Below are 56,453 nucleotides of genomic sequence, written 5' to 3'. Positions count from 1 at the left end.
TAAGGGTCGGTATTGCGATTTAAGAAAGCCTGCAGGGGCGGGGAACGGGAGTAGGCATGGCCGCGGTGAAAAGATCCTTTCGAGCGGAAAGCTTGATACGCATGAATTCCGGGGCGAACGAGAACCCCGCCTATGCCGAAGAACGTCGTCACCAGGAAGTCTTGGCAGAGATCGCCAGCCTCAAATCCATGCTGAAAAGCGGACCGGACCAACAGGCACCGCTTGATCCGGAAGCCATGAGCGCAAAGTTCATGGCCGAATTCCGCAAGGAACTGTCCGAGGCCGCCAAGCTGAAGGTTGAACTCGACGCCATCTACGAGGCAATCGCCCAGACAAAGCGCGAGATCGCGACGCTGCATCACACCACTGGTTCCAAGGGCGAGGAGATGACCCGGGTCACCAACGAGCTTGACGCCGTGGTGATCGGAACGGAAGGGGCGACCGAAACGATCCTTTCGTCTGCAGAGTTCATCGACGAGACCGCCAACACGCTGTCCGCGCGACTTGGCAAGGAAGACGCCGAACTGGCGAACGATATCCAGGACAAGGTCATCCAGATCTTCGAGGCCTGTAACTTCCAGGATCTGACCGGCCAGCGCATCACCAAGGTGGTATCGACGCTGCGGTTCGTCGAAGACCGCATCATGCAGATGATGGATATCTGGGGTGGCATCGAAACCTTCAAGGATATCGAAGTCGAACAGCGCGAACTGAAGGAGGGCGACGCTGCCCTTCTCAATGGTCCCGCGCTGGAAAGCGACATCGATGTGGCGACCCAGGACGATATCGACGCCCTGTTTGCCTGAGAAAGGTCTCTAGCCATTAAAATTCGAAACCCGGCCGGCCTGGCCGGGTTTTTTGTTTTTGAAGCCGGGCTCGCATTTCGGGTTGCTTCAAGGTATCGGGGAGGGTACCAAGATGGGAACAAACAGTGAATATCAAGGTGGCGTATGGCAGAGCAGAAACCGGCGGAAACGGCAAAAGCGGAACGCGATCCGGTAACAGGTCTGCTGCTGGGCGAGGACGACAGGAACCGCTGCTGGTGGCATGGTGGTCTGGAGGACTACCAGCGCTATCACGATACGGAGTGGGGCTGGCCGGTTGACGAGGACAGGCGTCTTTTTGAGAAAATCTGCCTGGAAGGATTTCAGTCGGGTCTGTCTTGGCTGACCATCCTGCGCAAGCGCGACGCCTTCCGGGCAGCTTTCGCCAATTTCGAATTTGAACAAGTGGCAGAGTTTACTGCGGCGGATGTCGAACGCTGTCTGCAGGACAGCGGCATTGTTCGTCACCGCCGCAAGATCGAATCCACTATCAACAACGCCAGGCGGGCACTGGAGCTGAGGCAGGAGTTCGGCACGCTTGCCGCATACTTCTGGTCATTCGAGCCGAAACCGGAAAACCGGCCTGAGAAGCTGGACTTCGCCACGGCAAAGACCCTGGGCAAGACGGCCGAAAGCACCGAGCTCTCCAAGGATCTTAAGAAACGCGGCTGGAGCTTTGTCGGCCCGACCACCGTCTATGCCTTCATGCAATCCATGGGCATGGTCAACGATCACCTGGAAGGCTGCTGCTGCCGGGAAAGCGTTGAAGCCGCACGCAAGGCATTCAAGCGTCCTGTGAGGCGCTGAAGGCGCTTCGGTCTTGACGAGGTGCAAGGCATGATTTCCAACCTCTATCCACGAACGTTTTGGTTCGTTCACCGATAAGAGGGTGGGGGTCACACCCTGCCAACCTCGGCAGGAAACGCAGAGCTATGAACTGGCTCGGCTGGATTCCCTTCCCCCTTGTGGGGAAGGCTTAGGGAAGGGGGTATTCGGCGAAGCCGAAAAAACAACGTCCGCAAGCAACCTCCGCAATCATGTCACGCGGCTCGAAAACGCTGCTGTGTGTTTACCCGTTCACCTTCGCCTTCAGCGGCGAAAACAGGCGGTTTTCCTTGGAGAATACATAGTCGAGCGTTTCGACGGTAACCGTTTCCGCGCCTTCTTCGATCAACAGTTGGGCACAGTCGGCAACCGCATCCCTGGGGCACAAGACGCTGACGTGGTGCAGGTCGTCGACTTCGGAAAAACGCTGAAGAGCGCCAACCTTGCTGACAGATCGAAGGGCCTGTGTGCGGTCGGCAACCACGGCCTTGACCAGCTTGACGTTGCGGGCTGCTTCTTCCGCGGCCACGCGGTCGAGGATCGCCCGGGCAGCGCCAAGGGCGGTGGCGGACCAGTCGGCGTTGAGGGAGGCTACCAGATTGGCCTGGCTTTTCAGCATCACACCATCTGAAAGGATTTTCAGGTTGTTGGCCTGCAGCGTCGAGCCGGTCGTGGTGATGTCCACGATGAGTTCAGCGGATCCGGCTGCCGGTGCGCCTTCGGTCGCCCCCGCGCTTTCCACGATGCGGTAGTCGGCAATGCCGTGACCGGCGAAGAACGAGCGCGTGAGATTGACGTATTTGGTCGCAACACGCAGACGGCGGCCATGGCGATTGCGGAAATCGGAAGCGACATCGGAAAGATCCGCCATCGTTTCAACGTCGATCCAGGCTTTCGGCACGGCAACCACCACATCCGCCGGGCCAAAGCCAAGCGGCGTGACGATGTGAACGGTGCTTTCCGGGTTGGCGATGTTTTCATGCACCAGATCCAGACCCGTAATCCCGAAATGGACCGTGCCGTCGGAAAGTTCCCGCGCGATTTCGGAAGCCGACAGGAACGCGATCTCGACGTTCGGCAGACCCTTGATGGCGCCGCGATAGTTCCGCGCGCCGCCGGGCTGCACCACCTTCAGGCCTGCGCGGCCGAAGAATTCGTGCGTGTTTTCCTGCAGACGGCCCTTGGAGGGAATGGCGATAATCAGTTTGCTCATGACCTAACACTCGCTGCAATCCGGTCGAGCCACATGGAAAAGCCGATGGCCGGTACGTCGTCTTCGGCCCCAAGAAGGGTCACCAGCTTGTCGTAGCGCCCGCCGCCGACCAGCGGTCCTTCCACGGGTGGATTGACTGCATGGATCTCGAAGACAAAGCCGGAATAATAATCAAGACGCCGGCCGAACTCGGCTGCGAATGTCAGCCGGGCGGGATCGATGCCCTTGGCTTTAAGGGCCGCAAGGCGCTGTTCGAAGGCGGCGATGGGCGTATCCAGGCCAAGGCCGAAATCGCGGGAGAAATCGCGCAGCATTCCGGCGGCGCTGGCGCCATCCGCCTTCAGGGCCAGATAGGCGGAAAGTGTTTCCGCCGCCTTGTCATGGCCGCGGGCACCGCTGGCAAGGGCGGCCTGTTCCAGGAACCTGTCTGCGATTTCGCTGGGCGTGCGTCCGCCGACGGCGGAAATTCCGGCAATCGACAGAAGATCCTCGACGACCGCATGGGCAGCCTCCGGATCAGCCCCTTCCAGCGCAGACAGGAAACCGAGGCGGACGTCGCGGCTGTCATCGTCGGAGGAGGAGGCTCCGGCCATGCGGGTGATCGCGGCGGTCAGACGGTCGGTCTCGCCAAAGAGATCACGTAGCCGGCGGCGCCAGACGGTCGGCAGGTCAAGCCCTTCCAGCACGGCGGCAAACAGGGTCTCGTCGCCAATTCGGATGACGATGTCCGACAGGCCGAATTCCTCCAGGGCCTTGACGGAAAGCGCAAGCAGGTCCGCATCCGCTTCGGCCGTGTCCGTACGGCCGAGGCTTTCCGCGCCGAGCTGCGGGATTTCGCCCAGGCCGTCCGGGCGCTGGCGGAACACCGGGCCGTTGTAGCAATAGGCGGCCGGAAGCTTGACGGCGTCCTGTGCCAGGTGATGACGGCAGACCGGAATGGTGAAGTCGGGGCGCAGGCACAGATCAAGTCCGTCGGTACCGCTGGTCAGATAGAGCCGGCGCCGGATGTCCTCGCCGGTGAGATCCAGAAAGACGTCCGCCGGTTGCAGGATCGGCGGGCTGACCTCGTCATGGCCCGCGGCCTTGAAGAGGCCAAGAACCGTCTCGATCTTCTCCGGAGCCAGTCCGGTCACCTGTGCCGCCCCACTCATGATCAGCCCTCGTTCTGGCGCTGGCGGTCTTCCGCCTGCCCGTCCAGGATGCCGCGCACGGTCGCAAGGAGTTCCGTCTCCTTGACGGTGACCTGCGCCGGACGGCTTTCACGCCAGGTAATGTTGTCGGTTATCTCTTCGGAAAGCCGCTTGCCCTCGATCAGGTCCTTGACCTGGATTTCACCGGCTTCCCGCTCGTCAGAGCCCTGGATGATGGCGATCGGGCAGTTGCGCCGGTCGGCATATTTCAGCTGGTTGCCGAACTTCTTCCAGTTGCCCTGGTACATCTCTGCGCGAATACCGCCCTCGCGCAGGTCCTGTACCATCTTCTGGTAGCGTCCGAGCGCGGCAACGTCGCCGTCCATCACGGTGACCAGCACCGGCGCGACAACGTCGGACGTGCCGAGCTTGCCGAGGTTCTTCAGCGCTGTCATCAGGCGGGAAACGCCGATGGAAAAGCCCGTCGCGGGTACGTCACGTCCGGTGAAGCGCTTGACCAGCCCGTCATAACGGCCACCACCGCCGACAGACCCGAACTGGACGATTTCGCCCTTCTCGTTGGTCACGTCGAACAGGAGTTCGGCTTCGAACACCGTACCGGTGTAATATTCCAGACCGCGCACGACGGACGGGTCGATCTTGATCCGGTCTTCGCCATAACCACAGGCCGAGAAGATTTCCGCCATGGTGTTGAGCTCGGTGATGCCATCGTTCTCAAGCGTGCCCGTGCCGGAGACGAAGGCAACGATGCTGTCGATGGCAGCCGGGTCGAGTTCCGCACCCTTGGTGAAGTCGCCGCTCTCGTCCTTGCGACCGTTGCCCAGCAGCAGGCGAACGCCTTCAATCCCGAACTTGTCGAGCTTGTCGATCGCTCGCAGAACCGTCAGTCGGCGTTCTTCGTGCTCTTCACCGCCAAGGCCGATGCTTTCCAGCACGCCGTCCAGGACCTTTCGGTTGTTGACGCGGATCACATACTGCCCGCGCGCGATGCCGAGCGCTTCCATCGTGTCGGACATCATCATGCACATTTCGGCATCCGCCTGGACACCGGGTGCGCCGACGGTATCGGCGTCAAACTGCATGAACTGGCGGAAGCGGCCCGGCCCGGGCTTTTCGTTCCGGAACACCCAGCCGGCACGGTAGGTGCGATAGGGCAGCTGGATCTCGTTGATGTTTTCCGAAACATGTCGGGCCAGCGGTGCGGTCAGGTCGTAGCGCAGGCTCATCCACTGCTCGTCTTCGTCCTGCACGGAAAAGACGCCGGCATTGGGCCGGTCGGTGTCCGGCAGGAACTTGCCGAGGCAATCGGTATATTCAAAGGCAGGGGTTTCGACGGGATCGAAACCGTAACGCTCATAGACAGCGCGGATCTTCGCCAGCATCTCGTCGGTGGCGCGGATGTCCTCGGCAGAGCGGTCAACGAAGCCGCGCGGCAGGCGGGCTTTCAGCTTGTTCGGTTTTTTGGCCATAAAGGTCTTGAATCCTGGCGAGTTCCCGGCCGGACGCGCCCAAGGAAACCTCTCGCATCCGGCTGTCTGATATTGCGGCTGTCGTAGACGAAACAAGGCGCAAGGGCAAGGCGGTGCAACATCCTGCCGGTTCGTTCGATAGGAGTTGGAAGAAAGCCGGTGGTTCTGGCCGCGAACCAGTGAATGTCGTGCGGGACCAGCGACAGGGAAGCAATTCTGCAGTCCGTGCCTTGTTTGCATCACAGTTCGCGGTAAAAGGGCGCTTCAGGAACAGTGGAAGTGCAGCTGCGAAAGACAGGTGAAGCACAATGGGCCGGTAAATCGGCCGGGCAGTGCGGGCATCCATTGTCTTTTCTTGTATTTAATCTCTGCCGGGCTATGGTCCGCGCGGATCGGGTGAAAAGGGCCGTCCCGGTGCTGCAAGGAAGGCACGGGACCGGCGGACAGGGCTCAGTATGGACAGTGCGGTGCGCATGGCGGACGGGAATGCCGGCGAAGTTGGGGCCGAGGCTCTGAAAGGGCCGAAGGCCGCTGAACTCAGTGTCATCCTGCCGAGTTTCAACGAAGCTGCGAACATTCCAATCCTGATCGGCCTCCTGGACGAGGCGCTCGCCGGGATCGCCTGGGAAGCGATCGTCGTCGACGACAATTCGCCCGATGGAACCACCGAGGTTGCCCGCGAGATTGCCCGAACCGATGCGCGCGTCCGGGTCATCCGCCGTATTGGCCGCCGGGGCCTGTCGGGGGCCTGTATTGAGGGCATCCTGGCGTCCTCCGCCCCCTTTGTCGCCGTCATGGATGCGGACCTGCAGCACGACGAGACCATGCTGCCGAAGATGCTGGCCGCCCTGAAGGCAGACGAGACGGACCTGGTCGTCGCAAGCCGCAAGGTCGATGGCGGCACCATTGGCGAAGGCCTGTCGTCCTTTCGCGCCTGGGGCTCCAACCTCGCCAACGGCCTCGCTCAGAAGCTGCTGAACGTCACCTTGAAGGATCCGATGAGCGGGTTCTTCATGATCCGCCGGGACAAGGCTGAAGCTCTCGCACCGAAGCTCTCGCCCCAGGGCTTCAAGATCCTGCTCGACCTGGTCTCCAGTGCGGGTGGTACCTTGAAGATCAAGGAACTGCCGTTCACCTTCCGCGAGCGCCAGCACGGCGAAAGCAAGCTGGATACGCTGGTCACGCTCGACTATTTTGGTCTGTTGCTCGCGAAATACTTCGGCAACATCGTTTCGGTCCGTTTCCTGATGTTCGGCCTCGTGGGAGCAAGCGGCCTCTTCGTCCATCTGGCGGCGCTGCGCGTGTTCCTGCTGAGCGACATGGAATTCAACCTCGCCCAGACGGCGGCGTCCTTCGTCGCAATGACTTCGAACTTCTTTCTCAACAATCAGCTGACTTATCGCGACCGCCGCTTGAACGGCATGAGGGCGCTGGTCGGCCTCCTGACCTTCTACGCGGTCTGTTCGGTCGGCGTGCTGGCCAACGTCGGTGTCGCCAACCTGATCTACGCTGATCCATCCTACTGGTGGTTCGCCGGTACGGCGGGGGCGATCATGGGGGCTGTCTGGAACTACGCGGCCAGCTCCGCCCTGACCTGGCGCAAGTCGTAAAGGCCCGTTGTGACCGCTGAAGCTCAGACCGGATCCTTGCCTTTCTACCTGCGGCCCGCAGGCCTGATCCTGATTGTCGGCCTGTTGACGGCGTTGAAAATCTTTGCCGCCAGCCACTCGCATTTTGTCGAGGACGAAGCCTATTACCGCCTCTGGGGGCTTTCGCCGGCGCTCAGCTATTACGACCATCCGCCGATGATCGGCTGGTGGATCGGTATCGGTCAGGCACTGTTCGGTGACACGGTCTTCGCAGTTCGCGCCCTTGTCATCGCCTCAGGCGTGATCGGTTCCCTGGCCCTGTGGCGCACAGCCTCCCTTTTGTTCGGACGCGCTGCCGCGGCCTGGTCTGTCCTGTTCCTCAACGCCAGCCTGCTGGTGGGCATCGGCGGCATTCTGGCAACGCCCGACGCACCGTCAGTGCTGTTCTGGGGTCTCAGCCTGTGGGCGCTGACAGAACTGTCAACGTCCAGAAACGCCAACTGGTGGTTCGTGGTCGGGCTGATGGCCGGTTGCGGTCTGGTTGCCAAATATTCGGTCCTGTTTCTGGGCGCGGGCATCGTCCTGTGGCTGATCTGGGTGCCGGATGCCCGCCGCTGGTGGCGCTGCTGGCAACTCTGGGCCGGTGGACTGATCGCGCTGCTCTGCTTTTCGCCGGTGCTTTACTGGAACCACGTCCACGAATGGGTCAGCTTCTACAAGCAGTTCGGCCGGGCTGGCACCGGCGGGTACACGGCAAGATATATTCCAGAGTTCCTGGGCGCACTGGTCGGGCTGATGAACCCGCTGATCGCTGTTTTGGCGTTTGCTGGTGCCGCCAGGCTCTTCAAGGGGCTTCGGGCGCGGGAAAACGCGGCGTCTCTCCTGCTCCTGACCGTTTTGCCGTTCCTGCTCTATCTCGGGTATCACTCCTTGCATTCGCGCGTGCAGGCCAACTGGCCGGCACCGCTTTTTCCCGCTTTTGCCATGATGGCGGCGGTCTTTGTCACCAGCCGGCCTGCCAGCCCAGCCCTGTGGCAGCGTCTGGCGCAAGCCGGTGTCGTCCTTGGACTTGCAGTTGCCGTCGTGGTGCAACTGCACGCAGTCTGGCCGCTGACGGGTACCTTTGCCCGCAAGGACCCGACCTTCCAGTTACGCGGTTGGCCGGAGATCGGACAGGAAGTGAAGGAACTGGCAGAAAGGGAGGGGGCCGGTTTCGTGGCAACGACCAGCTACGGCCTCAACGGCCAGCTCGATTTCCTGATGAAAGACGACCTGCCGGTGTTCCAGCTGACCGAGCGTATCCGCTATGTCATGCAGCCTGCGCCTGACATGTCGCTGTTCGACGGGCCGGGGCTCTATGTTGCTGAAAAGCGACGGAACCGGGAAGGCGACCTGCGGCAGTCCTTTGCCAACGTCGAGGAAGTTGCCGAGCTGACGCGCAAGGTTAAAGATGTGCCGCTGGAAAAGCTTGTCGTCTACAAGGTTGAGGGGCGTATCGACCCGGTGTTCGAGCCGGTTGACCCAAATTGAACCGGCAGGAGATGTCGGCTCCACCCAACATCCGACTTGATTTGCTTGGCTGAATGACGCAGGGATGTGGCTTAATATTCACATTGTCCGGTCCGCCTGCGGAATTTCATGAAGCGAATTACACTTGGAGCGTTGGACTACGGCCTTGCCTTCGGGGTCGATCGCGCATTGCGTGAACTTGTGGAACGGGGGCGCCTGAGCGCTCTTGGAGCCATGGTTGCCACCGAGCTGTGGCCACGCGAATTCCGTCCGTTGCAGGAAACCGCGGAGAAGGTCGGCAAACGGGCACTCTTCGGGGTGACCTTGGCCTTCAGCGGCGACCGTGTTTCGCCGGTCAGCGCCCGCATGCAGGAAATCTATGGCGACCGGATGTTCACGCGCGAACAACTGCAGCGCCGTGCCTTGCTTCGGCTTTTGCCGGACCAGCTTCTGCAGGAGGAAGCCCAGGCTCAGCTTGCCCGCTACAGCGTGTTGATGAAACGTCAGCCGGATTTCGTGGCGGTGCGTGAAGGTCTGTTGGAGCGCACGTCCCTTGCGCGGATCGTTCTGAAGGCGATCGAGCATGCCGATTATCCCGATCCGCCACTGCTGATTTCGCCGGTGCAATCAGGTCTCAAGGCTGTCCGCCTGGCACGGCTTGCCAAGGCGCACGGCCTGAAGCTGCTTCCCAAGGCGGATCCCTTGCCGGAGACCGAGGATCAGGAAGCGCTGCACGCTCTTTTGCATAACCATTTTGACGGCATGAGCGATCTCAGTTTCGTGGCTGCTATTCCCGGCCGTTCGGACGATCGCCTGCGGCGGGACGAACCGCGCCGGAAGATTGCGATACGCGAATGCCAGTTTGAGGTTCTTTCCAGCCAGAGGTTCTTTCAGACGCTGGAGAAGAAGGACGTTTTTCTGAACTGACGCCGAACTTTCGCTTAAGGTGCTGGCAGTCAGGCTTTTGTGAGGTTTGTTTCGGACTTGCGAATTCGGATCGGCTGGTGAGTCTAACGAAGTGGAGAAACGAAAAAACGGCCCTGCGGGGTACAGGGCCGTTTTTCGTGGAGGTCCGGAAGAGGGGAGGGGCGGCCCCGCTTCCATGTCCTTAGATATAGGGTTATTTTGCTGGAATGCACGTGATGGGCATCACAAGATGGCGTTTGATCTTGTAATTTCGCGGGCAGCAGCGCTTTTGGCAGGGGTAAGGTGTGGCTGAAATCAAGGATTTTTTAAAAAATAGCTTTTCGCTTGAAGGGCTTGACCCGGAACTGGCTGTCGGCCTGTCGCGCCTTGCAAGGCCGATGAAAATATCGGCTGGCACCATTCTCTTCGAAAATGGCGATCCCGGAAACGGCTGTTACGCGGTTCTGGAGGGCTCGCTCAAGGTATCGCTTCTGTCCGTTGAAGGCGACGAGCAGCTGCTTGCAGTGCTCGGCCCTGGCGATCTTGTTGGCGAACTGGCCCTGCTTGATGGCCGTCCGCGGTCGGCAACAGTCATCTCCCTGAAGGAAGCCCAGCTTGCCTTCATCGACAAGGCCGCCTTCCAGCGGTTTGCCGACGAGAACCCGGCCGTCTACCGGCATATGCTGTCGATCGTCGGCAAGCGGCTGCGCCATGCCAATGATGTGCTGGCGGCACGCTCGTTCCTGCCCTTGCCGGGAAGGGTCGCCCAGACCCTGCTGCAGTTGGCGGAAACCTTTGGCAAGCCGCTCGACGATGGTCGGTTGCTGATCCACTACAAACTTAGCCAGGCAGACATCGCCAACATGGCAGGTGCCGCGCGCGAAAACGTCAGCCGCGTCCTCAACGACTGGAAGAGGGCAGGCACCATCAGTCGGATTTCCGGCTACTACTGCCTGGAGCAGATGGACTTCCTGGAAAAGGCTTCGACGCTCTAGGAAAACCGGGCTCGAAAAGGATGGTCCCCGTCTGCCTCGTTGCAGCCGGGGTTGCCTCAGGCGTTTGTTTCGACCGGCAATGCCATCTGTGTTCCGGCCAGAATGGATGCCAGCGTTTCGGTATTGAGGCTTTCCAGGAAGGCTTCCGAGGCTCGCGCCATTGCGCCTTTCAGGGCGCACCGGGGCAGGAAGGCGCAGACTGTGGGCTCGGGCTTCAGGCAGGCGACGACGCCAAGGTCCGGCTCGATCAGCCGCACGACATCCCCCAGGCGGATCATGTCCGGTGTTTTCGCCAGCCGTATCCCGCCGCCACGCCCGCGCGTCGTCTCCAGATAGCCACCCTTGGCGAGATGAGCGACGATTTTCATGACATGTGATTTGGCAAGGCCAAGCTGCCGCGAAAGCTTGTCGACTGTCTGCGGGTCGTCGGATTGGCCGGTCGCCATCAGAATTCTCAAGGCAAAATCGCTGGCCTGACTGAGGCGCATGGCTGGGTCTCTTTAAACATTCATCTTATATGTTGATTTTAGCGGGTTGCTGTGCCATTTAAAAGATGCATCTTAAATGAATGTTATGGAGGCGGCTATGGAAGCCCCTAACTCCAGTACCAACAGATACAAGCTGAAGAGACGGGAAACGCCGGACCAGGGCGACCGGCTCCGCCGTTACGAGAAGGTCGATGAACAGGCGATCCATGTGATGGTGCATACCTTCTATGGCTGCATCCGCCAGCATCCACGTCTCGGAGGCATCTTCGAGCGCCGTCTGGCTGGCCGGTGGGAAGAGCACCTGCCGAAAATGGAAGCCTTCTGGCAATCCGTCCTGATGAAGAACGGCGCCTACAAGGGCAAACCCGTGCCGGCTCACCTGAAGCAGAAGGAGCTGGTAAGCACGGATTATGGCGAATGGCTCGGTGTGTTCCGGCCCGTGATACGTGAATTGTTCGTGCCGGACCTTGCAGACGAGATTGTGGCCATTGCCGAACGCATCGCACAGAGCCTGTGGCTGGCCACCTTCGGAACCCCTGGAGCCAATCCGCCTGCCGAACTGACATCGCAACCCTCTGAATGGAGCGGATCATGCTGGTAACGATTGTCCTGATAGCGGAAGTGCTGGTGTTCGTCTGGTTCACCGTCTTTTCGCTGATGCTTCTGTCCATGTATCTGGATTCGCGCGGCATGCCGCTGCCGAAACTGGATGTCGCCGGCCGCACGCTCATTGGCAGTGCGAAACTGGCCTTCATCACCGGCATCGTCGCCCTTTCGGCGATGACAGTCCTTGAAATCCAGGCCTTCAGCTAGAAAGCAACCGAAATGAATACCTCCAACCTTCTGCATCGCGGCCTGCCGATCCTGCTGATCTGGGTCGCTGCCCCCATGCCGTTGTGGATCATGGCAATCCTGATGTTTGTCCTTTGACGGTGGACTGGATCAGCAGTTCCTTCTGAGGCCCTCCGATCAACCACTTCTATTCTTGCAGGTGATGACCTAGTCTTCTTGCGAGAATCAGCGGAGGGGCTCAGGCGTGTACGACGAAAAGCCGACAGGCGATCTGACATTGCGCACCATGGCAATGCCTGCCGATACCAATGCCTCGGGAGATATTTTCGGGGGCTGGGTGTTGTCGCAGATGGACCTGGCAGGCGGTATCGCAGCCGGTCAACGGGCCGAGGGACGTGTCGTGACCATCGCGGTCGACAAGATGAAATTCATCCGGCCTGTCCATGTGGGCGACGTGCTGTGCGTTTATGCCGAAGTCCTTCGTGTCGGCAATTCGTCGATGGAAATCAAGCTTGAATCCTGGGCCCTGCGCCATCGCTACGGCCACCGTGAAAAGGTGACCGAAGCGGTCTTCACCATGGTGGCCGTCGATGACGGCGGCAAGCCGCGCCCGGTCCCCAAGAGGGACTGAGCGCCGCGATCTCATCCGGCTTGGTTCCCCAAAAAACTCATTCTGAGACAGCGCTGACCCGCTTCCTCAGGAAGGGGCGAGTTGTTGCAGCACGCCTGTATCAAAGAAATTGGCAGAGTGCAGACGTTGTGCAGCACACGGGGCACTCCCGTCAGTGCCTGACGGGTCCGTGCCGGTTGAGAATATCGGCAAAGAGGTCTTCATCGACAGCACAGGTGCAGCCGTTTGCCCACAGTTGAAGCAGTGTTTTCAGACGCTCGGTGCGGGTGGTCTGGCTCAGCGGCGCCTTGTGCCGCGGCAAGCCGCCCAGAATGCGCAGGGATTTGATCCGCGCCAGCACGCAGTCTTCAGCGGCCTGGCACCAGATATCCGTTCCGGCAAGCTTGGAGCTCGCCGCCACATGGTTCTCGATCAGATCTGCCGCACGTCCGGCAAAAGGGTCCTGAGACAAAAAATCCTCCATCGGTTGCCCGAGGAGGACTGGCGCATGCAAAATAACCGCTTAGTTGCCGGAAAGCCTCGGTTGAGGGTCTGACCAGCCGCATCCCTGTTGCGGAAACCACCTTGCCCGGAACGGCAGGTTGGCGAGGGCGCCAGCCCTTCTCTTGATGATGGCGCGCTTATGCCATGTCCAATCCGGCTTGGCAAGTCCGCCAGTGCATGGCACATCTTCCTCAAAGGACTAGCTCGGGAGCTCCACAATTGGACCGATCCATGTTGCATCACAGTCGGCCGTTGGTGCCGATCCTGCTCGCCTTTTGTGCCTGCTTCATCGATGTGGTCTGCATTCTCGGCCTGTTTCACACCTTCACGGCATTCATTACCGGAACGCTTGTCGTCTTGTGCACGGAGGTGTTTCACCAGGGGCAAAACGCGGCCCTGAAGGTCTTCGTGCTCGCGGTATTCTTCGGTTCGACTCTCTTCTGGTTCGTTTCGGTCACTGCGCTGGTGCGCAAAAACAGGATTGCCGTCCGGCATCTGTTCGCGCTCGAAGCTTTGCTGGTGGCGGGCTTCATGTTCGTCGCCGGTCTTGGAGATCCGTCAGCCGGAGGACCGTTGTCTGCCGTCACTCTGACGGCTGTCGGCTTCTCCACCGTGGCCATGTCGTTGCAGAACGTCATCATGCTGACCCTGCTCAACAGGCATGTTCCCACGACCATCATGACCGGCAATACGCTGAAGCTTGTGCTCGGCATCGCCGACTATTTCACGCATCCCGAAACGCGGCCCGACAGCCGCTCCCGGATCCGTCACCAGGCCTTCGTCCTGATGGCCTTCGCGGCCGGAGGTCTCCTGGCGAGTTTCCTGATGACCGTCATGGGGTTCTGGGCGCTTGCGATACCTGTTGCGCTTTTGATGCTGCTGGCGATAGTCCAGCCGGTGCATGAGCCTCAAGTCGCCTGAAACCGGTGCCGGCTACTCAGGCCGCAAATTATGCGCCCAAGCCGGGTGCTTCTTCCCTTTGGTGGTGCCGGTCGTAATCGATGCGGCCGTCGACCAGATGGATACGCCGGTCCATCCTGTCGGCGAGATCGATATCATGGGTAACGGCGACGACGGTGGTCCTTTCGGTCTTCACAATGGCCTGAAGACTTTCGAAGACCTGTTCCGTCGATACACTGTCGAGACTGCCGGTCGGTTCATCAGCAAGGATCAGCTGCGGTGAATTGGCAAGTGCCCGGGCGACAGCGACGCGCTGTCGCTGCCCGCCGGACAATTGCTCCGGGCGGCGGTGAAGAAACTCTTCCAGACCCAGCGCCGCCAGAAGCTCCGTCGCATGGTCGAGTTGGGCCTTGGGGCTGCGTTTGCCGAGCCGCTGCATCGGTATCATCACGTTTTCCAGTGCGGTAAATTCCGGCAGCAGGAAGTGAAACTGAAAGACGAAGCCGAGTTTTTCCAGGCGAAGATGTGCCATTTCGGCAGATGTCAGCGCATGGGTGGGAAGGCCGTCTATCCGGACCTCGCCGGACGTCGGCCTGTCCAGAAGGCCAAGCAGATACAGAAGCGATGATTTCCCGGAACCGGACGGACCGGTAATGGCAACGAACTCCGCCTCGCCAACCTGAAAGCTGACATCCTGTACCAGTGTCACCGGCACGATGGCCGGCAGGATGCGGGTGAGGTTGCTCGCTTCCAGCAGAACGCCGCCGGGAGCCGTCTGTTTTTCCGGGGAAGGGGTCATGTCGCCCCTCGGATTATGTCGACAGGATTGAGCCGGGCGGCTTTCCTGGCGGGAATGTAGCCGGCGATCCCGGATGAAAACAGCGCCAACAGGCAGGCTATGATGTAGTGCAGGGCGGAAAAATAGATCGGCAGGTGGGTCATCTCCACGTCCTGGGTAAATTCGAATTTGACAGACGCGAGATAGCTCGACAGTCCGAAACCGAGCGCTGAACCTGCAAGAGCGCCCAGGATGCCGATTACCAGCCCTTCAAGCACGAAGATCTGCTGAATATCGACTTCCGGAAATCCGAGCGACTTCAGGATCGCGATATCACGCGCCTTTTCGTGCACGATCGTCGAGACGATGTTGAAGATGCCGAAGCCGGCTACCACCAGAATGGCCCCGACAACCGTGTACATGATCACGTTGCGCACGAAGAAGGCTTCCATCAGCCCCTCGTTGGCCTCTTCCCAGGAAACCGCCTTGTAGCCGAGCTGCCGCTCGGCCCGTGCGGCAACCGCGTTGGCTTCGGCGATGGAATTGAGGTGGATTGCGATCGAATTGATGACGTCAGGTTTTTCCAGGAGGATCTGCACGGCCTTCAGTGGCGCATAGGCAAGCCCTTCGTCGCTGGTGGTGATGCCGCTGTGGAACAGGCCGACGATCTTGAAGCGCTTGGCGACACCGTTTGCGGATGTCAGGGTCACGGTATCGCCCAGGTCCGCCCCCAGCCGTTCCGCGGCCTTGTCGCCGACAACGAGGCCATTTGACGTCGTGTCCAGGTCCTCGAAGGAGCCCTGGCGCATATCCTCGCCGATCTTGGAGACGGTCAGTTCGCGCTTGGGTTCCACACCAACCAGGGTCATGCCGATGTCCTGTCCGGCATAGCGCAGCACCGCCTGGCCGCTCAGACGCTGCGCCATCGATCCGTTCACCCAGTCGCGCAGCGAGGCAAGCGCTTCGGTCGGATTTCGGATGCCGCGAAGGTCTTCCTTCGGTCTGAGACCATGATAGGTGACAGCGTCATAGACTGCACTGGCCGGTTGTTCCGCCGGTGCGCGTTGCTCGTCCAGGATCTCCACATGGGGAATGGCGTCGATCAGTGTTGCGGTAAAATCCCGCTGAGACCCTTCCATGAGGCTCGCCATCGCCACCGAAAATCCGACACCAAGTGCAACGCCAAGCGTTGAGACAATGGTCTGGCGCAAGCGGTTGCGAATGTGGGTGGAGGCGATGCGCAGGAGAAGCATTATTTGCTGTCTCCGGGAACCGGCCTGACCTTCTGTCCTTCTGCCAGATCCGGGTTATAGGGAAAGACGACCCGGTTATCTCCGGTGATCCCCTTCAGCACTTCCGTGGCGCGGGTGCCCTTGATCCCGGTTTCGACCTCCAGCAGAACGATTTTGTTATCCCCATCCAGCGTCAGCAGTTTCGAGCCGTCGAAGGCCGCGGTCGGCAGAAGCAGCGCGTCGTCCTTCTCCGAGGTGACGATATTGATCTCGGCAGTCATGCCGATGCGCAGCGGCGTGTCTTCCGGGAGATCGAGATAGACCCGGTAGTTCTTCAGCACCGGATCGCCTTTCGGAGTGATGCTGGCAACTTCCGCCGTCAGTTCCTTGCCTGGAAAGGCATCTGCACGGATCAGGGCCTTGTGACCCTTGGCGACCTTGGGAATGTCCTCCTCGTTGACTTCCGCCACCAGTTGAAGGGGAGAAGGCTGACCGATCCAGAAGAGAATTTCACCGGGTTCGGCAACTTCCCCCACCGACCCGTCCGCCCTCAGAACCATGCCGTCCATGGGCGCCACGATGACATAGTCGCGCAGCCGTTCCTTCTGGGCCGCGGTGATGGCGTTGATGCGGATCAGTTCGTTCTGGGCCTTGTCGTAAACCTGCTGGCTGACGACGCGGCGTTCCAGCAGTTGCAGCGCACGTTCCTTGTCGGATTGTGCCAGCTCCTGGCGGGCTTCCAGTTCGGCAAGCGTCGCACGGGCATCGCCGCTGTCCAGTTCCGCCAGCTGGTCGCCTTTCTGGACCTGGTCACCCTCGCAGCCGCACAGCGAGACGATCCGCTCGCGGATGATGCTGGTAACCTTCGCCCATCGGACGGGTTCAACGACTGCGGTGGCATAGACCACTTCGGCCGCCCGCCCGGTCGTCGGCATCACGGTCTGCACTTCCGGCGGTTTCTTGAACCACCAAAGTGAGCCCGCGACGGCTCCCGCGATCAGCAGAACAAATATCAAAAGTTTTAAAAAGCGCATGGCACACCCTTGCCGGATCTGCCGCCACAATAACGTTTCGAGCGAGGAACGCCATGGCCTGGATCAAACGAGGATGCCAGCGCGCAAAGGCTGGCCAGACGTGTGCCTCAAGAGCGCGATCAGGTGACGCCCTCGTCGAAGATCAGTAATGCGGCGGCTTTTCAATCTGGTGGCCGGGCAGAACGTTCTCCATCAGTTCCGTGACCTGGTCTGTCATGTTGGTGACGAGCCGGTTGAGCCTGTCAAGCTGGCGTCCCTGATCGAAGACGACCGTATTCAGTTCATCAATGGTGTTGAGCGCATGGGCGAGATCGATCTCGAGCTTCTCAATTCGCGCTTCTTTGTCGTCCGCCATGGGTGTCTCCTGCGTCGTCCTGGGGCTATGTGGCTTCTTTCGGCACCCGCCCGATGTCTGTCGAGGCAGGTATATTGCGGCGGCAGGGAAACACCAACTCTCATTGTTAGCGGACTGTGAGTTTGCGCCGCGCGAAGCTGCGCTATATCTATGCGTAATCCTGACAGGGGTCGGGACCTGCAATCCCCAACGAGGGCTACATGACCGATCTGTCTGACTTCGAGATCTCCCGCAAATGGCCTGCCAAACACGCTGACCGTATTCAGCTCTATTCGCTGCCGACGCCCAACGGCATCAAGGTTTCGGCGATGCTGGAAGAAACGGGCCTGCCATATGAGCCGCATGTGGTCGATTTCGGCAGCAATGACCAGTTGAGCCCGGAATTCCTGTCGCTCAATCCGAACAACAAGATCCCGGCAATCATCGATCCGCACGGCCCAGGCGGCGAGCCGCTGCCTTTGTGGGAATCCGGCGCGATCCTGATTTATCTGGCGGAAAAGTCGGGCAAGTTCCTGCCGCAGGAGCCGGCAAGGCGCGCCGAAACGCTGCAGTGGCTGATGTGGCAGATGGGTGGATTTGGCCCGATGGCGGGTCAGTTGGGCTTCTTCCACAAGTTCGCGGGCCGGGACTATGAAGACCGTCGGCCCTTCGAGCGATACCGGGACGAGACGAAACGCCTGCTTGGCGTTCTGGACCGGCAGCTGGATGGGCGCGATTTCATCATGGGGAGTGACTATACCGTTGCAGACATGGCCTGCTGGCCCTGGGCGCGAAATCTCAACGGCTTCTACGAGGCCGGCGAGGTGACCGACTTCGCGTCCCACACCAATGTGGTTCGCTGGGTCGACACCTGCATGAGCCGTCCGGCAAGCCAGAAGGCGGTCAACATTCCCTCGCGCGACTAAACGTGAAACGGTGTTGATCAGGCCAGGAAGACGACCGAAGTCAGCAATGCCAGCAGCAGGATGATCACCGCTGCGACCCGCCAGATGGTGCCATATCTGGAAACCGGGGGAACCTGGGATTCCAGTTCCTGATCGGTCTGGGCATCCTGGGCGATCGTCCTGTTGAGTTGATCGGCATTCTCATACTGGTCTGACGCAGTCTGTCGCATACTCTGTGCCATCGGTCCCTCCATGGTTCAATTCTAGGAAGAAAACCGTCAGAGGCGGCTAAGGTTCCGAAAACCGTGTGAAACGGTCACGCATGAAGAACGGATGCTGACCGGACTACTGCGCTTCAGCCTCTTTCAGTGGTGGGCCGCTGAACTCCGTTTCGATAACGAACTCAACATCATCCCCCACCCCGAGGTTGGAGCCTTCTGGCGGAAGTCCGTAGGACATGCCGAAATCGGACCTTCTCAGCGTACCTGTTGCGGAAAATCCGATCCGAGCCTGTGGGTCGTAAACCGCCAGGCCCGGATAACCGCCGTTGAAACGCACGTCGAGCTCAACTGGCCGCGTTTCTCCCCTGAATGACAGGTCGCCTGTCACGACGGCAGTTTCAGCGCCGGTCAGTTCAATGCTGGTCGATCGATAGGTGATCTTCGGGTGATCTCCTGCATTCAGCCAGTCCGGGCCAAGCAGCATGTCTCGAAAGCCATCGGGTGGCGTTGCTGTCAGATGCAGGGATGCGACGTTTATGTCGACGCTCAGGCTGGCGTTGGCCGGATCAGCGGGATCGAGTTCCAGCGCGGCGTCAAAGTCAGCAAAGGATGCGCTGTAGTACGAAAAGCCGAGGTGATTTGCCCGGAAGACGAGCGTCGAATGGAATTTGTCGATCTTGTAACCGCCTGCCGGTAGAGCTGTCGCGGCGTCACCTGCATTTGCAGCACGTGATGGCAACAGCACCGCTGCGACACCGCAAAGTACAGACAGAAAACGAAGTCCCGGGGACAGTGGCATAGTGGTTCCTCTATTGACCGGTAGTTGGAAACAGCGGTGTGTTCAGGCCGATTTCAGGTGCAGCCGTGGCTGAATTACATGTGGCCATAGCCAGTGGTCTTGCCGATCGGCCACCAGGCAATCAAAAGATACCGACCAGTTGGTATGTTGTCAATCTCGCGGCCCTGATCTGTCGCCGGGCGAGGCGGGTGTTGGGCTTTGGCATCTAACAAAGCCTTGACCAGGCGGGAGCAGCATCAAGGCTGGTAAAATCTCCCGCGGCGATGGTTTGACCCAGTGTATTGATCGCATTGAGGGCCGCGCGGGTAAATGATCCGCCAAGACTGATCCGCCGCACGCCAGCGTCTGCGAGTTGGTCGAAGGACAGGCCCGTTGCACCTTGCCCGATGACATGGTTGACCGGAACAGGTACCGATGCGCAGACCGTCCGTATGGCTTCAAGATCAGGTAGGCCCGGGGCGTAGACGACGTCTGCCCCTGCTTCGGCAAAAGCGGACAGACGGCGAAGAACCTCATCAAGATCATAGGCTCCCTTGCCAAGACCATCGGCGCGAGCCGTCAGCACGATCCCGGATTTCCGGGCCTCCAAGACAGCGGCGTGAACGCGCTCGAGAGCTTCGGAATATGGTCTTATGTGACCGGGATTGGACGTGTCCCGGTCTTCTATAGAGATGCCGGCAAGCCCGGCTTTCACGGCACGTGCGACCGTCTCCGCGACACCTTCCGGTGTGTCTGCAAAACAGTCTTCTCCGTCCAGCGTGACGGGAAGGCCAGTTGCACGGGACAATGCCGATGCGTGGTCGATTGCTTCCTGTCCGGAAATTTGCCGGGAACTATCGCGCCGGCCTGTCGTGAAGGCATATCCCGACGACGTGGTGGCCAGTGCCTTGAAGCCGCAGTGCACCAACAGCCTGGCGGATACGGCATCCCACGGATTGGGCACGATAAAGCACCCGGTCTCGTGCAGTTCTCGAAAGACATTGGCTGGGCTGGACATTTGAAGGATGCGCGAAGAGCAGGGCTATCTTGGACCGATATGAAAACACAGAGGTAGCAAGAAGGGCAAGTGCGCCGCTTGGTTGAACGGAAGGTCGTTCTAAATCTGAAATCTTGCACTTCCGATTGAATTCGAGCCAGGAAATCTACACCTATGGTTTAGCTGGCTCGATTCCTTCAACATTTGTATTGAGGAACGGGCTTTGTAAGGGGGCATATTTGGGGGAAGCGGCAGCGAACGGCCACTCAAGTAAGAGCAAAAAATATGTCTACCGTATTCTGCGGCAGGTAAGACGATTTGTATTGATATCGTTTTTACTTTCCGGTTTCGGCCTGAAAGCATTAGGTGCCGGCGTCAGCGAAAACTATCCAGCGCCCGATATAATTCCTGTCTACGAAAATTCAGGTTTTGCCGACCAACTTGCTATCCAGTCCGGATCAAGGTTCGATCGGACGGATTTTCCGGTCACCAAAATTAGTCTGAAGACAAATGGTTGGAAACAGTCACCAAGGTCGCCTTTGGGTCCTGTCCGGGGTAATCACGATGCTTTTTACTTGTCGAAAGCGGCAAGCCAATGGCTTCACGCAATTGCGGTTGGAGTGATTTCTGTCATAGCCGGACTTTTGCTGATGATCGTTTGCGGAGTCCGGATGGCCGCGTTCGCAGCAAGCTGAATCGTTGACGCTATGAGGTTCTTAGAAGCCCGTGCCGCGAGGCGGCACAAGCATGAGATGATGGGCGGCCAAGAAAAAAGGGCGGTCCGAAGACCGCCCTTTCTGCAAAGCTTGTGAGCTTTGGGCTTCTTAGAAGCCCATGCCGCCCATGCCGCCCATGTCGCCGCCCGGCATTGCCGGAGCGTCTTTCTTCGGCAGTTCAGCAACCATGGCTTCGGTGGTGATCAGCAGACCAGCGACGGAAGCTGCGTCCTGCAGAGCAGTACGGACAACCTTGGTCGGGTCGATGATGCCAGCTTCGATCATGTTGACGAACTGTTCGGTCTGAGCGTTGAAGCCGAAGGACGGATCGTCGTTTTCCTGGATCTTGCCAACAACGATGGAGCCTTCGACACCAGCGTTTTCAGCGATCTGACGGATCGGAGCTTCCAGAGCGCGCAGGACGATCTTGATACCAGCTGCGATGTCGGCGTTGTCGGAGGCCAGGCCTTCGACTGCCTTCTTGGCGCGCAGCAGAGCGGTACCGCCACCCGGGACGATGCCTTCTTCAACGGCAGCGCGGGTTGCGTTCAGAGCGTCGTCGACGCGGTCTTTTTTCTCTTTCACTTCGATTTCGGTCGCACCGCCAACGCGGATAACGGCAACGCCGCCTGCGAGCTTTGCAAGACGCTCCTGGAGCTTCTCACGGTCGTAATCGGAAGTGGTTTCTTCGATCTGAGCCTTGATCTGGGAAACGCGGCCGTTGATGTCGTCCTTGGAGCCAGCACCGTCAACGATGGTGGTGTTTTCCTTGGTGATGGACACCTTCTCGGCGGTGCCGAGCATGTCGAGGGTCACGTTCTCCAGCTTGATGCCGAGATCTTCGGAGATAACGGTGCCGCCGGTCAGGATCGCGATGTCTTCCAGCATGGCCTTGCGGCGGTCGCCGAAGCCCGGAGCCTTGACAGCAGCAATCTTCAGGCCGCCACGCAGCTTGTTGACGACGAGGGTAGCAAGTGCTTCGCCTTCAACGTCTTCAGCAATGATCAACAGCGGACGGGAAGACTGAACAACAGCTTCCAGGATCGGCAGCATGGCCTGCAGGTTGGAAAGCTTCTTCTCGTGCAGCAGGATGTACGGCTTTTCCAGGTCAGCCATCATCTTGTCAGCATTGGTGACGAAGTAAGGAGACAGGTAGCCGCGGTCGAACTGCATGCCTTCAACGACTTCGAGTTCGGTTTCGAGGGACTTTGCTTCCTCGACGGTGATCACGCCTTCGTTGCCGACTTTTTGCATGGCTTCGGCAATGTCCTTGCCGACCTGCTCGTCGCCGTTAGCGGAGATCGTGCCGACCTGTGCAACTTCACCAGAGGTGGTGATGGTCTTGGAAGCAGCGGTCAGAGCCTTGACGGCTTCAGCAGCAGCAAGATCAACGCCGCGCTTCAGGTCCATCGGGTTCATGCCGGCTGCAACAGCCTTGGCGCCTTCCTTGACGATGGCCTGAGCCAGAACGGTCGCGGTGGTGGTGCCGTCGCCAGCGATGTCGTTGGTCTTGGAAGCCACTTCGCGCACCATCTGGGCGCCCATGTTTTCGAACTTGTCTTCCAGTTCGATTTCCTTGGCAACAGACACACCGTCCTTGGTGATGCGCGGTGCGCCGAAAGCCTTGTCGAGAACGACGTTACGGCCTTTCGGGCCGAGGGTCACCTTGACGGCGTTTGCGAGGGTGTCGACACCACGCAGCATGCGCTCACGTGCGTCGGAGGAGAATTTTACTTCTTTAGCAGACATGTGATCGTCTCACTCTTTTGGAACAGGTTGAAATCAGAAGCGGTTCGCGGCTGGTTACGCGATCACGCCCATGATGTCGGATTCCTTCATGATCAGGAGGTCTTCACCGTCGATCTTGACTTCGGTGCCGGACCACTTGCCGAACAGAACGCGGTCACCAGCCTTGACGTCGAGCGGAACGATCTCGCCGTTGTCCTTGCGGGCGCCGGTGCCGATGGCGATGATTTCGCCTTCCTGCGGCTTTTCCTTAGCGGTGTCCGGAATGATGATGCCGCCAGCAGTCTTTGCTTCAGAATCTACGCGGCGAACGACGACACGGTCGTGCAGTGGACGAAATGCCATAACACTGTTTCCTCTCATGAGCGCGCCCCACGCAATAGGCAGCGCGCGAGACATGAACATTGGGTTGCGTTGCACGGAAGGAAATTGCCTCCCGTCACCAATTAGCACTCCTTAACAGCGAGTGCTAACAGCGCCATGGATTTATGTAGCTGTGCTCAGCTTGTCAATGCTTTGTGACGAGAATTTAATCGCAATCGGTCGCGTTGCGCCTATGGGGTAGTCAACAGACCGGGGAGGCGGAATTATGGCGTCGCTGTTACGGTGTCAGCGAGCCCGGCTCAATTCGCGCCGGAAACGCTGAAAGGCAGTGTAAAGGCGCTCGTTTTGCCGCCGATTTCGTCGGTGAAGCTCGTTTCCAGCTGGTAGTCGCCGGCCGGCAGGCCGCTGAACTGAAACGTGAGGGCCGCGGAAAGTTCACGCTGCTTGGACCGGCCGCTGCCGGAAAAGGTCGCGAAGTTCTCCTGTTCGGCCAGAACCTGGCCGGATTTGGTCAGCAGCCTGTAGTCCGCGGTCAGCTCATAGGCATAACCACCTGCGGTTTCCTGAAAGCCGTAACCGACCGGTTCCGCGTAGACAGACAGCGCTTCACCATCGGCGAACGTCGCATCAGCGCGCGGCGTATACTGGCCATATCCGGTGCTCGGGCTGGAAGCGAACGTTGCGGCCGTGAACGAAAGACCGGCAGCCGCCCATGCCTGGTCATAGGCGGCAAGTGCGTTCTGGAAAGCTTCTGGAGGACTGGCGGGGGATTGGGCCTGCGCGGACAGCTGTCCAGCAGACAGTCCGGTTGCAATCAGAACAGCAGACAGCGTCTGCCGAAAAGCACATTTTCCCACCAGCATCATCTATATCCCCGCACGCCTTTAAATCTTGTCGTTTTCAGCGATTTTGCCGATATAAACCGACTTGTCCGATTAAACAAGGCAATGTGTGCGGCGCGGTAAACGCCGGATTTAGCTGTACTCTACTCGTTATCCGCGAAAGTAGAAAACCCGATTGCGGTTAACGTGTCGCCGGTCCGGGCATTTACATGCTGCGGGCTGTCCAGGACTGGCGCTTGCGGTAGATAGTGGAAGGGCTGATCTCAAGCGCTGCTGCCGCCATGGCGATGTTGCCGTCAAAGGCATCAAGAGCGTCTTCGATGATGCGCCGCTCCTGGGCCCAAAGCGGCTCGATGGTTCCGAACGGCCGGCTTGGTGGCGCCACGCGCGATCGCTCGCGGGACAGGTCGATCAAGGTGCCCGGCCGGCTGCTCTGGTCGCGAATGATCAGCGGCAGCATGTCGTAGGTGACAGCGGCACCGTCATTCATGACAACGATCTGCCGGATGGTGTTCTCAAGCTGGCGAACGTTGCCCGGCCAGGGATAGGAAATGATCCGCGCTTCCGCGTCCGCATCAAATCCTCTGAAACCGCGCCGTTCTTCCGCCGAATAGCGTTCAAGGAAGGTTTCGGCGAGCGGCAGGATATCGTCGCGGCGCTCTCTGAGAGGCGGCATGTGGATCGGCAGCACGTGCAGCCGGTAGTAAAGGTCTTCGCGGAAGCGGCCGGCGGATATTTCCTGAACCGGGTTCCGGTTTGTTGCGCAGATGATGCGCGCGTCCACCTTGCGGGTATGTGTGTCACCGAGGCGCTGGAACGTCCCCGTCTGCAGGAAGCGCAACAGCTTGCTCTGCAGGAGAAGGTCCATCTCGCCGATCTCGTCCAGGAACAGCGTGCCGCCATCGGCCTGTTCGGCCGCGCCCGCACGGTTGTCTGCAGCTCCAGTAAAGGCGCCGCGCACATATCCGAAGATCTCGCTTTCAATGAGGTCTCGCGGAATCGCCGCGCAGTTCAAGGTGACGAAACGGTTGGACCGGCGCTCGGATAATTCGTGAACCGCTGCAGCGCACAGTTCCTTGCCCGTTCCGGACTCTCCGGTAATGAAGACCGGAGCCTGCGACGGCGCCATGCGACCGATCTGGTCGTGGATGTCGCGCATCTGGGCGGAGGTGCCCACCAGGCGGTTCGTTCCGGAGCTTTCGGTCCTGATGTGTGCGGCGCGAAGCGGAGGTGCTGATAGCTCCGGCATTGAAACGACAGGCTGGACACTCTGCGGTGCTGCGGGAGCAACCGGTTGAACGGGCCTTCTTTGTTTCAGCTGGAAGGAAATCTTGGACGCAAGCGCATCGAGCGAGAAGGGCTTGGTCAGGAAATCATGGGCTCCGGCGCGCATTGCGCTGACGGCCCGCGAGACAGACCCCTTGGCCGAAACCGCGATGATGACCGCCTTGGGACAGCGGACCGCATAGGCTTCCAGGGCTTCGTCGCCACCGATGGTTTCCAGATCGATGATCAGAATGTCGGTGGTCTTGTCTGCAAGGTCCTGCAGGCAGGACGAGGATTCCGTGTACAGGATGGGGTCCGTACAGGCATGAGACAGCTTGGCGCAGACCGCGGACGTGCGGGCAGCCTCGGAGGCCGTTGCGTCAAGTACGCGTACTATAACAGGCAGCTCTTTGCCCTCATTACTCCCCATTGCTGGGTAACTCCCATCGCTGGATACGGGTCATTCGAATATCGAAAGATTCGTCAATTTGATAATTCTCCGAACAGGGTAAACAAAGCGTTGTCAGATGACGCAAATTGCAGGCGATCTTCGCTTTCGGCACAGAAAAGGGCCGAAGTGAGCAAAATATTCCAGCTCAGGCGGTGCGTCGTGGATATGCCGAAGGCCGGTCAAACCGGAGAAATCAAAGGCCCGCCAACAGGTATCCTGCCAGGAAACTCGCAAGGCAGAGGGCGAACACCAGCCATAGGTCAACGGGATGTGCCAATGCGCGTTGCAGCTTTCGGAAGACTTCCGGAAGGCCGGTTTTACCCGGTGCGTTGGTTCCGGTGCGCAAGGTGCGTGCAGGCGGCCGGAAGGCATCATGCTCGTGCACGGTTCCCGACACCCCACCTGTTTCTAGGTGCGGATGAGCCATTGTTTCCGGCGCGAAGTGTCTACCGGCCAGGTCCCCGTCTGGCACATCTTTGTTGGCAAGGTCTGCTGCACAATCCGGCAACGACCCGGCGTGTGCCGGTTGGAACTCCGGCGCATAGCTGCCTTTGGGAATGGCGATGCGCACCGGGTCGTTGGCACCGGACCCGGCATAGTACTTCTCTAACCTGCGCCGCAGCCGGGCGGCCTCGACACGTACGATAGGGTCCGTCACCGGATTGAAGTCTTCCGGCCGCCCCAGCGCTTCGACCGCGATCGTATAACCTTTGATCTTTTCCTGTTGTCTGTTCAGCGTGGCATGCACGACAAACCCCAGGAAGGCGCGCAGCTGGGGCGCGGACTGGAATTCGGAGCTTTTCAGGGTGTTGATGAGCGCGGCCTTGATCTGCTCCTCGCAGGGAAGTTGCTCCTGGACGGTGTTCGGGGCCGTCGCTTCACCTGACTTGAGAGAAGTTGAGGCCTCGGGTGCGGGGCGGTCCTTGGCAGGCTGGTCTATCTTCGCATCCGGCGCATTGTCGCGCGGTGCCCGATATGTCGTTTGTTCGGCTGCATGCATATCAGCCCCCTGCTAGACCTGTTGACTGATCCGCCGTGAAGTAGCTTCCCTTACGTAAATTTAGACGAAGTACTACCGAATGCAACGGTCAAAAAGTCATGGGGACGTCATTGCCCGGTGCGTCCAGCGGGTGAGTGGGAGACTTGTGGTTGTGAGCTGTTTGAGACACTGTGAACGCTGCGTGAGGAGCGAAAAACGCCGAAATACCGTGACGCATCAACCATAGTCGGGGACAAGTCACGGATTCCATACCGCAAGGCGGTTGTAGATTCGGCCACGCATGGTTCTTAAGGCATGATTAACCAGTAACTTTTGATTCGCGTTGGAACTTTCGAATACCATGGGGCGGACAGGGACCATATTCGTAGCAATTTGCATGGCCGTGATCGCGCTGTCGTCTGCGACAGTTCTGGTCTTCCAGTTCGGACGGCCGTTCGGCGAAGCTGTTTCCCTGTCGCTTGCGCTCATGTGCACCATGATCCTGATCCACCTGCTGATCGGTCGTGCGCGCGACCGCGGCGCAGTGAGTGAAGCGGTCGACCGTCTTGAAGAGCGCATGGCGGATCTGGACGAGGATGTCGGCAATCTCGAAGGCAGGCTCACGGGCATGGAACACACCATGCCGCGCCGTACCCGCGCTGAAATCGACCCTCTGTTTGCTGAAGTTGAAGTTTTGGGCACCTTGGTCAAGCAGATGGCCGAGGCCATGTCCGACCTTGAAGCGAGGGTCGAGGACCAGCAGGCCATCGCACCGCCACCGCAGATGCCAAGCCTGCCACGTTATCAGCAGCCGCAGGAGACCTACCAGGAAGAACGCCGGTCCACCTATCAGGCGCCGCAGAACTGGCCTCCGGTTCAGCAGCCTGCGCAGGCCCCGCAGCGCCAGCAGCACGCCCCGGCGTCCTTTTCTCATGAAGCGGACAACGGCATGCAGGAGCCCTATGCACCAGCGGCTGCACCGCGCCGGGACATGAACGATTTCGATCGACGCTATGGTGTGCACGCGCCGCGTCTCGAGGATAAGCTGGGTCATGTTCCGGTAAAGGAACAGCCGAACCACCAGCAGCAGGATTACGCATTCGATCTGCCGGATGAACCCGACCAGCGCCTTGCCGCACGTACCGCGATGCCGGCCGAAAAGCCGAAGCCGAACATGGCCATGCGCGAACTGATCACGTCGGCACTCAATGCCAACCGGGTGGAGCTCCACCTGCAGCCGATCGTGACACTGCCGCAGCGCCAGGTGAAGTACTATGAAGCCTTCACTCGCCTGCGTGATAACGGTGGCAATCTGATCGAAGCATCGGCTTTTATTCCGGAAGCGGTTCTCTCAGGCCAGATAGCCCGGATCGACAATCTGCTGCTGTTCCGCTCCATCCAGGTCGTGCGCCGCCTGACCTCGCGCAATCGCAATGCCATCCTGTTCTGCAATATCTCGTCGCAGTCGCTGGTTGACGAAACCTTCTTCCCCGGCTTCCTGGAATTCGTGAAGGCGAACCAGGATCTGGCCGATGTGCTTGTGTTCGAATTCTCCCAGGACGATGTCGCCCACATGGGCGGGATGGAGCTGGAAAGCCTGAGTTCGCTGTTCGAAGCCGGGTTCCGCTTCTCCGTCGACCAGATCGCGGACATGAAGATGGACTTCAACTCCCTGGCGGGCCGGGGTTTCAAATACGGCAAGCTGCACGCCGACTATCTCATCGGGCGCCGCGAAGCCAAACACGGCCACATCCATCCGTCCGATTTCGGCGACCTGCTTCATCGCTATGGCATGCAGCTGATCACTGATCATGTGGAAACGGAATCCCAGGTGCTGGAGCTGCTCGACTACGACGTCAAGCTTGCTCAGGGCAACCTGTTCTCGCCGCCGCGCCCGGTGCGTGCGGAAGTGCTGCAGGGCGCACCTGCTCCCGGTCCGAGACGGTCTGCCGCCGGTTGATCCGCGCAAGGCGCTTCCGCGTTCCCGAAACGATAATCTGCTTCGACATTTCAGCCGCTGTGCGCCGATGGAGCAGGCCATGACAGTGGTCTGCCGCCGTATGGCAAAAGCTGGCGGCTTGAGGGCTTTTCCACTCGGCCTTTTCAAGTACCGACCTGGATCCTCCTGTGTCACCCCGGACAGGCGAGTCGCAATGCCTGTCTCGAATGCACGTTTTCTGCCTTGAAGGCTGTTCCCAGGTTCGAGCAGTAATAGGTCGTAATTCAGTCTGGTAGGCAAAATCAAGAACGCCCCGGTTTGAGCCGGGGCGTTTGTCATTGAGGCAGTGTTGTTGGTGGTTTGGGGCTTACCCCTGCTTCGGGCCGACGGTCACCACTGTCGGAGCCTTGTCGGCCAGCAGGCGCTTGGCCACCCGTTTGACGTCGTCCAGCGAAATAGCCTCGATCTCGCTGTTGCGGCGGTCGAAATAGTCGATCCCGAGTTCCGCATTCTGCAGAGCGACCAACTGCCGGGCAATCTTGCCGGAACTGTCGAAGCGCAGAGGGTAAGACCCGGTCAGATACTGTTTGGCAGACTGCAATTCGTCTTCGCTCGGTCCGGTCTCGGCCATGCGACTGATCTGTTCCAACATGATCTTCACCGTCTCGTCCGCCCGGTCCGCCTTGGTCGCTGCATTGGCGATCAGAAGACCCGTGTGTGCGTAAGGAGAAAGAGATGTGCCGGCGCCATAGGAAAGCCCGCGCTTTTCCCGCACTTCTTCATACATCCAGGAGGTGAAGGTGCCGCCACCCAGAATGTGGTTCATCACAAAGGCGGCCTGATAGTCCGGATCATCACGTGTTAGCCCGGGAAGGCCGAGCAGGATCGTGGTTTGCGGTACTGCCAGCTGCTGGTTTACTCCGGTTCCGAATTCCGGTTCGAAATCGGCAATCTGCACCAGCTGTCCTTCCTCCTGCAGCGGAGCAAAGACCTTGTCGAGAACTCCGGCGAGGGTTTCAGCATCGATTGCACCGACGACACCGATGATCAGCCCTTTGCGGGCGAGAAGCTTGCCCTGCTGGTTTGCAAGGTCATCCGCGTTCAGGCCGGCCAGTGTTTCGGCGGTGCCAAGCGTTGGCCGGGCGTAGGGGTGATCACCGAACATAGCTTCGGCAAGGGCTCTTCCGGCAATCGCATCCGGATCGCTTTCGTTGCGTCTCGCCCTTTGCGACAGCTGGGCCTTCATCCGCTCCACCGGGGCTTCGTCGAAGCGCGGCTCGTTCACGGCGAGGGCCAGAAGGTCACTGGCCTCGTCAAGGGTCGGCGTTAGGGTCCGCAAGCTGCCGTAGAACCGGTCCTTGCCGGTGCTGAAGTTAATGCTGATGGCAAGTTCTTCCAGCTTGGCCTGGAAGGTCTCGGAATCCATTTCACCCGCGCCTTCGTCCAGCGTCGCTGCGAGCAGGCGCGTCAGGCCTTCCTTTCCGACAGGGTCCTGCGCGGAGCCGCCATCGAAGGAAAAATCGAGCGCAATGATAGGCACGGTATGGTCTTCTACCAGCCAGGCTGTGATGCCTTTGGGGCTGGTGACTTCCTGGATCTCGACGGCCTGCGCCAGCCTCATCAGGCCAAGCAGGGCGACAAGCGACAAAGCGAGGGCGGAGACCGGACCGCGCAGGGAGAAGAGGGTGTGTGCCATGATCAGGACTTGTCCTTCGTCTGGGGCGCATCGGATTGGGCGGCATCGGGCACGACGGGCGGTTCCATGCGCAACTCTCCGACCACGGGGAGGCCGGCGAGATAGGTGCGGGCCGCATCCAGGACATCTTCAGGGGTGACAGCTTGTACCTGCGAAGGCCAGGTCTGGACGTTTTCGATCGTTTGCCCAGTTGTCAGGGCACCGCCGAAAAGGCGTGCCAGGCCGGATTGGCTGTCCTGGGCGTAGATCGCGCTGGCGACCATGCTGTTTCGGGCGCGTTCGACTTCTTCTTCCGTGACGCCGGTCTCGAGCAGTTTCTGAAGTTCGGTCGCTATCAGCCGCTCCATGTCTTCCAGCGTGTAGCCGGGGCGCGGCACGGCGTAGAGACCGAAGCGGCCGTTATCAAGGGCGCTGCCCTGATAATAGGCGCCGGCGCTGAGGGCGGCTTCCTGATCGAGAACCAGTGCCTTGTGCAGGCGGCTGGAAGGCCCTTCGCCCAGAATATACGACAGAATGTCCAGCGCCTCGGGCGTGCGGCCTTCGCCGGTGGTCTGGCTCGGCACGATCCAGATTTGCGACAGGGACTCCTGGCGCACCCGCGGATCGGAAACGGCAATGCGTCTTTCACCCGCAAGCGGCGGTTCGGCCGGCCGGAGGCGTTCTCCAGGATCTGCGCGCCGGGCAACCTTGCCGTAGGTTTCCTGCGCAAGTTTGCGAACCGCATCAACGTCCACATCTCCGGCAATTACCACCACCGCGTTGTTGGGCGTGTAGAACCGGTCGTAGAAGGCAATCGCAGCTTCCTTGTTGAGCGCTTCGATTTCGCTCTGCCAGCCGATGACGGGTGAGCCGTAGGGGTGGTTGACGAAGGTGATGGAATTCAGCGCCTCCTGCAGCCGGGAACCGGGTTCACTGTCGACCCGCATGCGCCGCTCTTCCAGAACCACGTCCCGTTCCGGCGTCACGACTTCGTCGCTCAGAACCAGGTTCTCCATCCGGTCGGCTTCCAGCTTCATCATGAGCGGCAGATGCTGCTTGGCGACTTTCTGGAAATAGGCAGTGTAGTCGGTGCTGGTGAAGGCGTTTTCCTGGCCACCACGATCGGCAACCATCTTGGAGAATTCTCCGTTGGGATGGTCGTGAGTACCCTTGAACATCAAATGTTCGAGAAAATGCGCAACACCAGACTGACCTTCCGGTTCATCGGCGGAACCGACCTTGTACCAGATCATGTGGGTGACAACCGGTGCCCGGCGGTCCGGGATGACCACTACCTGCAAACCGTTATTCAGCGTGAAGCTTTCAAGGTTCGGCGCAATCATCAGGTTTCCTGCCGTTGCCGGCGCGGAAAAGGCACTTCCCGGCACAAGGGCCATGCCGCCGCCCAGCAGGAGCGCAGGCATCAGCACAAGGCCGATGGAGCGCTTCAACCGCCGCACGGGGGATGTCTTGTCGTGCTTCGAGGACGATGGGTTCACGTGCAACTCCCGTTCTTTGTCGTTCGAACAGCATGCGCTTCAACCAGTTGCAGGAAAAGCGCAAAGCCGGGCAATTTCATGGTGGCCAACAAAAAAGACCTCCGGACCTATCCTCCATATAGGAGGTGCGGTCCGGAGGTCCCGTTACAATTTTGTCATCTGCCTTTCGGACCCTGAAGTCCGGATGCTGAAAGATCAGTTACAGAAGTTCTGGTCGCCTTCCAGGCAACGTGGATCGAGCGGCTTGGAGTCGTACTCGTCGTAATTCGTCGGCTTGCGCTTTTTCTTCACCACTTCCGGCATCGGTGCATCCGGAGAAGGCGTGCTGTAGCCGGTGGGCGGATCGGTCAGGTAGCGGCGTGCGGACAGGCCGTTCTGCTCGATACCTGCCTGCTGGGACCGCAACTGCTGCAGGCGCTCCCATTCGGCCCGCTGTTCTTCACGTGTCAGCTTGCCGCCTTCGGTGATCTCGTTGAAGCGGCGCTCTGCGTCGAGATCGCGATTCTGACCGGTGACACCAGTAATCTTGAAGCCGCGCATCTGTTCCGGGGTCAGCGCTTCGCTGTTCATGCTGCCGGTCTTGCCGGAGCTGGCATAAAGCTGCTTCAGCTCGGTCAGCTGTTCGTTTTCACGCTGCTTCGGCCAGTTCTGATCATTCACACCGGCAACATTGGTTTCCGGTTCGGGAAGGTTCGTCGGCTCTGCGGGCATGGCCAGCGGTCCGCGAGGTTTGTACTCGATCTGCTTTTCATTCGGATCGACGGCGCCAAGGCCTTTCATCACGGTGTCGACAAGGGCGACATCCGGTGCCTGGCTCGTGCCATCCGCTGCCTGGCATGCGGCCAAACCGGCCAGAAGCACCAGCACTGCAGAATTCTTTACAAACCCAACTAACGTCCGCACTGCGCAGACCCCTCGATTTCTCATAAAAAACAGCCGGCAGCACTCCGCCCGCGATCAGTCGTTGTCCAGCCTAAACCATTATTTTGCGGCTGAATTAGGACCATCTCGGAAACTGTCATACAGGAGACCGACGACGCCCGCAACGATCCACACATCTGCCAGGTTGAACACGTACCAGGAGAACGTGCCGACGTGGAAATGGACGAAGTCGACGACGGCGCCATAGGTCAGTCTGTCGATCCCGTTTCCGATCGCCCCGCCAATGACCAGCGCCAGGGCAAGGGCCACCAGGCGTGACTGGCATCGCGCCGACCAGACCCACAGGCCAATCGTGACTGCAATCGTCACACCGGCCAGAAGCCAGCGGCCCAGATCGCTGTTCTGCTGGAACAGGCCATAGGAAATACCCCGGTTCCAGACCAGAACGATCTCGAGAACCGGCAAAAGGTCGACCGGTCCGTTGCGGGCAAGATCAAAGCCGTAAACCAGCCAGAGCTTGCTGCCCTGGTCGATGACAACACCGACAAGCGCGATCAGAAGCACAAAGGTGCTGAAACGGCCCCAGAGAAGGGGCCGTTTCGTATTGTTGGAAGATGTATCCTGTTGCGTCATCGTGACCGGGAACCCTGCCGCTCAGGCTGCGGCATGGGCAGCGTCCCATTCACGCAGGGCGGCAGCATCGCGCAAGGTCACATCCGGATAATCCGGATCGGAGCCTACTTCCGGCAGGATCTTCCAGGAGCGGGCGCATTTGGTACCCTCGGCAAGGCCGGGCACGACAGCCACACCTTTGGTGTCGCCGAGCGTGAACGCGCCTTCCGGTGCCGGTTCGCTGCTGAGCGTCAACTGGCTGGTGATGGCGATGTCCGCCATGTCCTTGCCCTTGAGCGCGTCCATCAGTTCCGCATCGGTGACATGCACGACCGGGTGAGCTTCCAGCGAGGAGCCGATCCGCTTTTCACGGCGCTCGATTTCCAGCGCGCCGGTGATCACGCGGCGAACCGTCTTGATCTTCGCCCACTTGGCGGCAAGCGCATCGTCACGCCATTCGGCCGGAACAGTCGGGAACTGCTCCAGGTGAACGCAGGCCTCCTCGCCGTAACGGGAGGTCCAGGTTTCGTCCATGGTGAACGGCATCATCGGTGCGAGCCAGGTCACCAGGCAATCGAACAGCTTGTCGATCACGAAAAGCGACGCCTTGCGGCGCACGGACGAAGCCGCATCGCAATAAAGCGCGTCCTTGCGGATGTCGAAATAGAAGGCCGACAGTTCCACCGTCATGAAAGTGAACAGCTGGTGGAAGACCTTCTTGTAGTCGAACTCCCAGTAGGCTTCACGGATCATCTTGTCGAGTTCGACCAGCCTGTGCAGCATCAGCCGCTCCAGCTCAGGCATGTCGGCCAGTGCTACTTCTTCACCGGTGGCATGGCCAAGCGAACCCAGCATCCAGCGCAGCGTGTTGCGCAGTTTGCGGTAGCTGTCGACGCTGGTCTTGATGATCTCCGGCCCGAGGCGCTGGTCTTCCCAATAGTCGGTGGAGGCCACCCACAGGCGCAGGATGTCGGCGCCATACTGCTTGATGACGTCCTGCGGGAACACCTGGTTGCCGAGAGACTTCGACATCTTGCGGCCGTCTTCTGCCATGGTGAAGCCATGGGTCAGAACGGCGTCGTAAGGTGCATGACCGCGTGTACCGCAGCTTTCCAGCAGCGAGGAATGGAACCAGCCGCGATGCTGGTCGGAGCCTTCAAGGTAAAGGACATAGTCCTTGCCGCCGTCGGTCTTGCGCTTGGGTGCGAGATCTTCGCGCTGTTCCAGAACGAACGCATGTGTGGACCCACTGTCGAACCAGACATCCAGGATGTCACGGACCATGTCCCACTCGTCTGCCTTGTAGTCGTTGCCCAGGAAACGCTCCTTGGCGCCATCCGCAAACCAGGCGTCGGCACCCTCCGCCACGAAGGCATCGAAGATGCGCTTGTTGACGGCTTCGTCCTTCAGGACTTCAGAAGTTTCCTTGTGGATGAACACGGTGATCGGCACACCCCACGCGCGCTGGCGCGAAAGGACCCAGTCCGGCCGGTTCTCGATCATGGAGCGCAGACGGTTCTGGCCGGCACCCGGCACGAAGCGTGTCTCGTCGATGGCGTTCAGTGCCCGCGTGCGCAGCGTGTCGCCTTCGCCGGACAACTGCTTGTCCATGTAGACGAACCACTGCGGCGTGTTGCGGAAGATCACCGGCTTCTTGGAACGCCAGGAATGCGGATAGGAATGCTTCAACCGGCCGAGACCGATCAGGTTGCCGCTTTCCTTCAGCTTTTCGATCACGGCCTTGTTGGCCTTGCCCTTCTCGCCCTTGTGCGTGATGACTTCGCAGCCTTCGAAGCCAGGCGCATCCTTGGTGTAGAAGCCGTCATCGGCAACAGTGAAGGGGATCGCGGTGTTGATGCCGCGTGCTTCCAGATCGGCCCGTTTGGTCATCCAGATTTCAAAGTCGTCCGTGCCGTGGCCGGGTGCCGTGTGCACGAAGCCGGTACCGGCATCGTCGGTGACATGGTCACCGTCCAGCAGCGGCACGTCGAATTCGTAACCGCCGAGATCGAGCCCTGCCAGCGGATGAGCACAGGTCAGGGTTTCCAGCTCGTCGTTGCTGACGGACCGGACACGCGCAAAATCGGTGATACGTGCGTTCTTGAACACTTCGTCGGCGAGGGCATCCGCCAGGATCAGCTTGTCGCCCTTCTGGACCCAGTTGTCGTCCGGCAGTCCGTCCTGCGTAACCTCGTAGAGGCTGTAGTCGATGCGCGAGGAATAGCTGATGGCGCGGTTGCCCGGGATGGTCCAGGGCGTGGTCGTCCAGATCACGACCGAAGCGTCCAGCAGTTCCTCGACAGCCGCTTCATCGCGTCCGCCGGCACTTTCGACCGGGAACTTCACCCAGATCATGTCGGACTGGTAGTCCTGATACTCGATCTCGGCTTCGGCAAGCGCGGTCTTTTCGACCACCGACCACATCACCGGCTTGGAACCGCGGTAAAGCTGGCCGGAGGTTGCGAACTTCATCAGTTCCCGGGCAATCACGGCTTCGCTCTCGAAGCGCATTGTCAGGTAAGGGTTGTCCCAGTCGCCCTCGATGCCGAGGCGCTTGAACTCCTTGCGCTGGACGTCGATCCAGTGCTCGGCGAATTCGCGGCACTCGCGGCGGAATTCGTTGATCGGCACCTCGTCCTTGTTCTTGCCCTTGGCGCGGTACTGTTCCTCGATCTTCCATTCGATCGGCAGGCCGTGGCAGTCCCAGCCTGGAACGTAGTTGCTCTCGAAGCCCGTCATCTGCATGGAGCGCGTGACGATGTCTTTCAGCGTCTTGTTCAGGGCATGGCCGATATGGATGTTGCCATTGGCATAGGGAGGTCCGTCATGCAGCACGAACTTGTTGCGGCCCTTGCCCTGTTCGCGCAGCTTTTTGTAGACGTTCATCTGCTCCCAGCGAGCGAGGATTTCCGGCTCTTTCTTGGGAAGGCCGGCGCGCATCGGGAATTCGGTCTGCGGCAGGTTCAGCGTTTCGGAATAGTCGCGTTTATCTGTCTCGGTCATCGTCACGTCGATCCGGTCGTTCGGGCCCTGGGCCCGCGTCATATGTCAGGATGATTGCCGGCCCGTTTCGGGCAGCAACATGAAATCTGGAAGTCCCGGTCCCTGGCGCCGCATTGCCGCGTCAGCCGAAGGCCGGGCAAGTAATTCGCGTAATCGCGATCGTCGGTCTGGCGACGACTATGAGAGCCTTGTGTTGCATGGCAAGGGACATAGCAGCACTTCGGCGATGAATAAAGATGTTCCGGCAATTCCTGTGTTGTTTGTCTGTCCGGCAAACGTACAACTTCCGAAAATCGGCTTCGGGTAACCGAATATGAATGTCTTTCGGTCATGGATAGGCCCGGATTGAGACGGGTGAGCGACGGACAGACCGGCAGAAAATGGCCAATCAGGTGAAACAGGCGGCAAATGGGTCGCAGGCGGGCGTAGACAAGGCAAGTCTCTGGTCTCGCGGTGTCGTGACGGGTGACTGGCTGAGCTGGGACCGGATCGGCTTTGCATGTCTGTGTTCCGCAATCGGCTTCACGCTGGGCCTTTTGTGGATGCTGGTGGTGCCCAATACTTATGGCGCGCCCAACGGCACGTTGCTGATGGATTACCTCAGCTTCTGGATGGCTGGGGGCCAGGCTCTCAACGGAACGCCGGAAGTGGCATACAGTCCCGCTGCGTTTTCCGCCCTCCAGCAGCAGTACACCGGAACAGACACCGTCTTCGGTTTCTTCTATCCGCCCACGTTCCAGATGCTGCAGATGCCGTTTGCGCTTCTGCCCTACAAGATCGCGTTTGCCGTCTTTATCGGGATCACCACGGGCCTGTTGTGTCTGGCCTGCCGCCTGATTGCGGGCAACTGGCTGCTGGCCGCCTGCCTGATCCTCGTTCCGGCCTGTGCGAACAATGCTTTCCATGGTCAGAATGCAGCGTTGACCGCAGCGCTCTACGGTTTCTTTCTCGTCGGGATCGAACGGCGGCAGATGGTGTGGGCGGGCATCGCGCTGGGTTTTCTGACCATCAAGCCGCAGTTGGGCATCTTGGTTCCGCTTGCCCTTGTTGCCAGCTTCAATTGGCGGACCTTCCTGAGTGCATCCGTCTCGACGCTGGTGTTCGCCGCGCTCAGTGTTGCGGTACTCGGCTTTGGCACCTGGCAGGCCTTCTGGATTCAGGCGCCGGTTGCCTCCGCCATGATGGAGCTGGGCGGCGTGGAATGGGTCAAGATGATTTCGGTTTACGGTGCAGGCAGGGTGCTGGGGCTCGGTCATCTGCCGGCGATGATAGTGCAGGCGGTCTTTGCCCTTGCCGCTGCCGTTTGCGTGTGGCGGGTCTGGCGGCGGACGGACGCCATGTCGGTGCGGGCTCCGGTCCTGGTCGGCGGCACCTTGCTGGTCACACCCTTTGCCCTTTCCTACGACCTGACGCTGATCATCATCCCTTGTGCCTTCCTGATCCGCGAGGGCCTCAGAAACGGCTTCTTGCCTTACGAGAAAATAGCGCTCTTCATCATCATCGGCCTGTCTGCATCCACCAGCCCGTTTGCGATCTGGCTCGGCATCCCGATCGCACCCGTCCTGCCGGTGATGCTCGTCTGGCTGGGGCTGCGCAGACTGCAGTTGCACGCCGCACATCCGGAACGAGAGCACCTCGACGGCGCGGTTGCCGGATCAGTTTGAGGCCGCCTGCCGCAGCTTGCGCTCGCGGTGGGTGATGTAGAGCCCGCTCGAGATGATCAGGGCAATCCCCAGCCAGGTCGGGCCGTCCGGAAAATTGGAAAAGACCAGATACCCGAACAAGGTGGCGCTGACGATTTCGATATATTGCAGCGGTGCCAGCATACTGGCGCTGCCGCGTTGAAACGCGGAAACAACAAGACCGTGGCCAGCGAAGGAAATCAGCCCGATCAAGGCCAGCAAGCCGGACTGGGGTGCGTCCGGCATGACGAATTCCATGCCTTCGATCCCGGTCAGATATCCGATCACAAGACCTGTCCCGAGCAGCAGTGAACCGGACAGGCCCGCGCTGAACTGGATGGTCAGAAGATCGTCGCGAACGGGGTAGAGCCTGTTGAGCAGCAGGTAGAAGGAAAACAGAACGGCGGTTGCGACCGGCAGCAGGCTGACGAGGCCAATTTCCGCCAGCGTCGGCCGCAGCACGATTATGGCCCCCAGCAGGCCAACGAGAATGGCGCCGATCCGCCGCGGGCCGACCTGTTCCTTCAAAAGCACCGCCGCAAGGATGGTAAGGACCATGGGCTCAACAAAGAAGATCGAGATCGCGGTCGCCACCGACATGTACTTCACCGCAGTGAAGAAACAGAGCGATGCCGTGCCCAGAAGAATGCCGCGCAGGTAGTTCACGACCGGTTGCTTGCCCCTCAGGTGCATGAGGCGGCCGGTGACCAATGCAATGGCAAGGCTGATCAGAAGCTGAAAGAAAAATCGGCCGAATGTGACCTCAAGCGTCGGCAGCTCCGCGGAGAGATATTTTGCGGTGATATCCATCACCGGCAGCAGCAGCATGGCCGACGTCATCAGGAAAATCGCCATGAGCGGGTTCTGCTCGACATCCCCGGAACGCGAGGAAATGGATGGACGCTTCATCGTGCTGCAACCTCCGGAGCGTCTTCATCACTGAAAACCACACGCGAACAGGGATTTCGCCGGCCTTCCGGCGATGGGCAATCGCTTGGGAGAGGGACCGGCAACAAGGAAAGGGCCGGGCAAAAATCTCTGTGGTCGCTGACCGCAGCAGGATTGCCGATCCATATTCCTTTTGAAGTTGAACGTCTCCCGGAGCAAGCCGGCAAACGCCAAGTTCGTCAGAAAAGAGAAAATATTTTGAAGGCTGCTCAGGCGGAAAGATCGAGCAGTTTCATGTCGAGTTCGGACAGCGGCTGTAACGAGCCAAGCGCGGCGCGGGCTTCTTCGCTGTCCCGGTCCATCTGGGCAATCAGTGCCTCGACCGAGTCGAATTTTTCCTCGCCGCGCAGATAGGACACCAGGTGCACGCGCAGCGTCTTGCCGTAGAGATCGCCAGCAAAGTCGAACAGGAACACTTCAAACAGTGCGGCGCCATTGTCGAAGGTCGGGCGGCGACCATAGCTGGCGACGCCGTCATGCCAGGCCCCGTCGACACGGACCTTGACCGCATAGATGCCCTGCTTCAGCGGGCAGTCCTCGGTAAGGCTCATGTTGGCGGTCGGATAGCCGAGGTCGCGGCCGCGCTTGTCTCCGTGGCGCACGTCCGCCTCGAAGAACCAGCGGTAGCCAAGGAGACCGTTTGCCTGGGCGATATCCCCCCGTGAGAGGCTGTCGCGGATACGTGTGGAAGAAATGACTTCGGCGCCTTCGTCTTCCTCGCGCTGGACGATGGTCACGCCGAAGCCGTGGTCGGCGCCGGCGGAACGCAAATAGTCTGGGGTGCCCTGTCTGGCCCGGCCGAAGTGGAAGTCATAACCGGTGACCGCGTGGGAGATGCCGAGCGTGTCGATGAGAATGTCCTGAACGAAGGCATTCGCTTCGATGCCGGCAAACTCCCGGGTGAAGGGAAGGATGAGCGCGCCATCGAGACCGCACAGGCGCAGCAGGTCGAGTTTCTGCTGTGGCGGGGTCAGACGGAAAACGGGTTTGGACGGGTTGAAGACCGTGCGCGGATGCGGCTCGAAGCTCATGGCATAGACGGGATGATGCGTGCCATGGCCAAGACCGAGCGCGGCGTCGAGCACGGCACGATGGCCCCTGTGAACGCCGTCGAAGTTGCCGATGGCAACGATGCCGCCTTTCAGGTCCGCCGGAAAGGCATCCAGGCTTTCGATGATCGGAAAGCTGGAGGGATCAGTGGAGCTCATGCGGCAAACCTTCGCGCAACGATACGTCACAACGGTCCGGTGTGCCGGCCCGTCCTGCAGGAACACGTCGAACAAGGCGCTCCAGGTGGAGCAGCCCTGCCGACTTTGGCGTGGAACCTGCCGTCAAGCAAAGCAAAGGTCAAGATGGGGATGTGCCGAAGACTTGCCTTTGCGGTCGCTGCCCGTCAAAGACCTGATTGATCTTCGTCCCGGCCAGGAACCTTCACCAGTGCCTCGCCTTCCAGAACCACGGTGTCGTCGACACTGCAGATACAGGAAAGGCGGGCACGGTTGCCGCGCTCCATCAGTTCCTCGACGGTGACAGTCACCTTGACGTCATCGCCGATCCTGACCGGTGCCTTGAAATTGAGCGTTTGCGACAGATAGATCGCGCCGGGGCCGGGAAGGCGGGTGCCGAGCACGGCCGAGATCAGGCTGGCCGTATAGAGGCCATGGGCGATTCTCGTCTTGAAGGGCGTGCGGGCGGCAAAATGTTCGGACAGATGAATCGGGTTCCGGTCGCCGGATACTTCCGCAAAGCCGACCACGTCGGAAGAACTTACATGCTTCACGAGTACTTCGCTCATACCCACGGAAAGATCTTCGAAGCAGAGTTTTTGCAGTTCCAACATTACGGTTTCCGCCCTGATTTGTCTTGATTTGAAGTAGGCGGACGCTAGGCGGTGCAAGGTTTTCTGGCAATTGTGCTTTGGGCGAAGAAAAAAGCGCCTGTTATTAACGGTCTTTTCAGGGGCGGCGGGTAGATTGCGTTGAGTGTGGGGAGGTGAGGACACAATAATGTGTCGCTCTCCTTCGAAGTCATAACGCGTTTCCACCGGCCCACGGCCAGGGGCCGCGCAAATTGACAGTATGGAGTAGACAATGGCCCTTGATCTTCAGATGCCGGTCCTCGTGGTCGATGACTACAAAACGATGATTCGCATCATTCGGAACCTGCTCAAGCAACTCGGTTTCGAAGACATCGACGATGCTGCGGACGGCACCGAAGCTTTGGAAAAAATGAAACAGCGCCGTTATGGCCTGGTGATTTCCGACTGGAACATGGAGCCGATGACCGGTTACGAGCTGCTGAAGCAGGTTCGTGCCGACGGCAGCCTCAGCAAGACGCCTTTCATCATGGTGACTGCTGAATCCAAGACGGAAAACGTCATCGCCGCCAAGAAAGCCGGCGTGAACAACTACATCGTGAAGCCTTTCAATGCTCAGACGCTGAAAGGCAAGATCGAGGCGGTCTTCTCCGATTGATTTCTTGCACTTGGCGGGGAGCTGCGTTGGGGCGCACCTCCGCCAGTGCCAGACGGATGTACAGGATCGGCGCGGTCTTGCTGGGCAGGCAGGCCGGGTCAGCTTTGCTGCATCCGAAAAGTTATAGCGGTTCCTGAGAATTCCGGATCCGCGCTTCGGAGGATGCTTTCAAAATGGAAAGGCTCGACCTGGTGGCCAGTATGAAACAGGAAAACATTGCCCGAGTCATAGACTTCCTGCAGGAAAACAAGAACAGGCAAGGTGAAGTTTCCCTGACCGACGTGATGCATCTTGCAGAAGTCATGTCGGGTTCGATGCACGATTTTCTGTCGACCGTACAACCGGCCGTTACGGAAGAGCTGACCGTCATCGCCAAGGAAATCAGGCGCATGAAGGAGGAAATCTCCCAACTGCGCGCCAATGACATGACTGGCAGCAAGATCCCGGACGCCGGACGGGAACTGGACGCCATCGTTGAGGCGACGGAAGAAGCCACCAACACCATCATGGAAGCAGCCGAAGAGATCATGGGCGCCGATGCCAGCGACCATGAAGCCTATCAGGAACTGGTCAGCAACAAGATGATCAGCATCTTCGAGGCTTGCACCTTCCAGGACATCACCGGGCAGAGAATTTCGAAGGTGGTCGAAACGCTTCGTTACATCGATGAGCGTGTGACTTCCTTCATCGAGCAGCTGCGCATTCCGGAAGACCTTGATGCGAAGTTGGTTGAAACAGAGTCGGAGCGCCGCAAGCGCGAGCTGATCCTCCATGGTCCGCAGCATTCAGGCGAAGGTGTTTCGCAAGACGATATCGATGCCCTTCTGGGCGGCGCACAGGCGGATATCGACAAGCTGTTCGACTGATCCGGACTGAAAAAACGATTTCAAAGGGCTCTCCATTGGAGGGCCCTTTTTGGTTCTGAACATTCTCTCCATCGTCATCCCATGGCTTGACCATGGGATCCATGCCGTTTGGTCTCCAGTCGGATTGGCCTTGTGCGGGTCAAGGCAACGGCTTGGACTGCAGGGTAAGCCCTGCAGCGACGACGTCGGAGAGGAGCATCTATTCGGCGGCCGCCAGCTTCTCCCGATGCGCCTTGCGTTCCCGGGCGAGTGAGGTCAGGTCAAAATCGTCGAGGATGGTATAGAACGCTGGAACCACGAAGACGATCATGAGTGTCGTGCCGATCAGTCCGAAGGAGATCGAAGTCACCAGCGGGATCAATACCTGTGCCTGAGGGCTTGTTTCGAACAGCAGCGGCAGCAGGCCGACGATGGTGGTCACCGACGTCAGCAGGATCGCACGGAACCTGGCCTTGGCACCCAGTGGAGCGATCTCTGCAACGCTTTCCAGCGATGGGTCATGCTCGTCCTTGATGAACTGGACCAGCAGGATTGAATCATTGACCACGATCCCGGCTAGCGAAATGAAGCCCAGCATGCTTGGCATCGCAAAGTCGATGCCCATCAGGAAGTGCCCCCAGACCGCACCAATCAACGCCATGGGGATGAGCGTCATCACCACGACCGGTTCGCTGTAGCTTCGGAACTGGAAACTCAGCAGGATGAACACGAAGATCAGGCCGGTGCCGAGTGCCTTGACCATGGACGCCTGCGTCTTGGCGCCTTCCGCATTCTGCCCCTCGGTCGAAGTGCTCAATCCGGGGTATTTTTCCAGGAGTTGCGGCAGGTATCTCGTTTCCGTGTCCTTGACGACTTCGTTGGCATTGGCAACACCGAGAAGAACGTCGCCGGTGACCGTCACGGTCGGTACCCGGTCAATACGATTGATCCGCGTGAAGCTGCGGTCGGATCGGATGTCGGCGACGGAGCCGAGCGGGACCCGGTGACCAGAAGGGGTCTCCACGGTGAAGAGTTCGAAATCGCCAAGGCTGTTGCGGTCGCTGCCGGCAAGGCGGACATCGACTTCGAAGCTTTCCGAACCGACTTGAACCTCATCGGCGGTAATGCCGTTGTAGGCCCCTCTCAGCTGGTCGGCGATTGCCTTGGCATCAAGTCCGACTGCCCCGGCTCCGTCCTTGAGAGACAGGGCCAGTTCCGGTTTGCCGAGGCTGAGATCGTCGGAAATGTTGTAGACGCCGTCATAGCCCTTGAGCCAGGCCTGAAGCTCTTCAGAAGCCTGGTCGAGCATTTGCAGGTCATTGTGGGCCAGGCGCAATTCGATGGCGCGTCCCGCCGGACCGATGCTGGATTCGGTGAGAATGATGCGCCGGACGTCGAGCGTTTCGGGCAGTTCCTGGCGCCAGACTTTCAGGATCTCCTGGTTGCCTGCGTCACGAAGGGGCCCGTCCAGCAAATCAATGTCGATGGTCGCCAGATGTGCTCCGCTGGTGCCGGCATCGCTGTTTTCGTTGAACCGCACCAGTATGTTCTTGAGGAGGGATGTTCCATCCGGATTGCGCGGCGACAGCGCCGCATCGGTGCGTTCCAGCGCACTGATTGCCTCTGTCACGACCTTGCGCGTGTCGGCGAGCGTCGCACTTGCCGGCAATTCGATCCGCGCTTCGATCTGGTCGCCTTCCACGTTCGGAAACGCCTGGAATTTAACGACGCCGCCGGCCAGCAGCGAGACCGAAGCGAGGAAAAGCATGAAGCAGGCGCCGATGACAAAATAGCGGTTCCGCACAGACCATGTGGCACAGGGACCGATCACATGCTCTCGCGCCCACCCGACACCGCTTTCCGCCTTGCGGGTTACCCAGTTCGGAGTGTCGCGCGTAGCGCCATGGGACAGGTGGTTGGGCAGGATCAGAAAGGCTTCGACCAGCGACACGGCCAGAACCAGCAACATGACCATCGGGATCACGCGCAACAGGTCGCCAAGGTCGCCCTCGATAAAGGCAAGTGCACCGAAAATGGCGGTGGTCGTGGCAAACGAAGACAGCACACCCGGGGCGACCTGCCGCGTTCCCTGCACGGCGGCCTCCAGGGGACCGAGCCCTTTCTGGCGCCGTGTCGCGATGTTTTCGGAAATTACGATGGCGTCGTCCATCATGATGCCGACCACGATCAGCATGGCCACCATCGACAGCATGTTGATCGTCAGCCCCAGAATGGACATTGCGGCGAGCGCGCCCAGAAAGGACACCGGCAGGCCCATGCCGATCCAGAATGCCTGCCGCCCGCCAAAGAAGATCCACATGGCCGCAACGACAAGCGCCAGTCCCTGGAGAGAATTGTTGACCAGCATCCACAGGCGGTCCTTCAGGATGATCGAGCCGTCGTTGATGATGGTCAGGGCGATGCCCGGGGCAGTACGGGCCTGTTCCTCATCGACGAATTCCTGCACCCGCTCCACCACCTTGATCAGGTCGTCACTGCGGGTCATGGAAATGTCGAGAACAGCGGCCAACCTGCCGTTCAGCCGGGTTTCGACCTCTTCGTCCTCGAAGAGATCACTTATCGTGGCAATGTCGCCCAGCTTGATCTGGCCGCCTTGCGGGGAAGAGGCGACAATCACCAACGCATAGGCATCCGCGGCAAGGCGCTCGTCGGCGAAACGCAGCAGGATCGAGCCGCCTACAGTCGTGATCTCTCCGGAGGGAGCGCTGACATTCTGCCTGGTGAGGGTATTTGCGATTTCCGAGAGGGTTAGCCCAACTTCACGCGCGGCGGCGTCGCGCACCTCGATGCGGAACTGCCGGTCAGAGAAGCCGGAAATCTCGACCTGGGGTATGCCGCCGAACTTCAGCATGCGGTCCTTCACCGCTTCGGCGTAGTTCTTCAGCTGCGGCTTGTCGTCAATTCCGGTGATGACGACGGAGGTCGCCTCGCTCAGGCGGCCCGCCTCTTCGATGATCGGGTCTTCAACGCCCTCGGGAAAATCATCGATCGCGTTGATCTCGCGGTCGATATCCAGCATCAGCTGGTCGATGTCCTTGCCTTCCATGATCTTGACGGTCGCAAGTGCGAGGTTTTCCCGGGAATCGCATTTGAGTTCGTCGATGTTCTCGATCCCGTCGAGCGCATCCTCGATGCGTCGGCATACGGTGCGTTCCACATCGGCTGAGGTTGCTCCGGGATAGGCGACTGTCACGGTAATCCGTTTTATCGGGATCTGCGGAAAGGTTTCCAGCAGAAGACCCGGAAGGTTGAGCAGTCCGAGAATGATGAAACCGGCCATCAACAGATTGGCGGCGGTTGGGTGCTGGGCGAAGTAGCGGATCATGGCTGGTCCTCACCGTTGAGAGCATCCGTGCTCGCCATTCGCTTCAAACCTGCCTTCACAGCTTCGTCTTCGACAGGCTTCAGCAACATGCCTTCGATCACCGGGGACACATCGCTGACGATGACCTTGCTTCCAGCTGGCAGATCCGTTCCCAGAACGACGATATCATCGAAGCGGAAGGCGATTTCGACCGGCACCGTAACCAGTCGGCTGTCGGGCGAGACAGTCATGATCCTGCCACTGTGGACCGCGTTGCGCGGCAACACGATCTGATCGGCCACGGGCGGTGCGGACAGCTCAACCTCGGTAAACATGCCTTTGACCAATGGCGGCTTTATACCCGGCCGGATGGTGTCATAGGGCTTGTCCACGCTGACGATCAGTCCGATGGAGCGGGTGTCCGGATCCACCGTGTCGCTGACCCGCTTGACGTGCGCATCCCAGACGGCGGTCTCTCCGACGGATCCGACCCTTACCTTGGCCTTCAGCCGGTCAAGCGAATGCCGTGCCCGGATGACACCTTCTTCCGTTTCCAATTGTCCGGGAAAGGCCAGATTGGCAAATCCGGCCATGTTGCCAGGACTGATCTGAACGTCGATGTCGGCTGCGTCGATGCCGTCAAGTTCACCGATGGAGCTGCCGGCACCGACATACTGGTCGATCTCTACATTGACCTTCGAAACCCTGGCATCGAAGGGAACACGGATCGTGGTGCGGGCAAGGTTCAGCTTTGCGGTTTCCAGACGAACCTCGTTCTTGGCCTTTACCTGCTCCAGTGCCTTGCGCTTCACCGGGTTGAGCGCAATCTCGTTCTCAAGGTCCTGAACCCGCGACTTTTGCTGAAGCACCGTGCCTTCCTGGTTTTCGACCAGCTGATCGGACGCGACCTTGCGCTCCTGAAGCGTTTTCAGCCGGGCCAGCTCACGCTGTTCCAGGTCGAGGACCGATTTGGCAATCGCCAGGGATTGTTTCTGTGTATCCAGGGTAACGGCCAGCTCTTCAATATCCACCTCGGCACTGGCGATATCGCTCTGCGCCTCGGCAATCTCCAGCTCGTAGTCTTCCGGTGCCAGTGTCACCAGAATCTTGCCTTCCGGGATGAATTCACCGCGTTTGAAATCCGGATTGATGTAGGTGACCCGGCCGGACACCTGCGCGATGGCATCAAGTGTATGGGCCGGATCGACCGTGCCGTACCCGGTTACGCGCGGCACGAAGTCCTGAGGCTCGACCGTGACGACACGCACGAGCGTCGTCGTTTCCCCGATGTCGGTGCGCTTGGGTGCTTCGCGCCCGCTCACCGCATAAACCAGCACTGCTGCACCGGCGATCACGGGGGGAAGGATCAGGGCTTTTCGCAACAGCGACACGGCGGCTCTCCTGGCAATGTTCGCTCGGCGGGCTGCAGACCTCCGCCGACCACAATTCCTTTAATGCAAGTCCAAACTTGCAAATAGTGATGATCCAATTTTATTGCAAGCGATTGCTTGCATTTGCATCCTGTTTGGCATTAGGTGCGACGGAATGTCTTCCGGAAAATTGAGGGCGCGCCCGGCGCGTTTGGCGGCCAAGTGCCTAGAAATGTAGATGTTTCAGAAATCTATTCCGCAACAGTCGCACTGTTTTGCGAGCGCGGGTTCAGCGGAACCACGACCAAGGAAATAGCGGACAGGGCAGGGGTGAACGAAGTCACGCTGTTTCGCCGTTTCGGGTCGAAGGCAGGTTTGATCGAGGCCGCCATCGGCGACACGCTATCCGACGTCTCGTTCGGCAAGATGTTGCCGGGGGAAGACGTAAAGGCCGATCTTCTGGAAATCGTGCGCAATTATCTGGAGACCTACCGCAAGCATAGCGGGCTTGCCCTGACGCTGTTTGCGCAGGTGCCCCAGCATCCTGAACTGCGAGCGGTGACGCCCTTTCTGCTGAAAAACCTGCAGGGCGTAGCCCGCACATTGGCAAAGCATCAGAGCAGCGGGCGGCTCAAGCCGGGCGATCCGGTCAGCTTCGCCGTTGCGCTCATCGCGCCGCTGGCCGTCATGGGCTTCATGAAGGAGATGGGCCTGGGGACAGGCCACGAAGGCCTGGACGTGGAAAATTACGTCCAGACCTATTTGCAGGGGCATGGCCCCGATACGGGACGTTAAATGAGCCCGCTAGCAATACTGCGCGCGCTTACCACCAAAGACGCGGCAGGGCAGCACGTGCGCGCAGGCCTTCTTCGGCCAGACGGCGGCGGATCAGATGTTCGTCCGGCGCGTCGCTCGGACCGAAGTCGGAGGCATGGATGCCAGCGGTGATGAACAGAACGTCGAGATCCTGAGACACCGCACCGCGGATATCGGTCGGCAGACCGTCGCCGATGGCCAGGACGTCTTCCTTGGCGACCTCTTCGCCCGCCAGCGTCGCGAGGCGCTTCATCGCCGCGTCGTAGATGGGGGCATGCGGTTTGCCCAGAATGGCCACTTCGCCGCCGAGATCTTCATAAAGACGGGCAAGGGCGCCAGCGCACCAGATCAGGCGCTCTCCGCGCTCCACCACGATGTCGGGGTTGGCGCAGATCATCGGCAGGCCGCGTTCGGCCAGCTTCTGCAGCCGGTCGCGGTAATCGTCGGGCGTTTCGACCTCGTCGTCTTCCAGCCCGGTGCAGCTGATGCCTTCCGCTTCCTCGTCATTGGTGGTGAAGGTGGCTTCAAGGCCGTGATACAGCGGCTGGTCCCGGTGCGGACCGATGTGCAGGAGCGTCTTTTTGCCCTGAGCCACAAGGACCTCGCGGGTCACGTCGCCGGAGGTGACGATGTCGTCGTAGGTTCCGTCCGGCACACCAAGAGCGGCCAGCATTTCGCCAACCTGCTTTGCAGGGCGCGGGGCATTGGTGATGAGGACCACCTTGCCACCGGCTTCCTCGCGAAAGGCCTTGAGGGCTTTGTGCGCGCCTTCAAAAGCCGATACACCGTTGTGCAGCACGCCCCACACGTCACACAGGATGCCCTTGTAGGACGGGGCGAGGGTGCGGAGCCCCTCAACAAGAAGCGGTGCAGAAACTGTCATGGCGGGTCACTCGGATCTGGGTAGGTCTGATAAGCTTTGCTGAAGAATCGACGCAAACTCGGCGCGGACCATATAGGAACATGGCGCGGTGCGAAACCGAGTAGAGGGAGTTTCATGAAGGTCAGGCAACTTGGCGAACAGGTGATCAACCAGATTGCGGCCGGCGAGGTCATCGAAAGACCCGCCAGCGTGATCAAGGAGTTGGTGGAAAACGCCGTCGACGCCGGGGCAAAACAGGTCGAGATCGTCACCGCCGCCGGTGGCAAGACGCTCATGCGCGTTGCCGACGACGGCGAGGGCATGCGCCAGGAGGATCTGCAACTGGCAATCCGCCGGCACTGCACCTCCAAGATTTCCGACGACGACCTGTTCGACATCCGCACGCTCGGGTTTCGCGGTGAAGCGCTGCCGTCCATCGGCTCCGTCGCCCGGCTGGCGATCCAGACCCGTCACAAGGACGAGGACCACGCCTGGGCCATCGCCGTCGAGGGCGGCAGGGAGCAGCCGCTTGTGCCCGCAGCCCGTACAAAAGGCACCCAGGTTGAAGTGCGTGACCTTTTCTTCGCGACACCTGCACGGCTGAAATTCCTGAAATCGGATCGTGCGGAAGCGGCCGCCATCACCGAAATCGTCAAGCGGATCGCGCTCGCCTATCCGGAGATCGGCTTTTCCCTCGGCGGCGCCGACCGGCAGTCCCAGAGCTGGCCAGCAGCACGCGGCAGTGAACCGCATCTTGCTCGGATCGCGCAGATTCTCGGCCAGGATTTTGTCGACAACGCCATGGAAATCGACGCTGCCCGGGAAGGCGTGCGTCTCACCGGTTTTGCAGGCTTGCCGACACACCACCGTGGCAATGCGCAGAACCAGTTCTTCTTCGTCAACGGCCGCCCGGTGAAGGACAAGCTGCTGCTATCCGGATTGCGCGGAGCCTATGCCGATGTGCTGGCCCGTGACCGTCATCCGGTTGTGGTTCTGTTCATCGATCTCGACCCGGCATTGGTCGATGTCAACGTGCACCCGGCCAAGGCCGATGTACGCTTCCGGGACAGCCAGCTTGTGCGTGGGCTTCTGGTGGGTGCCATCAAGCATGCACTGGTTCAGTCCGGACACCGGTCATCGACCTCGAACGCGGCCGTTGCACTGGACGCCATCAGGGCACAGTCGGCGGGGTTCTCTCAACCGGGTCATACACCATCTTCTCCAACAGGTTCCGGGGGATATGGCGGTGGTTCCTACACCCGCACGTCTGCTGCGCCCCATTGGGCGCCGGAGGCCTTTCGCCCGCTCCAGATGGAGGAAGCGCACGCAACAGGCTTTGCCGAAGCAGCACAGCCGGCCTTCGAACGGCAGAACGGTTTTGCCGACTTTGCCAGACCGTCGGCGGATGCCCGCGCGAATGACGTCCCGGTTGAAACCGAAAAGACCCGCCTTCCGCTGGGGGCCGCCCGTGCGCAGGTTCATGAAACCTATATCATCGCCCAGACCGAGGACGGTGTCGTCATCGTTGACCAGCACGCCGCCCACGAGCGCCTTGTCTACGAACGTCTGAAGGAAGCGCTGGCCAAGAAGGATGTCGCCCGCCAGATGCTGCTCATCCCCGAGATCGTCGAGTTGCCGGAAGAAGATGCAATTCGGCTGGCTGATCGCGCGGGGGATCTCGAAAAAGTCGGCCTGTCCCTGGAAGCCTTCGGCCCGGGTGCCATCGCCGTCAGGGAGACCCCCGCTATCCTCGGCGACATGGATATCCAGGGCATGGTCCGGAACTTGGCCGACGAGCTTGCCGAATGGGACACTGCCGAAGGTCTCAAGGAAAAGCTGGACCATGTTGCCGCCACGATGGCCTGCCACGGTTCGGTGCGTGCAGGCAGGCGCATGCGTCCCGAGGAAATGGATGCGCTCTTGCGCGACATGGAAGCCACGCCGCTTTCCGGACAGTGCAATCACGGCCGGCCAACCTGGGTGGAGCTGAAACTCGGCGATATCGAGAAGCTCTTCGGCCGCAAATAACCCGGCAATCTGATCGACCTCCCGATGCGGATCGTAGACGTCGGAGCAATGGGAGACAGTCAGATGACACAAAACGGCTCCGGCAGCGCGGAACAGGCATTGAACAAGACCGGCAGACCTGGGCGCACGCTTTGGAAGGCCGTCTCGCGTGTGGCTGTCATTGTCGGCATCGCCTACGCCATGGCGGCCGGTTACATGTATTTCAACCAGCGCAGCTTCATCTTCGTTCCAACCGGAGAGTTGAGTACGCCGGATGAAAAGGGGCTCTCAGGTATCACCGTTGAAACAGCGGCGATGGCTGACGGTACAAAGGTGACCGTCTGGCACGCGCCACCTGCTGCTGAAGGCGCTCCCACGGTACTCTATTTTCACGGCAATTCAGCCAATGTCTCCTCCCGCTGGAAGCGGTTCAAGCAGATCCTGGACAGCGGTTTCGGTCTCTATGCGCCCAGCTACCGGGGATATGCCGGAAGTGAGGGGAGCCCGTCGGAAGAGGCGTTGATTTCGGACGGCCTTGAACATTTCGACCGGATGGCAGCTTCAGGCACGCCGGTCATCGTCCATGGAGAAAGTCTTGGCTCGGGTGTTGCCGCCGCAGTGGCGGCAGAGCGTCCGCAAACGGACCTTGTGGTGCTGGAAGCGCCCTATACGGCGCTGGTCGACATGGCCTGGGACAGGTATCCCTGGTTGCCGGTGGGCCTCATGATGAGCGACCCGATGGCGACACGGGATCGCGTCGGCAAGATCGCCGCGCCGGTCCTGATCGTGCATGGGACGGAAGACCGGGTCATCCCGGTGGAACACGGCAGGCGTCTTTATGAATTTGCGAAAGACCCAAGGCAGCTTGTGATTGTCGAAGGTGGCGGTCACAGCAATCTGTGGTCAAACGGGATGTGGGACTTCGTTCTCGCCGCCTGGGTGAAATGGCGCGAAGGCTCTTGAACCATCTGCCGTGTTGCGCCTGAAACAGAAAACCCCGGGCGAAGTGCCCGGGGTTTTCCTTTGCCGGGGTTACGGCATCAGAATGTGCGCTGCAGGCGGAAGGTCCCGTAGAGCTCGTAGGTGTCGTTCAGGCCGGAGGAGCGGCTGTAGTCGACATCACGATACTGGAATTCCGGGCCCATCAGGAAGCCGGAGACCGGTTCCCAGACCACGTTTGCGGTCGCGTCCCACTGGGTGAAGTCATAGGCGCTGGTGCCGCCATCGACATCATGGTAGCCGCCTTCGACATTCACCTGAACGGTGTCGGTTACACCGAGCGTCACGCCGCCGAAGATGTTCAGCGTCTTGGTGGTCTCGGTGCTGCTGCCATTCCAGACCGCATCGGTGATGCGGCTGTTCCAGCCCGTGGACCCGTATCCGCTGGCGCCATCGGTATAGACGGCCTGCAGGGAGACGGCACCGCCCTTGGCAAAGCCACCGAAGTTGACGGTCACGCCGGCACCAGCTGCCCAGCCGAGTTCGTCTTCCGTCCGGCCTGCAAGACCGTTGTAGGCAGCGCTCGGATAGACCTGGTGAAGAGCACCCATGATCTGGGCCTGACCCCAGCCCTGGTTGACGCCCAGTGCCGCGACGAAGTCCGGTGCGCGGGTGCCGCCATAGCCCTGGTTGGTGCCGTTGAACGCGATATTCTCTTCGCGGCCTGAACGGTCTTCCAGCGCGACAGTCGCATTGAAGCCGTTGCCGAAGGCCATCGTATAGGCGACCTGATTCAGCTTGCGATCGGAATAGCTTTCGATCTGCGCGTTGAAGGCATATCCGGTGAAGAAGTCGAAGTTCGAACCGTTGTGACCGGCCAGCAGGCCGCCCCACTGGATATAGGCCTTGTCCAGCGTGGTCGAAGTCGAGGCGTTGGTCAGCGTGATGTAGGATTCGATAAAGGCACGCAGTGTGCCGAATTCGGTCGCGGTACGTGCATCAAGGTAGAGATAGCCGCGCGAACGCCACTGGTAACCGTCAGTGTCCCGGTCGCCCCAGGCGTTTTCGGCCTCGCCGAAGTTGCGGACGCGGAATTCGGTCCGGACACGGCCGCCTACGAGCAGGCAGGTTTCGGTGCCGGGAATGTAATAGAAGCGCGCGCCGTAGGCGTCACAGATCCGGACATAGTCGACAGGTTCCGGAGCCACTGGCAGGTCGGCCGAAAGCGCCGGACTTGCGGCCGCGAAGAAACCGGCAATTGCCCCGAGAACAACATTACGAGTCATTTGATACTCCGATGAAGTGCGGAAATACCCCCACGCACATTATGCCGTTCGTAGATGTCAGTTTCAGCCTCTCGGAGAGGTGAAATCAGCAGATATGAGCGATTGGTTGATGTTGTTGCTTTTGAGCAACGGGCAATCCGGTCAATTTAACTTGAAAACCGTTTAGCGCTTTGCCTGAAAGAACGATCTGAGCAACTCCGCCGCGCGTGTCGCGCCTATGCCGGAATAGACATCCGGTGCGTGATGACAGGTCGGCTGGCAGAAAAAGCGGGTGCCATGATCGACCGCGCCGCCCTTTTCATCTCCCGCGCCATAGTAAAGCCGGCGGACCCGCGCAAAAGAGATTGCACCGGCACACATGGGACACGGTTCGAGCGTCACGTAGAGATCGCAGTCCGGAAGGCGTTGCGAAGCTGCCCGTTCGCATGCGGAGCGGATCACGAGAATTTCTGCGTGAGCTGTCGGATCGTTGAGCTCCAGCGTCCGGTTCCCGTCTCGAGCGATCACTTCACCATCGCGAACGAGCACCGCACCGACCGGCACTTCACCGCGTGCCGCCGCTTTCTCGGCCTCTTCGAGCGCGAGATCCATGAACGATGTCTGATTGGCAGAAGTGGTAAGCATCGAGCAGGGTGAGTCGGAGCGTAAGTGTAGGGTTCAGCCTCGATTTGAGAGGCTGTCGGCTTTGTTCTGTTTACCCGTTATTATGCCGGTCGTCAGCCCCGGACAGGGCCTTCGCCGAGGCGTCAGGCCGCCGCCATGCATCCGGAGCACGGCGCCTCTGCGGTTTATGCAGAAAACAAGCGATTCCCGAAAGGCTCAAGCTCTGCTATGACGCGCGCATGACGACAAGAAAATTCTCTTCCGAGCGCCCGGGTCCCGCAAAAGGCCGGGGACGCGATAAACGTGCACCGGAAAAGCGCCGGTCCGCACCGAACGACAAATCGAAAGCCGGCCCCAAAAAGGGCGACTTCGAAAAACGGGCGCCGAGACCGGCGACTGCACCGCTGGCAGACGAAGCCAATGATCGTGGCGAACGCATTGCCAAGGTCATGGCGCGCGTCGGCCTGTGTTCTCGCCGAGAGGCGGAAGTGTGGATCGAAAACGGCAGGGTTGAGCTCAACGGCAAGCTGTTGACCACGCCTGCGGTAACAGTGACAGCTGACGACAAGGTGCTGGTGGACGGGGAACCGTTGCCGATGCGCGAGCGCACCCGGCTCTGGCTCTACCACAAGCCACGGGGTCTGGTGACGACCAACAAGGATCCGGAAGGCCGTCCGACGGTGTTCCAGCGCTTACCCGATGATCTCCCGCGCGTCCTGACCGTGGGCCGGCTCGACATCAACACTGAAGGCTTGCTGCTCCTGACCAATGATGGCGGCCTGGCGCGTGTTCTGGAATTGCCGGCCACCGGCTGGTTGCGCCGCTACCGCGTGCGCGCCTTTGGCAAGGTGACCCAGGCGGATCTCGACACATTGAAGGACGGTATCGCGATCGATGGCGTGCTCTACGGCGCGATCGAGGCGACGCTCGACAAGGAGCAGGGCAACAACGTCTGGATGACGGTCGGCCTGCGCGAAGGCAAGAACCGTGAGGTCAAACGGGTTCTGGAACATCTCGGCCTCGCCGTGAATCGGCTGATCCGCCTGTCCTATGGCCCGTTCCAGCTGATGGATCTGCCGGAAGGCGATGTCCGTGAAATCCGGGGCCGCGTTTTGCGTGACCAGTTGGGCGATACGCTGGCCGAGGAAGCCGGTGCGGATTTTGACGCTCCGATCTTTCATGCCCCCAAGCCGGAAGCGGAAAAGAAGCCCGCAGGCGCCAAGCGTGGCGGGGGCCGGGAAGGTGGCGGCAGGGAAGGTAGCGGCAGGGATGGCGGCAAGCGTGAAGCCAGCCAGGGCCGCTGGATGACCGCACGCGAAGGCCGTAGTGAGACCGACCGCAAGCGGGCAGCCAAGACTGAACGCAACGAAAAGCGTGAAGACCGCAAGAAGACGGCCGGCCAGGGGCCGCGCAAGAATGCCGGGCCGCGCCAGGAAAAAGTAAAAGTCTCGCCGCGCTCCCGTTTCCGCCTGACGTCCGAGCCGAAACCGCGCAAGGATTTCGGTGAAGAGCGTTTCACACCACCTTCCCGCCGTATCTGGGGTGAGGAAGGCATGGTGGAAGACAAGCAGCAGGAACGTCGTTCCAACCGTGACAAGGACGACCGGCGTGGGCCTCCGAAAGGTGGACGTCCGCCGCGTCGCGGGGACCGGTCTTGAGAATAGTCGCCGGGCGTTTCAAGGGCGCGGCTCTGGCCGCGCCGAAATCGCACGACACACGGCCGACCAGCGACCGATTGCGTGAAACCATTTTCAACATCCTGGCTCATGGCCTGGATGTTGATCTTGAAGATGCAAGGGTCCTGGATCTTTTTGCCGGCACCGGCGCGCTGGGCTTCGAGGCGATCAGCCGGGGCGCCCGCCATTGCACCTTCATCGAAGAAGGGACGGAAGCGCGCGGCATCATTCGACGGAACATGGAGGCGCTGGGCCTCAATGGCGCTGCCAAGATATTCCGGCGCGATGCCACCCGCCTTGGCAGTGCAGGCACCATCGAGCCTTTCGATCTGCTGTTTGCCGACCCTCCCTATGACAAGAAGCTGGGTGAAAAGGCCCTTGCTTCGGCAGCGGGCGGAGACTGGCTGAAACAGGGCGCCTTGTGCGTGCTTGAAGAGAGATCTTCAGCTCACATCGATGTTCCCGAAGGCTTCGAGGAACTCGACCGCCGCCAGGCAGGCGATAGCCAGGTCGTGTTCCTGCGATATGGCGGCTGAAGTCTCTTTCGGCCCGCCATCAACCCACTCGTCTCGCTGTGGGATTTCTTTCACCCGTCAGGCGCCGCCCGGCATCATGATGTAGGCGGTTTTCCGCGTTGGCAGGCTGGAACGGCTGACGATCAGGGCCGGCGTTTGCGCCCGCACGATGTCATACCCTGCCTCCTGCGCTCGCCCGACAAAGGCCTGCAGTGCTCCGGAAAAATGGAAGTGCATCGGCACGACCATCGCAGGGCCGATGCTTTCCAGAACGTCCATCAGGCTGTCCAGCCGGAGCGTCGAGGAATTGTCTATGGCCGCAAATACGACGTCGATCTGACCTAGGCGGACGAGATCTTCCTGCGTAAGCCGGTGATGCAGGTGGCCGAGATGCGCAATGCACATGTCGGCGACCTCGAAGATGAAGATCGAATTGCCGAGCCGGCGTTCTTCCCCGTCCCAGCCGCGGATGTTGGTCTGGATATTGCGGATGCGGACATCATCAACCGTGACGTCATGGTCCAGCGGCCCGCCCTTCGGGTTCCAGCCGTACAGAAGATGTTCGATGTTCGGATCCGGGCTGATGGAGTAATGCGTGCTGTGAGCCCCGTTCATCGTGGCTACATCCGGCGGCAGAAGCGGGCGGACACTGTCGTTGTAGTCGGTTGCGATCCGCACGCCCTTGGGCGTTTCAAGTTCAAAGGTGGAATGGTCGATGTAGCGGATCTGGACTTCATTTGCCTGAAGTGACGCGCGCCAGATGCGCATTTCGTCCGGCCCGGGCGCTCGGTAGGGGGCGTCTGCAACCAGTTGACAGACCGCGAATGCGGGTCCTGCAAGAACGGCTGTAACCAGGAGGCTGAGCAGCACCGGAACCAGCCGGAACAATCCGCCGGCCTTCTGTCGCCGTCCGTGAATTGGGAAAAAGCACATTGCCATGTCAGTCCATCCCGAAAACCACACCTGAGCAAAATACTAGGGGGCAGACCGCCAACGGCAAGGCATGTGGAGGTGTGCGCTGCCCGTTTGCCTGAAACTTGAGACGTTTTGGAAGGGGGTGCCAAAAGAAAAGGCAACCGGCCTGCGCTTGTAGCTGCAAAGGCGGTTGCCTGAGGTG

The 56,453-nt window shown here is 60.0% G+C and carries 52 protein-coding genes and 1 riboswitch; of the genes, 21 read left to right on the top strand and 31 right to left on the bottom strand.

Features of this window, described 5'->3' with window-relative positions; genetic code table 11:
* The first annotated feature begins 101 nt into the window (after positions 1-101).
* Positions 102-806, top strand: a complete 705-nt coding sequence (locus HEP89_RS03335) for a protein phosphatase CheZ (RefSeq protein ID WP_209014429.1) — start codon at positions 102-104, stop codon at positions 804-806.
* A 144-nt stretch (positions 807-950) separates the two neighbouring features.
* Complete coding sequence (locus tag HEP89_RS03330; RefSeq protein WP_197923131.1) at positions 951-1,631, top strand: DNA-3-methyladenine glycosylase I; 681 nt, start codon at positions 951-953, stop codon at positions 1,629-1,631.
* A gap of 262 nt (positions 1,632-1,893) precedes the next feature.
* Here HEP89_RS03330 and hisG read toward each other — a convergent pair whose 3' ends face one another.
* Genes hisG through hisS form a run of 3 tightly spaced genes read right to left on the bottom strand, consistent with a single transcriptional unit; the run spans position 1,894 to position 5,482 of the window.
* Positions 1,894-2,862, bottom strand: coding sequence for an ATP phosphoribosyltransferase (hisG, locus tag HEP89_RS03325; protein WP_055657728.1), 969 nt, complete (start codon positions 2,860-2,862; stop codon positions 1,894-1,896).
* Positions 2,859-4,013 carry an ATP phosphoribosyltransferase regulatory subunit gene (locus tag HEP89_RS03320; protein ID WP_168691320.1) on the bottom strand — a complete coding sequence of 385 codons (1,155 nt, stop codon included), beginning with the start codon at positions 4,011-4,013 and terminating at the stop codon, positions 2,859-2,861. The genes hisG and HEP89_RS03320 overlap by 4 nt, the downstream gene beginning before the upstream one ends.
* 2 nt (positions 4,014-4,015) lie before the next feature.
* Positions 4,016-5,482: a histidine--tRNA ligase gene (gene hisS, locus HEP89_RS03315; protein WP_168691319.1), complete on the bottom strand. Its 1,467-nt coding sequence runs from the start codon at positions 5,480-5,482 to the stop codon at positions 4,016-4,018.
* Positions 5,483-5,955: 473 nt separating this feature from the next.
* Here hisS and HEP89_RS03310 point away from each other — a divergent pair, with 473 nt between their 5' ends.
* The 4 genes from HEP89_RS03310 (at position 5,956) to HEP89_RS03295 (ending at position 10,481) form a co-directional block, all read left to right on the top strand.
* Positions 5,956-7,092, top strand: coding sequence for a glycosyltransferase family 2 protein (locus tag HEP89_RS03310; RefSeq protein WP_051990217.1), 1,137 nt, complete (start codon positions 5,956-5,958; stop codon positions 7,090-7,092).
* A 9-nt stretch (positions 7,093-7,101) separates the two neighbouring features.
* Complete coding sequence (locus HEP89_RS03305) at positions 7,102-8,601, top strand: glycosyltransferase family 39 protein (protein ID WP_168691318.1); 1,500 nt, start codon at positions 7,102-7,104, stop codon at positions 8,599-8,601.
* Positions 8,602-8,709: 108 nt separating this feature from the next.
* The gene (locus HEP89_RS03300) at positions 8,710-9,507 is read left to right on the top strand and encodes a ChbG/HpnK family deacetylase (RefSeq protein ID WP_031269764.1); all 798 of its coding nucleotides are present in this window, start codon (positions 8,710-8,712) and stop codon (positions 9,505-9,507) included.
* A 284-nt stretch (positions 9,508-9,791) separates the two neighbouring features.
* Positions 9,792-10,481, top strand: coding sequence for a Crp/Fnr family transcriptional regulator (locus HEP89_RS03295; RefSeq protein WP_023002086.1), 690 nt, complete (start codon positions 9,792-9,794; stop codon positions 10,479-10,481).
* A 56-nt stretch (positions 10,482-10,537) separates the two neighbouring features.
* Here HEP89_RS03295 and HEP89_RS03290 read toward each other — a convergent pair whose 3' ends face one another.
* The gene (locus tag HEP89_RS03290) at positions 10,538-10,969 is read right to left on the bottom strand and encodes an Rrf2 family transcriptional regulator (protein WP_168691317.1); all 432 of its coding nucleotides are present in this window, start codon (positions 10,967-10,969) and stop codon (positions 10,538-10,540) included.
* Between the two features lie 97 nt (positions 10,970-11,066).
* On the opposite strand from HEP89_RS03290, the gene HEP89_RS03285 reads away from it, so the two are divergent.
* The 3 genes from HEP89_RS03285 (at position 11,067) to HEP89_RS03275 (ending at position 12,392) form a co-directional block, all read left to right on the top strand.
* Positions 11,067-11,570 carry a group III truncated hemoglobin gene (locus HEP89_RS03285; protein WP_208984417.1) on the top strand — a complete coding sequence of 168 codons (504 nt, stop codon included), beginning with the start codon at positions 11,067-11,069 and terminating at the stop codon, positions 11,568-11,570.
* Positions 11,561-11,782, top strand: coding sequence for a hypothetical protein (locus HEP89_RS03280; protein WP_031269763.1), 222 nt, complete (start codon positions 11,561-11,563; stop codon positions 11,780-11,782). The genes HEP89_RS03285 and HEP89_RS03280 overlap by 10 nt, the downstream gene beginning before the upstream one ends.
* A gap of 265 nt (positions 11,783-12,047) precedes the next feature.
* Positions 12,048-12,392 carry an acyl-CoA thioesterase gene (locus HEP89_RS03275; RefSeq protein ID WP_051990218.1) on the top strand — a complete coding sequence of 115 codons (345 nt, stop codon included), beginning with the start codon at positions 12,048-12,050 and terminating at the stop codon, positions 12,390-12,392.
* Positions 12,393-12,543: 151 nt separating this feature from the next.
* Here HEP89_RS03275 and HEP89_RS03270 read toward each other — a convergent pair whose 3' ends face one another.
* The gene (locus HEP89_RS03270; protein ID WP_168691316.1) at positions 12,544-12,843 is read right to left on the bottom strand and encodes a hypothetical protein; all 300 of its coding nucleotides are present in this window, start codon (positions 12,841-12,843) and stop codon (positions 12,544-12,546) included.
* 41 nt (positions 12,844-12,884) lie between these two features.
* A riboswitch (SAM-I-IV-variant riboswitch) is annotated at positions 12,885-13,009 on the bottom strand.
* A 97-nt stretch (positions 13,010-13,106) separates the two neighbouring features.
* Here HEP89_RS03270 and HEP89_RS03265 point away from each other — a divergent pair.
* Positions 13,107-13,796: a YoaK family protein gene (locus HEP89_RS03265; protein ID WP_158514212.1), complete on the top strand. Its 690-nt coding sequence runs from the start codon at positions 13,107-13,109 to the stop codon at positions 13,794-13,796.
* A 28-nt stretch (positions 13,797-13,824) separates the two neighbouring features.
* Here HEP89_RS03265 and HEP89_RS03260 read toward each other — a convergent pair whose 3' ends face one another.
* From HEP89_RS03260 to HEP89_RS03245, 4 genes are all read right to left on the bottom strand, one after another.
* Entirely contained in the window at positions 13,825-14,574 is a 750-nt protein-coding gene (locus tag HEP89_RS03260) for an ABC transporter ATP-binding protein (protein WP_168691315.1), read from the bottom strand.
* Positions 14,571-15,809 carry an ABC transporter permease gene (locus HEP89_RS03255; RefSeq protein WP_075284461.1) on the bottom strand — a complete coding sequence of 413 codons (1,239 nt, stop codon included), beginning with the start codon at positions 15,807-15,809 and terminating at the stop codon, positions 14,571-14,573. Before HEP89_RS03255 ends, HEP89_RS03260 begins: the two co-directional genes overlap by 4 nt.
* Positions 15,806-16,819, bottom strand: coding sequence for an efflux RND transporter periplasmic adaptor subunit (locus HEP89_RS03250; RefSeq protein WP_077290754.1), 1,014 nt, complete (start codon positions 16,817-16,819; stop codon positions 15,806-15,808). The genes HEP89_RS03255 and HEP89_RS03250 overlap by 4 nt, the downstream gene beginning before the upstream one ends.
* 142 nt (positions 16,820-16,961) lie before the next feature.
* Positions 16,962-17,174, bottom strand: coding sequence for a SlyX family protein (locus HEP89_RS03245; RefSeq protein ID WP_023002075.1), 213 nt, complete (start codon positions 17,172-17,174; stop codon positions 16,962-16,964).
* A gap of 200 nt (positions 17,175-17,374) precedes the next feature.
* On the opposite strand from HEP89_RS03245, the gene HEP89_RS03240 reads away from it, so the two are divergent.
* A complete protein-coding gene (locus HEP89_RS03240; protein WP_023002074.1) occupies positions 17,375-18,079 on the top strand; it encodes a glutathione S-transferase N-terminal domain-containing protein in 705 nt (234 codons plus the stop codon).
* 17 nt (positions 18,080-18,096) lie between these two features.
* Here HEP89_RS03240 and HEP89_RS03235 read toward each other — a convergent pair whose 3' ends face one another.
* The 3 genes from HEP89_RS03235 to HEP89_RS03225 form a co-directional block, all read right to left on the bottom strand.
* The gene (locus HEP89_RS03235; protein WP_023002073.1) at positions 18,097-18,300 is read right to left on the bottom strand and encodes a hypothetical protein; all 204 of its coding nucleotides are present in this window, start codon (positions 18,298-18,300) and stop codon (positions 18,097-18,099) included.
* Positions 18,301-18,403: 103 nt separating this feature from the next.
* Positions 18,404-19,078, bottom strand: coding sequence for a YceI family protein (locus HEP89_RS03230; RefSeq protein WP_077290753.1), 675 nt, complete (start codon positions 19,076-19,078; stop codon positions 18,404-18,406).
* A gap of 205 nt (positions 19,079-19,283) precedes the next feature.
* Entirely contained in the window at positions 19,284-20,075 is a 792-nt protein-coding gene (locus tag HEP89_RS03225) for an isocitrate lyase/phosphoenolpyruvate mutase family protein (protein ID WP_077290752.1), read from the bottom strand.
* Positions 20,076-20,200: 125 nt separating this feature from the next.
* Between HEP89_RS03225 and HEP89_RS03220 the strand changes: the two genes are divergently transcribed.
* Complete coding sequence (locus HEP89_RS03220) at positions 20,201-20,749, top strand: hypothetical protein (protein WP_156912351.1); 549 nt, start codon at positions 20,201-20,203, stop codon at positions 20,747-20,749.
* Between the two features lie 129 nt (positions 20,750-20,878).
* Here the strand turns inward: HEP89_RS03220 and groL are convergent, their stop codons facing one another.
* The 5 genes from groL to HEP89_RS03195 all read right to left on the bottom strand — a co-directional run bounded on the left by groL (position 20,879) and on the right by HEP89_RS03195 (position 26,399).
* A complete protein-coding gene (groL, locus tag HEP89_RS03215) occupies positions 20,879-22,519 on the bottom strand; it encodes a chaperonin GroEL (RefSeq protein WP_031269757.1) in 1,641 nt (546 codons plus the stop codon).
* 54 nt (positions 22,520-22,573) lie between these two features.
* Positions 22,574-22,861 carry a co-chaperone GroES gene (groES, locus tag HEP89_RS03210; RefSeq protein ID WP_006935644.1) on the bottom strand — a complete coding sequence of 96 codons (288 nt, stop codon included), beginning with the start codon at positions 22,859-22,861 and terminating at the stop codon, positions 22,574-22,576.
* Between the two features lie 278 nt (positions 22,862-23,139).
* Positions 23,140-23,706, bottom strand: coding sequence for a hypothetical protein (locus HEP89_RS03205; RefSeq protein ID WP_077290751.1), 567 nt, complete (start codon positions 23,704-23,706; stop codon positions 23,140-23,142).
* Between the two features lie 181 nt (positions 23,707-23,887).
* Positions 23,888-25,378 (bottom strand): sigma-54 dependent transcriptional regulator, encoded by a 1,491-nt coding sequence (locus HEP89_RS03200; RefSeq protein ID WP_055657767.1) that lies wholly within the window; start codon positions 25,376-25,378, stop codon positions 23,888-23,890.
* A gap of 214 nt (positions 25,379-25,592) precedes the next feature.
* On the bottom strand, positions 25,593-26,399 hold the full coding sequence (locus HEP89_RS03195; protein WP_168691314.1) for a hypothetical protein: 807 nt from the start codon (positions 26,397-26,399) through the stop codon (positions 25,593-25,595).
* A gap of 376 nt (positions 26,400-26,775) precedes the next feature.
* Here HEP89_RS03195 and HEP89_RS03190 point away from each other — a divergent pair, with 376 nt between their 5' ends.
* Positions 26,776-28,338: an EAL domain-containing protein gene (locus HEP89_RS03190; protein WP_168691313.1), complete on the top strand. Its 1,563-nt coding sequence runs from the start codon at positions 26,776-26,778 to the stop codon at positions 28,336-28,338.
* 346 nt (positions 28,339-28,684) lie between these two features.
* On the opposite strand, the gene HEP89_RS03185 is transcribed toward HEP89_RS03190, so the two are convergent.
* From HEP89_RS03185 to ileS, 5 genes are all read right to left on the bottom strand, one after another.
* Entirely contained in the window at positions 28,685-30,013 is a 1,329-nt protein-coding gene (locus HEP89_RS03185) for a pitrilysin family protein (RefSeq protein ID WP_168691312.1), read from the bottom strand.
* A gap of 2 nt (positions 30,014-30,015) precedes the next feature.
* Positions 30,016-31,491, bottom strand: coding sequence for a pitrilysin family protein (locus HEP89_RS03180; protein ID WP_286201020.1), 1,476 nt, complete (start codon positions 31,489-31,491; stop codon positions 30,016-30,018).
* A gap of 195 nt (positions 31,492-31,686) precedes the next feature.
* Positions 31,687-32,394 (bottom strand): hypothetical protein, encoded by a 708-nt coding sequence (locus tag HEP89_RS03175; RefSeq protein ID WP_161633267.1) that lies wholly within the window; start codon positions 32,392-32,394, stop codon positions 31,687-31,689.
* A gap of 78 nt (positions 32,395-32,472) precedes the next feature.
* Positions 32,473-33,006, bottom strand: coding sequence for a signal peptidase II (gene lspA, locus HEP89_RS03170; protein WP_023002062.1), 534 nt, complete (start codon positions 33,004-33,006; stop codon positions 32,473-32,475).
* 21 nt (positions 33,007-33,027) lie between these two features.
* The gene (ileS, locus tag HEP89_RS03165; RefSeq protein ID WP_168691660.1) at positions 33,028-35,988 is read right to left on the bottom strand and encodes an isoleucine--tRNA ligase; all 2,961 of its coding nucleotides are present in this window, start codon (positions 35,986-35,988) and stop codon (positions 33,028-33,030) included.
* 380 nt (positions 35,989-36,368) lie between these two features.
* On the opposite strand from ileS, the gene HEP89_RS03160 reads away from it, so the two are divergent.
* A complete protein-coding gene (locus HEP89_RS03160) occupies positions 36,369-37,652 on the top strand; it encodes a glycosyltransferase family 87 protein (RefSeq protein WP_168691311.1) in 1,284 nt (427 codons plus the stop codon).
* On the opposite strand, the gene HEP89_RS03155 is transcribed toward HEP89_RS03160, so the two are convergent.
* The 3 genes from HEP89_RS03155 to HEP89_RS03145 form a co-directional block, all read right to left on the bottom strand.
* The gene (locus tag HEP89_RS03155; protein ID WP_023002059.1) at positions 37,644-38,579 is read right to left on the bottom strand and encodes a DMT family transporter; all 936 of its coding nucleotides are present in this window, start codon (positions 38,577-38,579) and stop codon (positions 37,644-37,646) included. The two genes, HEP89_RS03160 and HEP89_RS03155, sit on opposite strands and share 9 nt — an antisense overlap.
* Positions 38,580-38,827: 248 nt before the next feature.
* Positions 38,828-39,826, bottom strand: coding sequence for a bifunctional riboflavin kinase/FAD synthetase (locus HEP89_RS03150; RefSeq protein ID WP_168686228.1), 999 nt, complete (start codon positions 39,824-39,826; stop codon positions 38,828-38,830).
* 185 nt (positions 39,827-40,011) lie between these two features.
* Positions 40,012-40,458: a MaoC family dehydratase gene (locus tag HEP89_RS03145; RefSeq protein WP_023002057.1), complete on the bottom strand. Its 447-nt coding sequence runs from the start codon at positions 40,456-40,458 to the stop codon at positions 40,012-40,014.
* Between the two features lie 250 nt (positions 40,459-40,708).
* Here HEP89_RS03145 and HEP89_RS03140 point away from each other — a divergent pair, with 250 nt between their 5' ends.
* Entirely contained in the window at positions 40,709-41,092 is a 384-nt protein-coding gene (locus tag HEP89_RS03140; protein WP_006935666.1) for a response regulator, read from the top strand.
* Between the two features lie 173 nt (positions 41,093-41,265).
* Entirely contained in the window at positions 41,266-41,958 is a 693-nt protein-coding gene (locus tag HEP89_RS03135; protein WP_209009821.1) for a protein phosphatase CheZ, read from the top strand.
* A 199-nt stretch (positions 41,959-42,157) separates the two neighbouring features.
* Here HEP89_RS03135 and HEP89_RS03130 read toward each other — a convergent pair whose 3' ends face one another.
* Both HEP89_RS03130 and HEP89_RS03125 read right to left on the bottom strand, forming a co-directional pair.
* Entirely contained in the window at positions 42,158-45,283 is a 3,126-nt protein-coding gene (locus tag HEP89_RS03130) for an efflux RND transporter permease subunit (RefSeq protein ID WP_168691310.1), read from the bottom strand.
* Positions 45,280-46,653, bottom strand: coding sequence for a hemolysin D (locus tag HEP89_RS03125; RefSeq protein WP_077290745.1), 1,374 nt, complete (start codon positions 46,651-46,653; stop codon positions 45,280-45,282). The genes HEP89_RS03130 and HEP89_RS03125 overlap by 4 nt, the downstream gene beginning before the upstream one ends.
* Positions 46,654-46,854: 201 nt before the next feature.
* Here HEP89_RS03125 and HEP89_RS03120 point away from each other — a divergent pair, with 201 nt between their 5' ends.
* The gene (locus HEP89_RS03120) at positions 46,855-47,427 is read left to right on the top strand and encodes a TetR/AcrR family transcriptional regulator (RefSeq protein ID WP_158514211.1); all 573 of its coding nucleotides are present in this window, start codon (positions 46,855-46,857) and stop codon (positions 47,425-47,427) included.
* A gap of 28 nt (positions 47,428-47,455) precedes the next feature.
* Here the strand turns inward: HEP89_RS03120 and HEP89_RS03115 are convergent, their stop codons facing one another.
* The gene (locus HEP89_RS03115; RefSeq protein WP_077290743.1) at positions 47,456-48,331 is read right to left on the bottom strand and encodes a TIGR01459 family HAD-type hydrolase; all 876 of its coding nucleotides are present in this window, start codon (positions 48,329-48,331) and stop codon (positions 47,456-47,458) included.
* A 114-nt stretch (positions 48,332-48,445) separates the two neighbouring features.
* Between HEP89_RS03115 and mutL the strand changes: the two genes are divergently transcribed.
* Together mutL and HEP89_RS03105 are read left to right on the top strand one after the other, a co-directional pair.
* On the top strand, positions 48,446-50,338 hold the full coding sequence (mutL, locus tag HEP89_RS03110; protein WP_168691309.1) for a DNA mismatch repair endonuclease MutL: 1,893 nt from the start codon (positions 48,446-48,448) through the stop codon (positions 50,336-50,338).
* A 63-nt stretch (positions 50,339-50,401) separates the two neighbouring features.
* Positions 50,402-51,280 (top strand): alpha/beta hydrolase, encoded by an 879-nt coding sequence (locus HEP89_RS03105; protein WP_209014427.1) that lies wholly within the window; start codon positions 50,402-50,404, stop codon positions 51,278-51,280.
* Positions 51,281-51,357: 77 nt separating this feature from the next.
* Here the strand turns inward: HEP89_RS03105 and HEP89_RS03100 are convergent, their stop codons facing one another.
* Both HEP89_RS03100 and HEP89_RS03095 read right to left on the bottom strand, forming a co-directional pair.
* On the bottom strand, positions 51,358-52,542 hold the full coding sequence (locus HEP89_RS03100) for a porin (protein ID WP_168691308.1): 1,185 nt from the start codon (positions 52,540-52,542) through the stop codon (positions 51,358-51,360).
* Between the two features lie 162 nt (positions 52,543-52,704).
* Complete coding sequence (locus HEP89_RS03095) at positions 52,705-53,166, bottom strand: nucleoside deaminase (protein ID WP_168691307.1); 462 nt, start codon at positions 53,164-53,166, stop codon at positions 52,705-52,707.
* Positions 53,167-53,384: 218 nt separating this feature from the next.
* Between HEP89_RS03095 and HEP89_RS03090 the strand changes: the two genes are divergently transcribed.
* Positions 53,385-54,803: a pseudouridine synthase gene (locus HEP89_RS03090; protein ID WP_209014425.1), complete on the top strand. Its 1,419-nt coding sequence runs from the start codon at positions 53,385-53,387 to the stop codon at positions 54,801-54,803.
* Positions 54,800-55,357: a 16S rRNA (guanine(966)-N(2))-methyltransferase RsmD gene (rsmD, locus tag HEP89_RS03085; RefSeq protein WP_152508347.1), complete on the top strand. Its 558-nt coding sequence runs from the start codon at positions 54,800-54,802 to the stop codon at positions 55,355-55,357. The genes HEP89_RS03090 and rsmD overlap by 4 nt, the downstream gene beginning before the upstream one ends.
* A gap of 57 nt (positions 55,358-55,414) precedes the next feature.
* On the opposite strand, the gene HEP89_RS03080 is transcribed toward rsmD, so the two are convergent.
* Positions 55,415-56,224 carry an MBL fold metallo-hydrolase gene (locus HEP89_RS03080; RefSeq protein ID WP_209014423.1) on the bottom strand — a complete coding sequence of 270 codons (810 nt, stop codon included), beginning with the start codon at positions 56,222-56,224 and terminating at the stop codon, positions 55,415-55,417.
* Positions 56,225-56,453: the final 229 nt, after the last annotated feature.

Origin of the sequence: Labrenzia sp. 5N (genome assembly GCF_012395805.1) — a bacterium.
GTDB lineage: Bacteria > Pseudomonadota > Alphaproteobacteria > Rhizobiales > Stappiaceae > Roseibium > Roseibium algicola.
This window is presented reverse-complemented; position numbering and strand designations above follow the sequence as displayed.

Coding starts and splice junctions, on each gene's coding strand:
- HEP89_RS03285 (WP_208984417.1), top strand. CDS start 11,067: ATGGAAGCCCCTAACTCCAGTACCAACAGATACAAGCTGAAGAGACGG.
- HEP89_RS03320 (WP_168691320.1), bottom strand. CDS start 4,013: ATGAGTGGGGCGGCACAGGTGACCGGACTGGCTCCGGAGAAGATCGAG.
- HEP89_RS03205 (WP_077290751.1), bottom strand. CDS start 23,706: ATGATGCTGGTGGGAAAATGTGCTTTTCGGCAGACGCTGTCTGCTGTT.
- HEP89_RS03155 (WP_023002059.1), bottom strand. CDS start 38,579: ATGAAGCGTCCATCCATTTCCTCGCGTTCCGGGGATGTCGAGCAGAAC.
- HEP89_RS03130 (WP_168691310.1), bottom strand. CDS start 45,283: ATGATCCGCTACTTCGCCCAGCACCCAACCGCCGCCAATCTGTTGATG.
- HEP89_RS03280 (WP_031269763.1), top strand. CDS start 11,561: ATGCTGGTAACGATTGTCCTGATAGCGGAAGTGCTGGTGTTCGTCTGG.
- HEP89_RS03330 (WP_197923131.1), top strand. CDS start 951: ATGGCAGAGCAGAAACCGGCGGAAACGGCAAAAGCGGAACGCGATCCG.
- HEP89_RS03235 (WP_023002073.1), bottom strand. CDS start 18,300: ATGGCACAGAGTATGCGACAGACTGCGTCAGACCAGTATGAGAATGCC.
- HEP89_RS03090 (WP_209014425.1), top strand. CDS start 53,385: ATGACGACAAGAAAATTCTCTTCCGAGCGCCCGGGTCCCGCAAAAGGC.
- groL (WP_031269757.1), bottom strand. CDS start 22,519: ATGTCTGCTAAAGAAGTAAAATTCTCCTCCGACGCACGTGAGCGCATG.
- HEP89_RS03140 (WP_006935666.1), top strand. CDS start 40,709: ATGGCCCTTGATCTTCAGATGCCGGTCCTCGTGGTCGATGACTACAAA.
- HEP89_RS03300 (WP_031269764.1), top strand. CDS start 8,710: ATGAAGCGAATTACACTTGGAGCGTTGGACTACGGCCTTGCCTTCGGG.
- lspA (WP_023002062.1), bottom strand. CDS start 33,006: ATGACGCAACAGGATACATCTTCCAACAATACGAAACGGCCCCTTCTC.
- HEP89_RS03145 (WP_023002057.1), bottom strand. CDS start 40,458: ATGTTGGAACTGCAAAAACTCTGCTTCGAAGATCTTTCCGTGGGTATG.
- HEP89_RS03250 (WP_077290754.1), bottom strand. CDS start 16,819: ATGCGCTTTTTAAAACTTTTGATATTTGTTCTGCTGATCGCGGGAGCC.
- HEP89_RS03150 (WP_168686228.1), bottom strand. CDS start 39,826: ATGAGCTCCACTGATCCCTCCAGCTTTCCGATCATCGAAAGCCTGGAT.
- HEP89_RS03240 (WP_023002074.1), top strand. CDS start 17,375: ATGACCGATCTGTCTGACTTCGAGATCTCCCGCAAATGGCCTGCCAAA.
- HEP89_RS03115 (WP_077290743.1), bottom strand. CDS start 48,331: ATGACAGTTTCTGCACCGCTTCTTGTTGAGGGGCTCCGCACCCTCGCC.
- HEP89_RS03095 (WP_168691307.1), bottom strand. CDS start 53,166: ATGCTTACCACTTCTGCCAATCAGACATCGTTCATGGATCTCGCGCTC.
- HEP89_RS03100 (WP_168691308.1), bottom strand. CDS start 52,542: ATGACTCGTAATGTTGTTCTCGGGGCAATTGCCGGTTTCTTCGCGGCC.
- HEP89_RS03185 (WP_168691312.1), bottom strand. CDS start 30,013: ATGGCACACACCCTCTTCTCCCTGCGCGGTCCGGTCTCCGCCCTCGCT.
- HEP89_RS03230 (WP_077290753.1), bottom strand. CDS start 19,078: ATGCCACTGTCCCCGGGACTTCGTTTTCTGTCTGTACTTTGCGGTGTC.
- hisS (WP_168691319.1), bottom strand. CDS start 5,482: ATGGCCAAAAAACCGAACAAGCTGAAAGCCCGCCTGCCGCGCGGCTTC.
- hisG (WP_055657728.1), bottom strand. CDS start 2,862: ATGAGCAAACTGATTATCGCCATTCCCTCCAAGGGCCGTCTGCAGGAA.
- HEP89_RS03225 (WP_077290752.1), bottom strand. CDS start 20,075: ATGTCCAGCCCAGCCAATGTCTTTCGAGAACTGCACGAGACCGGGTGC.
- HEP89_RS03265 (WP_158514212.1), top strand. CDS start 13,107: ATGTTGCATCACAGTCGGCCGTTGGTGCCGATCCTGCTCGCCTTTTGT.
- HEP89_RS03190 (WP_168691313.1), top strand. CDS start 26,776: ATGGCCGTGATCGCGCTGTCGTCTGCGACAGTTCTGGTCTTCCAGTTC.
- groES (WP_006935644.1), bottom strand. CDS start 22,861: ATGGCATTTCGTCCACTGCACGACCGTGTCGTCGTTCGCCGCGTAGAT.
- HEP89_RS03200 (WP_055657767.1), bottom strand. CDS start 25,378: ATGGGGAGTAATGAGGGCAAAGAGCTGCCTGTTATAGTACGCGTACTT.
- HEP89_RS03310 (WP_051990217.1), top strand. CDS start 5,956: ATGGCGGACGGGAATGCCGGCGAAGTTGGGGCCGAGGCTCTGAAAGGG.
- HEP89_RS03275 (WP_051990218.1), top strand. CDS start 12,048: ATGGCAATGCCTGCCGATACCAATGCCTCGGGAGATATTTTCGGGGGC.
- HEP89_RS03195 (WP_168691314.1), bottom strand. CDS start 26,399: ATGCATGCAGCCGAACAAACGACATATCGGGCACCGCGCGACAATGCG.
- HEP89_RS03135 (WP_209009821.1), top strand. CDS start 41,266: ATGGAAAGGCTCGACCTGGTGGCCAGTATGAAACAGGAAAACATTGCC.
- HEP89_RS03105 (WP_209014427.1), top strand. CDS start 50,402: ATGACACAAAACGGCTCCGGCAGCGCGGAACAGGCATTGAACAAGACC.
- ileS (WP_168691660.1), bottom strand. CDS start 35,988: ATGACCGAGACAGATAAACGCGACTATTCCGAAACGCTGAACCTGCCG.
- HEP89_RS03290 (WP_168691317.1), bottom strand. CDS start 10,969: ATGCGCCTCAGTCAGGCCAGCGATTTTGCCTTGAGAATTCTGATGGCG.
- HEP89_RS03335 (WP_209014429.1), top strand. CDS start 102: ATGAATTCCGGGGCGAACGAGAACCCCGCCTATGCCGAAGAACGTCGT.
- mutL (WP_168691309.1), top strand. CDS start 48,446: ATGAAGGTCAGGCAACTTGGCGAACAGGTGATCAACCAGATTGCGGCC.
- HEP89_RS03160 (WP_168691311.1), top strand. CDS start 36,369: ATGGCCAATCAGGTGAAACAGGCGGCAAATGGGTCGCAGGCGGGCGTA.
- HEP89_RS03260 (WP_168691315.1), bottom strand. CDS start 14,574: ATGACCCCTTCCCCGGAAAAACAGACGGCTCCCGGCGGCGTTCTGCTG.
- HEP89_RS03245 (WP_023002075.1), bottom strand. CDS start 17,174: ATGGCGGACGACAAAGAAGCGCGAATTGAGAAGCTCGAGATCGATCTC.